The following is a 48,418-nucleotide window of genomic DNA, read 5'->3' as shown; positions in this document are numbered from 1 at the left end:
GGTGCATCCTGGAGGATTCGAACCTCCGACCGCTCGGTTCGTAGCCGAGTACTCTATCCAGCTGAGCTAAGGATGCAAATCTAAATGGCGGTGAGAGAGGGATTCGAACCCTCGATGCAGCTTTTGACCGCATACTCCCTTAGCAGGGGAGCGCCTTCAGCCTCTCGGCCATCTCACCATATTTAGAACCACTCGAAGAAGTTCTTACTGAACATCTCGTCTCTGTGTGGCGCACATATTACTTTCTCAGCCTAAGAAGTCAAACAATTTTTCTCAACTTTTTACGAATATACGTTTGTTTGAACACTTCACAAACAAACTGATGCGTTTATCATCAAGATTGGCTAAAAAAGTTCTAAACACAATGATATCGCTGATGAAAAATCATTCAAGTATTTTATTCTCTTAGTAAATAAATTCATTCACACATCAAATAATTGTGAAGCGAATGATTAGAGGTAAAAAGACTTTCAATTCTGTCAATCAGAATAAACGGATAGTGCAATAATAAATACAGTTCAAGGAGAACGAAGATAGGAACAAAGATAGGAATCAAAAGTCTTATAAAGAGAAAAGCGCCCAAACCCGGCAAAAGTGTGGACGCTTACGAATGAATTGTAACTGACTAAAAAATGGGAATTGATTTAGTAGTTATCAGTAGGCTGAGTTTTCTCGGCCTGAATTCGTTGATAGATCTCTTCACGATGGACTGATACTTCTTTGGGTGCGTTTACGCCAATCCGTACCTGATTACCTTTAACCCCTAAAACGGTTACGGTCACATCATCGCCTATCATAAGCGTTTCACCAACTCGACGAGTTAGAATAAGCATTCTTTGCTCCTTGAAAATTTACAAGAGTCGGGTCTCTAGAATTTCCCGGCCATTATCCATCATACATTGTCAATTCGTATAATCATTATTTATCACAAGTAACTCATACTTCATAACAAAATATAAATTTAGTGATTGATTATTTAACGGATTATCAATATCTCTATAAGGCGTTATCCCGATACAAACAGGGATAGCGCCTTTTTTCAGGTTGCTATCGCTTACAGATGCGATTCAACCCACTCGTCAACACTTGCCAAAGCAGCAGGTAAGGCTTCAACGTCAGTACCACCAGCTTGAGCCATATCAGGGCGACCGCCACCTTTACCGCCAATTTGCTGTGCTACAAAACTAATTAGCTCACCCGCTTTAACTTTAGCAGTTAAATCTTTAGTGACCCCAACAATTAAGCTCACTTTACCATCAGAAATAGTAGAAAGCACAATAATTGCAGAACCTAATTGATTTTTTAAATCATCAACCATTGTTCTTAACATTTTCGGCTCAACACCATTAAGCTCACGAACTAAAAGTTTGATACCTTTCACGTTTTTAGCTTGGCTACCTAAAGAGGAACTCTCTTGGGCAGCTTGCTGATCTTTTAGTTGTTGGAGTTCTTTTTCTAATAAACGATGTTTTTCTTGGACTGTTTTGATTCTTTCGACCAAGTTTGTACCATCACTTTTTAGAACTTGTGCAACAAGAGAGATGAGATCTGATTGTTCATGAATACTCTCAATTGCTGCAATACCCGTAATCGCCTCAATACGACGAATACCAGCCGCAGTACCTGACTCACTGACAATGCGGAATAAACCAATATCACCCGTTCTAGAAGCGTGAGTACCACCGCAAAGCTCAGTAGAGAAGTCACCCATAGTTAAAACACGAACTCGTTCGTCGTATTTTTCACCAAAGAGTGCCATCGCACCTTTTTCTTTCGCATCTTCAAGATCCATTAACTCAGTGACAACTGGTGAGTTAAGACGGATTTGCGCATTTACAATATCTTCAACTTCCCGTAATTGTTCTGGTTTAACAGCTTCAAAATGAGAAAAGTCAAAACGCAGATATTTATCGTTAACTAAAGAACCTTTTTGCGTAACATGCGTACCCAGAACTTGACGCAATGCTGCGTGTAATAAGTGCGTCGCAGAGTGATTTAAACGAATAGCATCACGGCGAGCAGTATCAATGGCTGCATTGATTTTATGGTTAACAATAAATGACCCTACGTTAACTTTACCAATATGACCAATAGCTTTACCGTATTTTTGCGTATCTGTGACTTCAAACAGGCTATCTTTACCTGTTAGAACACCTTTATCACCAACTTGACCACCAGACTCTGCATAAAATGCGGTTTTATTTAAGAAGATAATACCTTCTTCACCTGCTTTTAATTCAGTGACTGATTGTCCGTTATGGAAAATAGCGGTAATTGTGCCCTGCTGTTCATCATGCTCATAACCAGAGAACTCACTGCGACTATCCACTTTGATTAAACTATTATAGTCAGTACCGAAACCGCTGGATTCACGAGCGCGTTTACGTTGCTCTTCCATCGCGACTTCAAAGCCTTTTTCATCAACTTTGATATTTCTTTCACGACAAACATCGGCAGTTAAATCAAGAGGGAAACCATAAGTATCATAAAGACGGAAAGCGGTTTCACCTGGAAGAACGTCATCTGTTAATTGAGCAAGCTCTTCATCTAATAATTGCAGACCACGTTCTAACGTGCGAGCAAACTGCTCTTCTTCCGTTTTTAATACTTTTTCAACGATATCTTGTTGGCGTTTTAATTCTTCACCCGCTTCTGCCATAACATCAATTAATGGAGCTACTAACTTATAGAAGAAGGTATCTTTAGCGCCAAGCATATAACCATGACGTACTGCACGACGAATAATACGACGCAGAACATAGCCACGGCCTTCATTAGAAGGGATAACGCCATCGCAAATAAGGAATGAACAAGAACGAATATGATCGGCAATAACACGTAATGATTTATTTTCTAAATCTGTTGCATTAGTCACTTGTGCAACAGATTTAATTAAAGAACGGAATAAATCAATGTCATAGTTAGAGTTTACATGCTGTAAAACAGCGGTAATACGCTCTAATCCCATTCCTGTATCAACCGATGGTTTTGGCAATGGATCCATTGTGCCATCTGATTGACGGTTAAATTGCATGAAAACGATGTTCCAGATCTCAATATAGCGATCGCCGTCTTCTTCTGGTGAGCCTGGAGGTCCGCCCCAAATGTGGTCACCATGGTCATAAAATATTTCAGTACAAGGTCCACAAGGGCCTGTGTCACCCATTTGCCAGAAGTTATCTGATGCAAATGGTGCCCCTTTGTTATCACCAATACGGATTATTCTTTCTGCTGGAATACCAATTTCTTTATTCCAAATATCATAAGCTTCATCATCTGTGGCATATACCGTTACCCAAAGTCTTTCTTTAGGTAAGTTGAACCACTCTTTGCTTGTTAATAATTCCCAAGCAAAATTGATTGCATCATGTTTGAAATAGTCACCAAAACTGAAATTACCTAGCATTTCAAAAAAGGTATGGTGACGAGCGGTATAACCCACATTTTCTAAATCGTTATGTTTACCACCAGCGCGCACACAGCGTTGCGCGGTTGTCGCTCGGGAATAAGGTCTATTATCCAATCCAAGAAATACATCTTTGAATTGGTTCATCCCTGCGTTTGTAAACAGCAATGTTGGATCGTTATTTGGAACCAAAGAACTGCTAGGTACTATTTGATGTCCTTTAGTATGAAAAAAGTCGAGAAACGCCTGACGGATCTCAGCGGTGCTTTTGCTCATAATTATCCCGAAATCAAGCTGGAAAAACAGAAATTAGAAATCTAGTTAGAGGAGGTTTATTGTTACCTCTACTTAGCCAACGAATACATAAGTAGGGATAAGATAGAATTTCTTCTGTCAGAAGTAAAACCCCCGATAAACTTATTCGTGTTGACATTGTAAATCGTCTAGTTTTTTTCTGAAAGTGGGATTGTTATCTGAGAATGGGACTTTTCTCTATTTAAGAGCAATTATCTTGGGAAATGTTAGTAACTTAAAGTATTTTCATTTTGTAATTATTAAAAAGTATTTGTTATTACTGATTTTTTATGGGATTACTCTCTATACGTTTATGCTCTCTGAATAATCTCTTTTTCTCATAGCAATTAGTAATAAACACATAAGCATTATTACTTAAATAAGATATTAAGAGCACGATAACTTACTAAAATAAAAGCGCTTATCAGTATAAAATTCACCTTACATCTCAACAAACCTTTAAATACAATTTAAATTAGATCCAAATATATTGAATATATTTATCTTTATATCTCAATTATTTATTATCTGGTGCAACCAGACTATCGTAATGATTCTTATTTGCATTATTTATTAGCAAGGATATATCACCAAAATTTCACTATATAAAATTTCATACAACTGTAAAAAATAGGTTAGTAAAAAATATCGTTATATTAAATAAAGTAGTGTTAAAGGCTATTTTTTAGGGGAAGAAAGCAAAATAAGACTAATTTTAACTCTCTTTTGAACAAAAAATACGACATACAGCAAAAAGGAAGCCGTTTTAGAGCTTCCTTTTTTAAGTGAGTTAAATCACATTAATTGACTAGTGGTTTACAACTACGATAATCGTAATATGTTTTAATACACATTCAATTTAGACATTGGAAAAAAATTATTCTTCTGTTTCTTCAATATCTGCTGCATTATCACTATCGTTAGTAAAATCAGCTGCGCTAGTAAATTCGCCTGCATGATTTAATAACATTTCACGTAATTTAGTGTTTAACTCATCATACATTTCAGGGTGTTCTTTCAGGTAAGTTGTTGCATTGGCTTTACCTTGACCAATTTTCTCACCATTGTAGCTGTACCATGCGCCAGCTTTCTCTACCAATTTATGTTTAACACCTAAATCAATCAATTCGCCAAAGGTATTGATACCTTCACCATACATAATTTGGAATTCAGCTTGTTTAAATGGCGCTGCAATTTTGTTTTTCACCACTTTAACGCGTGTTTCACTACCAACAACTTCATCACCGTTTTTAACAGAACCGATACGACGAATATCTAAGCGAACAGATGCGTAGAATTTAAGTGCATTACCACCTGTTGTAGTTTCTGGGTTACCAAACATAACACCGATTTTCATACGAATTTGGTTGATGAAAATAAGCAATGTGTTGGAGTTTTTCAGGTTACCCGCTAATTTACGCATGGCTTGGCTCATCATACGAGCTGCTAAACCAACGTGCGAATCACCGATTTCACCTTCAATTTCTGCTTTTGGCGTTAAGGCAGCAACGGAGTCAACAACGATAACATCAACAGCACCAGAACGAGATAACGCATCACAAATTTCTAAGGCTTGTTCACCTGTATCAGGCTGAGAACATAGCAGGTTATCAATATCTACACCTAGTTTTTTAGCGTAGATAGGATCTAAAGCGTGTTCAGCATCGATGAATGCACAAATTTTGCCTTCACGTTGAGCAGCAGCGATAACTTGTAGAGTTAACGTTGTTTTACCAGAAGATTCTGGGCCATAGATTTCAACAATACGGCCGCGTGGTAAACCACCAGCACCTAAAGCAACGTCTAATGATAAAGAACCTGTAGAGATGGTTTCAACGTTCATGGAACGATCTTCGCCCAGACGTATGATAGACCCTTTACCAAATTGCTTTTCAATTTGACCAAGTGCTGCGGCCAATGCTTTTTGTTTGTTTTCATCAATAGCCATGTTATCTCCCTCTGGGCAGTGAAGCATAAATATGGGTCACTACCATTAAAACGTATATGATTTTGCTTGTTGAAATTCATTATACTGTATAATCATACAGTATCAAGTTAATTATTAATAATTTCTTTAAGGATTGATTTTAAAGAAAAAATAACAGATGCCGCTCTTACCTGCTCTCGTGAACCACTGAATATACAGCGTTTTGCCATAGTTTGAATACCTGTTGGTGTTTTCATTGCAAAGCCAAACCAAACTAAACCAACGGGTTTTTCTTCGCTACCACCACCAGGGCCAGCAATACCGCTAACAGACACTGCAAAATCTGCATTAGCGGCTATCAGTGCTCCTTTAGCCATTTGAAGAACGACTTCCTCACTCACCGCGCCGTATTTAAGCAAAGTTTGTTCATCAACGCCTATCATTTCATGCTTTGCTTCATTGCTATATGTTACAAAGCCACGGTGATAATATTCAGAACTTCCTGCAATATCAGTGATAACTTTCGCAATCCATCCGCCAGTGCAAGATTCAGCGGTTGTTATCGTGCTCTTCTTTTCAAGTAACGCTTTACCCACCTCAATACTTAGGCGGGTCATTTCATCGTAATTTATCATTAAGGTTCATCTAACCTCTATTCTAAATCTCACTGTTTAAGATTTCTTTCTGGTGCAATCCCATAACCATAGACCACCAATTGCTATGGCAAAAATAGCACCAAACCCAATTCCGATAGCAACGACAGAGACACCAATGCTCGTCACCAGTGAGAATAATCCAAGCATTAATAGCATTGCCGTATTTTCACCTAAGTTTTGTACAGCAATAGCATTACCAGCACCTACACTGTGCTTTCCTTTGTCTTGTAATAGCGCATTCAATGGCACGACAAAGAAACCGCCAAAAATACCGATAATGATAAGAATTAGGTAAGATGGAATAATTGAGGTTTGCAATGAGAAGTAAACAACACCAAGACCAATTAAAATACCGGCAGGCATACAGCGGCGTACTGTTTTCAGTGTTACAAATTTAGCGGCAAGCCCCGCGCCGACTACAATACCAATGGCAACCATCGCATTTAATATAGTCGGTGTCGTATTATCAGTCATACCTAGAGCAATAGGTACCCACTGAACAAGTAAAAAACGCAATGTAACCCCTGCGCCCCAAAACATGCTGGTTCCCACTAAAGAAAAACGGCTTTCTTTATCAGTCCATAAGGTACGCGTTGCCTCAAGAAATTGACTGAACATTCTTTTAATGTTCCAACCTCGCCCGATTTGAGCCGCTGATAATTTTGGTATACTAAAGTTAACAAATACCGCTAAAGCATACATTGCAGCGCAAACACCTAATGCAAGCACAATGCTCCAATCTGAGAGCAAACCACCAATCACTGAACCTAATAAAATAGCAGCAATCGTTGATGCTTCCATTAAACCATTAGCTTTTACTAAGCGTTCACCATCGGTAAGTTCACCTAAAATGCCATATTTAGCAGGAGAATAAACAGCAGCACCAATTCCCACTAGAGCATAACCAAGGAAAGGATCTGAGCCGACACAGATAAGAAATGCGCCTACGAATTTTAAAAGGTTCCCACTGAGCATTACCCTACCCTTAGGATTACGATCAGCAAACTGCCCAACAAAAGGTGCTAAAAGAATAAAAGCCAGCACAAATACCATTTGTAAAACAGGTTGGCTCCACTCAGGGTAAAGCGCCGATTTAAACTGAGCGAGGATCGCAAACAATAATGCATTGTCAGCAAAAGCGGAAAGAAATTGCGATATCAATACCGCTTTCATTCCTCTACTCATTAAAGGGGGCTGACTAATATTCTCTGACATTAGTTATTTTCCTGTTCAGCAAGTTTTTTCAATGAGACAAAATCCGTTTTCCCACTTCCTAAAACAGGAATTTCTTTGATAAAACGAATATCCTTTGGTACAGCAATTTCAGCAACACCTTCCGATTTTGCCAATGCTGATAGCGTACTACGATCTAATTGCTTATCGGTTGTGAACAGAACTAATGATTCGCCTCTACGTTTATCACTTATTGTCACAACAGCGTGTTCACCTTTAGAGGCTTTACGTGCAAGTTGCTCAACACCTTCAAGAGAAACCATTTCACCCGCAATTTTTGCAAAACGTTTTACACGCCCTTTAATAGTACAAAAACCTTCACTATCAATAGCAACAATATCACCAGTGTCGTACCAACCTTCTTCGTCAATACCGTCAGCATTGGTTGCGACAGGGACTTCCAATTTTTCAGGTGATTCTACACGTAAGTATCCCATCATTACGTTAGGACCACGAAGTTGTAATCTACCGCCTTCGGTAATACCACTCATTGGAATTAAACGCCCTTCCATACCCGGCAATAAGCGCCCTACTGTATGAGCTTTGGCACTCATAGGTACGTTGATTGACACAACAGGTGCGCATTCTGTTACGCCATAACCTTCTAAAATACGAATACCGAATTTCTCTTGCCATAAAACACGCGTTGATTCAGAGAGCTTTTCAGCCCCAGCAACCACATATCTAACTCTGGCAAAATCATAAGGATGGGCAAACTTTCCGTAGTTTCCTAAAAAGGTTGATGTACCAAATAACACCGTACAGTTTTGGTCATAGACTAATTCAGGTACAACTCGATAGTGTAACGGACTTGGATAAAGAAAAACGCGTGCGCCCAAGCAAATTGGAGTTAGCAAGCAAGCAGTTAAACCAAATGCATGGAATAACGGCAATGCTGACATAAATTTGTCTTTCGGGGAAAAATCAGCAATAGCACGAATTTGATCAACGTTAGCCAATAAACTTGAATGGCTGTGAACAACACCTTTAGGCGTACCTTCAGAGCCTGATGTAAATAGAATAACGGCTGCATCATGTGCATCTTGCGGTAACATCGCTTTTTTAGGCGTAATAAGATGTTTAATTACCCAACGTTTATCTTCGCTGGTGATCGTATCTTTTAGATCTTCAAGATAAATCCAATTAGCTTCTGGAGTTTGCTCAGGAATATGTAATAAATTCCCTTTTTCTAGAAACTGGCGTGATGTAAAGATGGTTTTGATTGATGCGGCTTTCATCGCATTTTGTACACCTAAACTACCTGCCGTGTAGTTTAGCATTGCAACAACACGTTGACGCATTGTTGCACCTAATAGTGCAGCCGCAGTTACTGTTGTATTTGGAAGCAATAAGCCTATACGCTCTTTAGGTTCAGTGTAGCGCTCAATCAATAGACTGATCCCTAACGTTTTTTTCAGTAATCCTTGATAAGAATCTTCTTTTAGGTTGATATCAGAAATTAGCGGGCTAAATCGACCATATTGAGACATTGCCTGTAAAAATGCTTCATACAGCGTGATATTAGGACGTGTTTGCATGATGGCTTCCATCATGATGTCACGCATGGCTTCACCCGCTAATCGGCGACGCTCAGAAGATTTTTCAGCTTTTGGCATCGGCAAATCAACAGCAGGAAGCACCTTGATGGTGATTTTAGGAAAGAATTGAGACTTTACTCGTAAGCTTTTACGTACTCGTGAAAAATAGCTGAATTCAGCCCCTTCAATTCTAACAGGAACAACTTTAGCGCCTGATTTTGCGGCAATAAAAGCAGCACCTTCATAAATTTTCATTAAACCATTTGTTACAGTGATCCTTCCTTCTGGGAAAATCACAACTGGGCGGCCTTTATCCACTTCTTTAACTAACTGACGCACGGCCATTGGGTTAGCGGGATCTAAAGGTACGATATCGGCATAACGACCTAACCATCTTGTCGTTTTTGCAGAAGCAACAGAGGTATAAACAGCAAATACAGGATTAATAGGCAGGAATAAACGTAATAATATACCGTCAATAAAAGAAGTGTGATTTGGTGTAATTATACATTTTTCATATTGTGAAAACTGATTAACAAGTCCTTCAATTCTTATTCTAAATAAGAATTTAAATAGTGTTTTAAAAAACGCTATCAACATCATATCCATATCTCATTTTGCTATAATTAGCCTTACTATAAATAGGATGTGATGAAAATAAAATAGATGTTCCCTGTTTTATCCTTTATATCAGACGACTTCTTAATTATTTCGTGAGTTTTGCGAGAATTGCCTCAATAATCTCATTTATAGGTAATCCCGCATCAACAATGATATCAGCACATTGCAAATATAAAGGTTCACGTTTAGCCAAAACGTCATTCATTTCTGAAACTAACGTTTTACCTGTCAAACTTGGTCTTTGTGCTTCATTTGGATCTTGGGACAAACGCTTAACTAAAGTTTCAAGAGATGCCCGTAAATAAATAGTAACACCTGAAGATTTCATATAAGCACGATTTTGATCTGCTAAAATCATACCACCACCCGTTGAGATAACTTGGTTAGGCTGACTAACTTGGACTAATGCTTCTGATTCAGTTTGACGAAAAAAATCCCAACCTTTCTCTTGAACCATTGAAGATATAGTTTGTTGATATTTTTGAGTTATCCAATCATCCGTATCAATAAATCTATAATCTAAAGTGAGGGAAAGTGCTTTACCTACTGTTGTTTTTCCTGCACCTCTAGGTCCGATAAGGTAAATTGTACTATCCATAAAATGCACTATCTCCATAGTGTGTTCCCTTTTAGGGGTGTAATTAAAAATTTACATGCTGTAAAGTATGAAATATCATACCTGATGTAACAAAAAAATAAAGCCACACTTTAGAAAAGTATGGCTTATTTAATCATCTTAACACTTAGCTACGAATTGTATTATCACCGTAACCAATCCATTTATAGGTCGTTAAGGCATCTAATCCCATAGGCCCTCTAGCATGTAATTTCTGTGTACTAACAGCAACCTCGGCACCTAAACCGAATTGTCCACCATCAGTAAAACGTGTACTTGCATTAACATACACAGCAGCAGAATCAACTTGGCGAACAAAGCGATCAGCATTAGAGATAGATTGCGTTAAAATAGCATCAGAGTGTGCAGTACCATAACGGCGAATATGGCTAATAGCCTCAGTTAACCCACTCACTACTTCTACATTTAAATCAAGTGATAACCATTCATCGCAATAATCAGCATCTTTCACATCAACAACAGTAGCTCCGCCTTTTTTTAACCCTGCTAATGCCTTCTCACTTGAATGCAAAGTCACCTTTTGAGCTGCCATAGCATCACTTAGCTGTGGTAAAAATAGATCTGCAATCTTTTCGTGTACTAAGAGCGTTTCTAAAGAGTTACACGCGCTTGGACGTTGTACTTTCGCATTTACGATAACTGTTAATGCTTTTCCTAAATCCGCACTTTCATCAACAAAAGTATGGCAAACGCCGATACCACCAGTAATAACTGGAATGGTTGATTGTTCACGGCAAAGTTTATGCAACCCTGCACCACCTCGTGGAATAAGCATATCAATATACTCATCCATTTTTAGCATTTTAGCGACTAACTCACGATCAGGCTTATCAATCGCCTGAATAGCACCAGCAGGAATACCACATTTTTCTAATGCTTGCTGAATAACAGCAACAACCGCTTGGTTAGTATGATGAGTTTCTTTTCCACCACGAAGAATAGCCGCATTACCTGTTTTCAAACATAAAGAGGCGACATCAATTGTGACATTAGGGCGAGCTTCATAAATAACACCTACAACCCCCAACGGCACACGGCGACGCTCTAAACGTAAACCGCTATCTAGCATACGGCCATCAATAACTTGACCCACAGGATCTTCTAAGCGACACACTTGTCGTACATCATCTGCAATGGCTTTTAAACGTGCAGAATTTAGTAATAAACGATCAAGCATAGCGGCATTAATATTGGCTTCACGAGCCGCTTGCATATCTTTTTCATTTGCTGCAAGAATTGAAGCTTCTTGTTGTTCTAATAAATCAGCCATAACTAGTAATGCCTGATTTTTTTGCTCTGTTGATAGTTGAGCTAAATGCCAAGATGCCTCTCTTGCCGATTTACCCATTTGTTCTAACATCAGAAGGCTCCTTAGCTAACAATCATATCATCACGATGTACGGCAACACTGCCATACTCATAACCTAAAATTTGACTAATTTCTTGTGAATGGTGTCCTGCAATTAGACGCAGTGCATCACTATTATAGTGTGCAACACCATGAGCGAGATCTTTACCTTGTAAACTTTGAATGCGGATAACACATCCACGAGAGAAATCGCCTTTAATTTCTTTGATACCTTTTGGTAAAAGGGAGCTACCTTTTTCTTTAATTGCGTTTTCAGCTCCTTCATCAACCACTATCACACCAGCTATTGGCGCACCAAAGATCCACCGCTTACGCGCTTCTAATGGACTTTGTAAGCCATGAAATAACGTTCCAACAGGTTCATTATTGATAACTTTAGCGATAACTTCAGGTTGTACGCCTGCCGCGATGACAACATCAATACCCGCACGCCCTGCAACGGTTGCTGCTTGTAGTTTTGTTGCCATACCACCCGTACCTAAACCTGATACGCTATCACCTGCCATTTGGCGTAACTCATCATTGATATCAAAAACTTCAGGGATCAATTTAGCATCTGGATTACTACGAGGATCAGCGGTGTAAAGCCCTTCAATATCCGTTAGTAATAACAGTTTATCTGCACCGCCTAAAATAGCCGCTAATGCCGATAAATTATCGTTATCACCCACTTTAATTTCCGCGGTAGCAACAGCATCATTTTCATTGATAACGGGGATAATATGGTTATCTAACAGTGCATGTAAGGTATCGCGTGCATTTAAGAATCGTTCTCTATCTTCAATATCAGCACGCGTTAATAGCATTTGACCAATATGAATACCATAGATGGCAAATAACTGTTTCCATACTTGAATTAAAGCACTTTGCCCCACAGCGGCAAGCAACTGTTTTGAAGCAATAGTTGCAGGCAAATCAGGATAATTCAAATATTCACGCCCTGCTGCAATTGCACCTGAAGTGACAATTATAATCCGATGCCCTTTTTCGTGTTGTTTAGCACATTGGCGAACCAGCTCAACAATATGAGACTGATCCAGACGTCGTGAACCACCAGTAAGTACACTTGTCCCTAATTTAACAACCAGCGTTTGGCTGCTACTCATAACATTTACCATTCTTGTTGATTATTTAAAAAGATAATACACAGTTTTATCAGGAGAGAAGCGTTATGCCAACTGACATAACGCAAAATCTATGAAAAGTTGCCCTAACACAAAATTAGGGCTGAATGGGAAGCGGAAATTTGTTCATTTTTTCATCTGGAATGAGTGTCATCTCTAATTCACTCACCGCGAGTTGAAGAAATTCATGAAAACGAATAAGTGTTTCATTAATTGACTCAACAACATCATTCTTACTGATGTTCTGATGGAGCCAATCACCATTTTTATCGAATAGCCCAATTTGATAATGATAAATGAGCTGTTCATTATTGCGTTCTAATTCCATCCACCAGCCCCAAAACTCTCGTTTTTCCGGCGCGACTTTTTTATTTACACAAACGGCTAAACAGTCAAAAAAGAACTGGCTCTCTTGGCATTGTTGCTCTCGGATATATGGGCCGATTTGAGCAAAACGCTTTAATAACTTACCTCGGGTAGGGTTCAAAGATGAAGTCATAAATTCAGTCTCCTTAGAAACTCTACTGTTATATAATCTAATATAATTAGCAAGTTATTGTTCAAAATTAATTATATTAATTTATCATAGATCCAATCTGCGCTTTTTTGTAACGCGAGCTCTAAACCTTCGTAAAGCGGCTTATCATTAATAGCAAGAATGTCACCATCCATAGAAGAGCGTGCAATTAATTGCGAATCCTCTTTAGGGCTCATTTCATCACCTTTCCAATAAACCCCCATCATAGGAACAGGCATACGCCGCCCAATCAGGCCTTGGTTTTTCAGGGAGTAACTGCTCAATGATAATCGAAGATTATTCTCATCAATATTCCATAACCCTAAGCGACTTGCTAACACATCAAGATACATCACAGGAATTTTTTTCTGCAATTCAGCTTGGGTAAAGAAAGCGTGGATCAAAGGGCCTAAGGCAACAACACCTTTAATCAATTTTGGGTAGATATAAGCTAAGCGCACGGCAATATTACCGCCAAAGCGAAAGCCCATCACACCAACACGAGTATGATCAATCCAAGGTACTTCAGAAAGTTGTTTTAGAACTTCACCTTGTAATTGGCATGTATCTTCCGTTAGTTTTTGTTTTACTGAATAACCAATTGCGGGCATATCCAGTGTTAGCATTGCAATACCTTTAGGGGAAAGGTAATTACGGAAGAAGCTGACATAATCGCTTTGTAAACCGTCTAATCCGCCACAAAATAACACGGTAGGATAAGGGCCTCTACAATCTTTGGGTAAATGCAGAAAACCCGTTGTCGACCCTTTTCCCTCTAATTTAAATGTCAGTTTTTTGACTTCAAAAGAGGAGAATTTTGTCGCATTCTCAAAAGCTTTCATCGACAAAATAACTGCTTGATCCGCTAAAAAATCACCATTAATAAAGGGATATGCAGCAATACTATAAAGATGTGCGGCTTGTAACCAACAATCTGCTGCGGCATCACCAGACTCTTCACATAATGCTTTTTGTTGCCAGATCATCGCTTGATGTGACCATTCAAATGACCAGCCACCTTTACGATACCCAACAACAGTATCGATAAATTTTTCATCACTACGAGGTGCATCAGGCACCGCAATTCGGCTTAATACCTCTTCTATTTCAATAGGAGAAATACCTCGCCAAATCCATTGTAAACGTTGAATTGTTCGATACCAATTTAGCTGGCTTGTTCCATTTAATACAGAGTTTGTCGCTATATTTGATTTTGGATGTGTGTACTGTATTAATGTTGACGTTTCTGCGTGTTTTGCACGAGGCTTAAACAGTGTTTCAGAAAGGTTTTTGTTCTCTGTCATATCGCTCTTCAAATCAGTGGATATCGTGTAAAGGGGCTTAAAAGTCTGGCTTTATCATAGCATGAAATCGACGGGAACAATGTGTATCACGACAAGCAATCGCACGAAGACATCATAAAGAGGAAGAGAAAAGAGAAAAGAGAAAAGAGAAAAGAGAAAAGAGCTTAAAAACAAAAATCCCCGCCTAAGCGAGGATCTCAATTAAAACAGCAAAGCGAATGCTATCAACTTATTTTTGATCGCAAACAGGTGGAATAAAGGCAACACCCATATCCCAAGGCTGTTCAATCCATGTATTTTGCGGAATATCAACCACAAAATCATCCACTAAAGGACGCCCTTCTGGTTTTGCAAAAATAGTGACAAAATGCGCTTTTGGATACATCTCACGGATAACTTTAGCAGTACCACCAGTATCGACTAAATCGTCAACAACGATAAAGCCTTCACCATCACCTTCTGCTTTTTTTAAGATTTTGAGGTCACGCTGATGATCGTGGTCATAGCTAGAAATACAGACTGTATCCACATGACGGATACCTAATTCACGAGCAAGTAATGCAGCAGGGACTAATCCCCCACGGCTGACAGCAATAATGCCTGTCCATTGTTCGACTGGTAGTAAACGTTGCGCCAATTGACGGGCATGTATTTGCAACATATCCCACGTTACAACATATTTTTCGCTCATAATATTGTGATCCTAGCTACTGAAATTTCGAGAGAAGCTTTTTTGCGGAAAAAAAGGTTGCGCGAGATTATAGTGATTTGAGCACCTAAAAACCAGAGAAAACGTGAAAACAGGTAAGATTATCCTAATTTTTTTCTGTAATGTCTTTTTTCGATTAAAAAATGAACCATATAAAAAATGAATGCAAAATAGAGATCTAATTTCTTAGATAGAGATGTGAATAGAATGACGCATTCATCAGAAGAAAGTGATATTCTCAACTATATTGGCGTATAACGCTCAGAATAATAAAGCTAACCCTTAAAAAAGCGGTAGGCTATCAATAACACAGATGCTGTTAGAGGAGATCCATCGTGTCTGAACTATCTACTCTATCCCCACAACCACTATGGGATATTTTTGCAAAAATTTGTTCGATTCCACATCCATCACATCATGAAGAAGCCTTAGCTTCCCACATTCTTTCTTGGGCAAGTGAAAAAGGACTTTTTGCAGAGCGCGATGCCGTTGGCAATATTTTAATTCGTAAACCAGCAACCAAAGGCATGGAAGATCGTAAAACTGTTGTTTTACAAGCACACTTAGATATGGTGCCACAAAAAAACAACGACACCGTTCACGACTTTACTAAAGATCCAATTCAACCTTACATTGATGGCGAATGGATCAAAGCGAAAGGCACCACATTAGGTGCAGATAATGGTGTTGGTATGGCATCTGCATTAGCTGTTTTAGCTGATGACACTGTTAAACACGGCCCATTAGAAGTGCTGTTAACCATGACTGAAGAAACAGGTATGGACGGTGCTTTTGGTTTACAACCGGGTTGGTTACAAGCTGATATTCTTATCAACACAGACTCAGAAGAAGAAGGTGAAATCTACATGGGTTGTGCGGGTGGTATTGATGTTAAAACCACAGTAAGCCTTTCTTACGATGCAATCCCAGCAGGTCACGTTGTTAAACAACTGGTTCTAAAAGGATTAAATGGCGGCCATTCTGGTGGTGATATCCATTTAGGCTTAGGTAACGCAAATAAATTATTGGCACGTTTTTTAGCGGGTCATGCAGAAGAATTATCACTGAAATTAATTGATTTCCACGGTGGTACACTGCGTAATGCGATTCCTCGTGAAGCAAACATTGTTTTTGCAATTCCAGCGGATAAAGTCAAAGAATTAGAAGCATTAAAAGTACGCTTTGAAGAATTGCTAAAAAGCGAATTAGCGATCGCAGAGAAGAATCTAAAAGTTGAATTAATTGATACAACAACAGATAAAAAAGCGTTCACCGCAGATTGCCAATCTCGTGTCATTAACTTACTTAATGCAATGCCAAACGGCGTTATTCGTATGAGTGACGATGTTGAAGGTGTTGTTGAAACTTCACTAAACGTCGGTGTTGTTAGCATTGTTGATGATAAAGTAGAAATTCTGTGCTTAATTCGTTCTCTAATCGATAGTGGTAAAACCTATGTTGTTAGCATGCTGACAGCATTAGCAAAACTGGCTAAAGCCGATATTGAAACGAAAGGCGGTTACCCTGGTTGGAAACCAGATGCAGACTCTCCTGTTATGCATTTAGTTCGTGACACTTACCAACAACTGTTTGATAAAGTGCCAAATATCATGGTTATCCACGCAGGTCTTGAGTGTGGTCTGTTCAAAAAACCTTACCCAGATATGGATATGGTTTCTATTGGGCCAACAATCCGTGGTGCTCACTCACCAGACGAACGCGTTCACATTAAGAGCGTCGGTCAATACTGGCAATTATTAACCGCGATTTTAAAAGCAATCCCTGCTAAATAATCTCGCTTTAACGTTAATAATGAAACCCGCTTATTGGCGGGTTTTTTGTTACTGAAGTCTCTGCAAAAAAATCATTTATCTCTCATTCTCAATGAATTTCCCTTAAATATCATAATTTATAGAATGCTAATCATTATCATTAGCATTAATGTTTAATGAGTGATATTTTCACTGCTCCGCAGTTAAAGTTAAAAATAAAAAATTCAAAGGGATCGATTGTGTCTAATAAAAATTATGCTGTTAGCGTCTTACTCGCCTTACCGCTAAGTCTGTTATCTGTTCAAATTCATGCAACAGTTAATCAAAATACGCCTGAAAAAATAGTTGTGACAGCAACTTCATCACAAGATCCACAAGCGCCTGTTTCAGGTTTTGTGGCAACAAAAACATTATCAACAAATAAAACACCGACTGAAATTGAAAAAACACCACAATCCATTAGCGTGATCACCCGTGATCAAATGGATGCTCAAGATGCCAGCTCAGTTTCTCAGGCGTTACGTTATACGCCTGGAGTTTTCACAGAATATCGTGGAAGTTCTAATCGTAATGATGAGGTTTTTATTCGTGGATACAGTTATGCACCACGCTTTCTTGATGGATTAAGTTATGGAATGGGAGCTTCATCGTCAACTGGCGCAATTGATCCATGGTTATTAGAGCGTGTTGAAGTTGTTAGAGGACCTGCATCTGTTCTTTATGGCCAAGTAAACCCAGGTGGCCTTGTTGCAATGACAAGTAAAAGACCAACTGCATCCCTTATTCGTCACATTCAAGTACGTGCAGGTAATGATAAATTAGCAGAAACCGCTTTTGATTTTTCGGGTACATTGAGTGATGATAATCGAGTTCTTTATCGCCTAAATGGTATTGCTAAAACACAACATACCCAAATAAAAAATTATAAAGAAGAGCGTTTTGCGCTCGCTCCTGCCATTACCTTTTTACCGAATGAACAAACACGTTTAACATTATTAAGCTTTATTCAGCAAGAGCCTGAAGCCGGTTATCGTAATTTTTTACCCGCTTACGGTACAGTAAAAAGTACGCCAGAAGGTACTATTCCCTTTGATTTTGATGTCAACAATCCCGATTACCATAAATCATGGCGCCAGCAATATGGTATAGGTTATGAATTCGAACACGAATTTAATGACACACTAAAAATTGTACAAAATGCTCGATACAGCCATATTAATCAAAAATATAAATATCTTGTTTTTGGTTCTTTAAGAAAAGATAACCCTTATATTCTTGAGCGCCGAGCTCAACAAGAGCAGCGAGAAACAGATACTTTAGGAATAGATACTCGCTTACAAGCTGACTTTGCTACTGCAAAACTTAATCATACTGTGATTGCTGGTATTGATTATCAGTGGAGTAAAGATCAAGATAATTTACTTCGTGCAATGGGCCCCGAGTACGATCTTGATTGGCGTGATCCTAATTATCACTATCCAATTGATATGAGCTTACAAAAACCCGCAACCGATCAGCGACAAAAACGTGATCAAATCGGGTTGTATCTACAAGATCAGATCCAATGGAAAAATTGGATCTTACTTGCAGGCTTACGCCAAGATTGGGCTCAAGTTCGGACTCATGATTTCTTAGCTAAAAGCTATGTTCAACAAGATGATCATAAGTTAACGGGTCGCGCAGGGCTTTTATATTCTTTTGATAATGGTATTTCTCCTTATATTAGTTATAGCACCTCGTTTGAACCTAATTTACAAACTCGCCGCGCACCAGGAAGTGCCCCTTTTGAGCCTAGCGAAGGTCGTCAATTAGAAGCTGGAATTAAATACCTCACACCAAATGAACAAACATTGGCAACACTCTCTGTTTATCAATTACAGCAACGCAATGTGACCAACTACAATGCTGAAAAAGCGTATTTTGAACCAGTGGGTGAAATTAGAAGTCGTGGTGTTGAAGCGCAAATTAATAGCCAATTAACTGAAAATATTTCATTTATCAGCAGTTATGCTTATACCGATACTGAAGTAAGAAAAACCATTATTGCGGGAACACAGGGAAAAGAACTCCCTAGAGTTCCTAAGCACATGGCATCATTTTGGGGTCAATATGATGAAACATCAGGGCTATTTAATGGCTCTAAAGCAGGCTTTGGCGTGCGATATGTTGGCGTATCTCAAGGTGATACCAAAAATACAGTCAGTGTGCCCGCAGTTACGCTTTATGATGCCATGATTGGCTATTCATTAGGTGAGCTATCACCTTCTTTAAAAGGTGCTGAAATTCAGCTTAATATGAATAATATTGCGAATAAACACTATGTTGCATCTTGTGCTGGTGATACTGCATGTTTTTATGGGATCGGCAGAACAATGACAGCAACAATGAATTATCGCTGGTAAGACTATATAGATTAACTACATAAATTAACTACATAAATTAACTACGTTAGCCATAGCCTGTCTGTTGATCGGCTATGGTTTTTTTAATTCTTACAGTGCTAAAAGAAGTTGTCGTTCTATTTGCGGATCTTGTAAGGTGACATGAAATCCGATTAATCGCACACCTCTGCCATTTCGGCGCTCATGCCATGCTTGGTAGGCAATATTTATTAAATCGGCTTTTTCTAAAATAGGATGAGTATGCTCTTGTGTCGTTAATTGAAAATCATCAAATTTTAGTTTAACGCCTTGCCTTGCTATCCTTAAATCGGGTTTCACTTTTGTTAGTCGCCGTTCTAATTCGCTATATAATCCGTCAAGTAATGCCAAGCAATCATCCCAAGAATTAATATCTGAAGCAAAAGTACGTTCAACTCCGACTGATTTTCTAAGTCTATCAGGGTTAATTTCACGCTCATCGATGCCATGACTGCGTTCCCATAAATTTTGACCAAATTTCCCAAATACTTTTACTAAAGAAATGACATCAGTACGGCGAATATCAGCACACGTTTCTAAGCCCATTTCTTGCAAGCGAGCAAATGTCACCTTACCTACACCTGGTATTTTGTTAAGCGGTAATTTTAAAATAAAATCATCGACTTGCTCTGGTGTTATAACAAATTGCCCATTTGGTTTGTTGATATCAGAGGCAATTTTGGCGAGAAATTTAATCGGTGCAATGCCTGCGGATGCAGTAAGATTTAACTCATCAAAAATTTGTTGGCGAATTTCTTGAGCGATCAACGTTGCAGAACCATGACAATGCTTACTGTCAGATACATCAAGATAAGCTTCATCGAGTGAAAGAGGTTCAATAAGGTGGGTATAACGAAAAAAAATTTGGCGGATCTTTGCTGATGTCTCTTTATAAAGAGGCATTCTGCCGGGTAAAACTTTTAAGTGAGGACATAACTTCAACGCTGTCGCCGTTGACATAGCACTACGGACGCCAAAACGACGAGCAGGATAATTCGCCGTGCAGATCACACCTCGGCTAGAAGCATTGCCTCCAACCGCAATTGGGATCTCTTTTAGTGCTGGATTATCTCGCATTTCAATCGCAGCATAAAAACAATCCATATCAACATGAATAATTTTACGCATACAATCACCTCGCCTCATTTACTGTTTAAATATACAGTAAATAAATATTAACTACAATTTTTATTCCTTCTCATCTCCCTCTATTGAGGTGTATTTCTCATAAAAATCTGAATTAGTCTGTTTATTTATAGAATTGTCACAAAGTGGTGATAGATTGTTTTAGCTCGCTGATTAATTACATTAATTTTAAATATTGTTTTGTAACTATATATAAAACAAGGAAATAATTTTTCATGATCAAATTATTTATCGCTATTTCTCTCTTTTTTTATTCTGTAATTCTTATGGCATCTCCTAAAATTATCGCACATCGTGGTGGCACAGCTGATGCCCCTGAAAATACTGAAATTGCTATAAAAACAGCCCTCTCTAATCAAGCTGATGCAATTTGGATCACTATTCAATTATCGAAAGATAATATTCCTGTCCTTTATCGTCCTAGTGATTTAAAAAGCTTAACAAATGGGCAAGGTAGTGTTTCTGACTTTACGGCACAGCAACTTAAACAATGGGATGCTGGCTATAAATTTGGTGAAGCACAACAATTTCCTTATCGAAATAAAGGTGTCACCATTCCGACATTGGATGAGATATTAACTCAATTCCCTACAACACAGTTTTATCTTGATTTAAAATCACCAGATGCTGATCCTGCAATCCAAGCTGAAGCATTAACCACCGTACTTCATAATCATAATGCACTGGATAGAACTCGCGTTTATTCTACAAATACTGCATTTCTTGACGCCTTATCAACTAATGTACAACGTTTTGAAAGTCGTGATATTACTCGTGATATTTTAGCCAATATCACAATGAGCCATATTTGCCTACTACCTGAAAATTTAGATATTACTCGTTGGTATGGGCTTGAGCTTCACCGCAAAGTAGAAGTTGTTGAGAAATACACATTAGGTGAAGCACGCTCAGCATCAGTTCTAAGTTGGGATAAAGACGCTATGTCTTGTTTTCGTGCTGGTGGCAATGCTCATATTGTTCTTTTTGGGATCAATACAGAGAAAGATTTTATTCAAGCCACAGAATTAGGTGCTGATGCAGTTATGGTCGATTCACCCGCAAAGATGAAAGCATTTAGAAAAGAGTAAGCCCCTAGCTTTTAGCTTCGCTTCTTCAGAAAGAAGAAAATAAAAAAGAGTGATGTAAATATATACACCACTCTTTTTTTATTTTTATATCTTACTTAAAGAATTCTATTTTTATTAAGCAATTCTTCTCTTGCTGCATCTTTTGCCATACGTTTTTTACGTGCATCACAAGGTTCGGGGCAATCACACTCTTTTTCTATGCCCATAGCACCTAAACCGCCACAGCTACCTTGAAGGCTTTTACGTTTTACAATATAGCCTAACGCCATACCAAAGAAAGCAATCAAGAATAAGATGAAGGCAAATAGAAATATTTTTAACATAACCTTCTCTCCTTAAATTCTACTTTTTCAAGAACGGGGCGAATGCTTTACTATAACGCTCTTCAAACCCATTTTCAGTTTTCACTATCATAAAGACAGGAATATTTAGCTCGTTTGCTACTGCTAACCCTTTTTCAGGCCCTAAAACATTCAATCCTGTCGAAAGACCATCTGCGCTCATGCAAGTTGGCACAATCACAGTAATAGAAACAAGGTTATGTTTAATAGGATGACCTGTGGTTGGGTCAATAGTATGAGAAAAACGGACACCATTCTCTTCAAAATAGTTACGATAATCACCAGAAGTGGCTATTGAGTTATCACCTGGTTCAATAATTAACTGAACACTCTGTTTTGTGCCGTCATTTGCTGGTTTTTCAATCGCTATACGCCAAAGCTTGTCATTACCATTCACGCCTTGGGTTCTTACTTCACCACCAATATCAACCATATAGTTAGTAATATTCTGTGAAATTAAATATTCAGCCACAGCATCAACGCCATAGCCTTTAGCAATCGAAGATAGATCGACATAAAGCTCAGGGATCTTCTTAATTAATGTATTACCTTCAACAGCAAGGTAATCAATTCCAATCCACTGTTTACGTTTTTCTAATTCATCTTCAGAAGGTTGATGCGTAAATCGGCCTTCTGGGCCAAATCCCCATAAATTAACTAACGGTCCAACGGTCACATCTAAAGCACCATCTGTTATTTTATTAATACGGATAGCTTCACTGACTACTTTAGCTGTCGCGGGTGAAACAGGAAATGGGGTATTAATTTCACGGCTTTGATTGAAACGACTGAGTTCAGAATGAGGACGATATGTTGACATTTGATCGTTAACTTCTTCAAGGATACGATCAATCTCTGTTTGTAAGACGTTTTGTGGAGGTGAATTACTGTCAGGAACATATTTAATCGAGTAATAAGTTCCCATGGTTTCACCTTCTAATACCTGCTGCTTTTCACCACATGCAGATAATAGAACTAATGCAGACAGCATCACTATCCAATTTATCATCTTTCTTTTTAACATAACTCTCTCTTCTGATCATGAGCGCCCACATAAGTGGGCGCTTGTCATTTCATTCATTTATGCTTTATCGGAAGTTAGGATCAACCCCCAAAGTCATCCAGCATAATGTTTTCATCTTCAACGCCTAAGTCTTTGAGCATTTTAATAACTGCTGCATTCATCACTGGCGGTCCACACATATAGAATTCACAGTCTTCTGGTGCTGGATGATTTTTGAGGTAGTTTTCAAACAACACATTGTGAATAAATCCAGTATAGCCAGTCCAATTATCTTCAGGCAATGCATCTGAAAGCGCGACATTCCATGTGAAGTTTTCGTTCTCTCTCGCGAGCATGTCGAAATCTTCTGTGTAGAACATTTCACGAACAGAACGCGCACCATACCAGAAGCTGATTTTACGTTTAGAATGTAAGCGTTTTAATTGATCAAAAATGTGTGAGCGCATTGGTGCCATACCTGCACCACCACCAATAAAGATCATTTCAGCATCAGTTTTCTTAGCAAAGAATTCGCCAAATGGCCCTGAAATCGTCACCTTATCACCTGGTTTTAATGACCAAATATATGATGACATAATTCCTGGTGGCACATCAGGATTACGTGGCGGAGGTGTTGCAATACGCACGTTTAACATGATGATGCCATGTTCTTCTGGATAGTTCGCCATTGAATAAGCACGTACAGTGGTTTCTTTAACATCAGAAACATAGCGGAACAAATTAAATTTATCCCAATCTTCACGATACTCTTCTGGTACATCAAAATCTTCATAACGTACCGTATGAGGAGGACATTCGATTTGAATAAATCCACCTGCACGGAAAGGTACAACCTCACCTTCAGGGATTTTTAACACTAATTCTTTAATAAAAGTGGCTTTATTATCATTTGAGATAACTTCACATTCCCACTTTTTAACACCAAAGATTTCTTCCGGTAATTCTAATTTCAGGTTGTTTTTTACGTTTACCTGACACGCTAAACGACAACCTTCTTTAGCTTCACGCTTATTAATATGTGAAAGTTCTGTCGGTAAAATATCACCGCCACCTTCCAGCACTTTAACGCGGCACTGACCACAAGAGCCACCGCCACCGCAAGCTGATGAAATAAAAATACCTTCGTTTGATAGTACGTTAAGTAATTTATCACCTGCTGGTGCATCAAAACTTTTGTCTGGGTCTCCATTGACCTCAACTGAAATATCCCCTGTATTGACCAGTTTTGATTTTGCGAACAAAATCAACGCTGTTAATACCAATACAATCAGGGTAAACATCACGACACCTAGAATAATTATATCCATGAGTTCTTCTCACCCTTTATAGCTGAACACCAGAGAAGGACATGAAACCTAATGCCATCAACCCTGTGGTGACAAAAGTAACGCCTAACCCTTTCATACCTGCCGGTACATCCGCGTACTTCATTTTCTCACGGATAGAAGCCAGTAATACGATGGCTAACATCCAACCAATCCCAGAACCGAAACCATAAACAATAGATTCACTGAAGTTATAGTCACGTTGTGCCATAAATGACACGCCACCGAAAATGGCACAGTTAACGGTAATAAGTGGCAAGAAGATCCCTAGTGCGTTATACAGCGCAGGGAAATAACGGTCTAAAATCATTTCTAGGATTTGTACCAGTGCCGCAATCACACCAATGAAAGTGATAAAGCTTAAGAAACTTAAATCAACACCTTCCATTAATGCATTATCACGTAACACATAGTTGTAAACCAAGTTATTCAACGGTACAGAAAGACCTAGAACAACGGTAACAGCGATACCTAATCCAAAAGCTGTTTTTACGTTTTTAGAAACGGCGAGGAATGTACACATCCCTAAGAAGAATGCGAGCGCCATATTCTCAATAAAAACAGCACGAACAAACAGGCTTATATAATGTTCCATGGCGATTAGTCCTCTTCAACCTGTGCAGGTTTTAATGTACGTAATCCCCAAATTAGCAAGCCAATAATAAAGAACGCACTTGGTGCTAACAGGAATAAACCGTTTGGCTGATACCAGCCACCATTTTGGACAGACTCCATCACTGTAATGCCGAATAATTTACCAGAACCAAAAAGTTCACGTAAAAAACCAACAAGGATCAAGATAACGCCGTATCCTAAGCCGTTACCAATACCATCCATAAAGCTTTCAACAGGAGGTGCTTTCATCGCATAAGCTTCAGCACGTCCCATTACAATACAGTTAGTAATGATAAGACCAACGAAAACAGAAAGTTGCTTAGAAATTTCATACGCATAAGCTTGTAGTATTTGGTCAACAACGATAACTAATGAAGCAATAATCGCCATTTGAACAATAATACGAACACTACTTGGTATGTAATTACGAATGAGTGAAATAAAGAAGCTTGAAAATGCAGTAACCAAAGTTACCGCAATTGTCATCACTAATGCGGTTTCAAGTTTTGTTGTTACAGCCAATGCAGAACACACACCTAATACCTGTAAGGCAATCGGGTTGTTATCTAACAATGGCCCAAGTAAAACTCGTTTAATTTCTTTTGTATCAGCCATTGATCTCTCCTTCACGAACTTTTTTCAGGAATGGGCCGAAACCTTTTTCACCTAACCAGAAATCGAACATATGCTGGATACCATTTGAGGTCAGTGTCGCGCCAGAAAGTCCATCAATACCATAAGGGCTATCAGTTGTACCACTACGTACTATCTTAATTGCAGGAGTACCTTGTTCGTTAATTAAGCGCTTACCCTTCCATTGTGCTTTCCATTGTGGATTGTCTACTTCACCACCTAAGCCCGGTGTTTCACCATGAGCATAATAGGTAATGCCTTTAGAAGTCACACCATCAATATCAACCGCAACGAAAGCATACATCACAGACCATAAGCCAGAACCATAAACAGGTAGAACAACTTCTGTGGTTTTGCCTTGTTCATCAAGCACAAAGTAGACTTCTGCTGTATTAGCACGACGGCGAATTTTGGCGATATCTTCTTGTGGCGATAATGCAATTGAAGTGTCATCACTGCGTAAAGCCGCACTTAAATCAAAACTGCCTTTACTATCAGTCAGTTCACCTGTCTGGAAATTAACAATTTTTGCTTTAATACGAGAGTCATACACCTTCAGTACATCTGTCGCACTCATTTTAGGTACGAGCAGACCCGCAACATCAAGAATATTACGTTGTTTATCAAGAAGTTTTTGTTCTTCTTGTTTAGACTTCAGTCCAACAGCGGCTCCTGCTACTACCACGGAACACACCAGACATAGAATAAATACAACGAGGAACGTTCTTGCGACGCTATCTTTGTTTTTCTCTTTAGCCACGAGCTTGTCTCCGCTTAATATTCGCCTGAACAACCACGTAATCAAACAGTGGTGCAAATAAGTTTGCGAATAAGATTGCCAGCATCATACCTTCTGGGTAAGCCGGATTGACGACACGAATAAGCACAGCCATTACGCCAATCAAAATACCGTAAGCCCATTTACCTTTATCGGTAAACGATGCGGATACTGGATCTGTTGCCATAAACATCATACCGAAAGCAAAACCACCTAATACTAAGTGCCAGTGCCAAGGCATTGAGAAGAGAGGATTAGTATCTGAACCGATAAAATTAAACAGGTATGACATTGCAATCATGCCCACCATTACCCCAGCAACAATACGCCATGAAGCAATGCGAGCAAAAAGAATGACAGCTCCGCCGATTAAAATCATCAGTGTTGAAACTTCACCGATCGACCCTGGAATATATCCAAGGAAAGCATCCATCCAAGAGATTGGTTGTTGAGTGACGGTATTTAATAATGCACTTTCACCCGATACAGACCATTGCGATAATGGTGTCGCACCAGAGAAGCCATCAGCCGCAGTCCAAACCAGATCACCTGAGATTTGAGCAGGATAGGCAAAGAACAGGAATGCGCGACCTGCTAATGCAGGGTTTAAGAAGTTACGCCCTGTACCACCAAAGATTTCTTTCGCGATAACAACACCAAACGTAATACCTAATGCAGCCTGCCAAAGTGGTAATGTTGGCGGTACGATCAAGGCAAATAAGATTGATGTAACAAAGAAGCCTTCGTTAATTTCATGACCACGAATAAAGGCAAAAAGAACTTCCCAAAATCCACCAACCGCAAAAACAACAAGATAAATAGGTAAAAAGTAAGTTGCACCAAGTAGCATCTTACTTGCCCATCCAGCATCTGTTGTTAATGATGCGCCGAGAAATTCAGCGAGGCGATAGTGCCAATCTGAAGCAATAATTTGCTGTAATTCAGCACCGCTATATAACTGATTAAGTGCTGGGATCGCTTGATGACCGACGTTATACATTCCCCAAAACATTGCTGGGAAAACAGCCAACCAAACTAAGATCATCATGCGTTTTAGGTCAATAGTGTCACGAACATGCCCACCATTACGCGTGACAGTACCTGGCGTATAAAATACCGTGGTAACGGCTTCATAAAGTACGTACCATTTTGCTAATTTGCCACCGGGCTCAAAATGGTGCTCTACTTTTTCAAATAAATTTTTCAAACCCATGAGTTACCCTTCCTGCTCAATTTTGGTCAATACTTGGCGCAGTGCTGGGCCATACTCATATTTGCTTGGGCAAACATAAGTACATAATCCCAAATCTTCTTCATCCAATTCCAAACAACCTAATGCTTGAGAACTGTCAGTATCACCTACAACTAAATCACGTAATAAATGCGTTGCCATAATGTCTAACGGCATCACACGCTCATAGTTACCAATTGGTACCATTGAACGTTCGCCACCATTCATTGTGGTTGTAAATGCAAAGCGTTTATTTTTTAAGAAGTGACCGATAGTTGTACGAGTGATAGAAAATTTATCGCTACCCGGCATACCCCAACCAAATAACTCTTTATCACGGCCTTCGCGTAATACAGAAACTTGGTTATGGAAACGACCTAAATAGTGATGAGCCTCATCAGATTTCCATCCCCATAATACAGAGCCAGAAATAATGCGGTTTTCACCATCAACTAATTGATCTTTAGTTAACTCATAGAGATCAGCCCCTAAACGAGTACGCACTAAACGAGGTGCTTTTACTTGAGGGCCAGCTAATGCAACAACACGCTCTGTATATAAAGAACCTGTTGTAAACAAATAACCAATAGCAATGATATCTTGGTAATTTAAATGCCAAACCATTTTCTTAGCACTCACAGGTTCTAAGAAATGGATATGCGTACCAACTAATCCTGCTGGATGTGGGCCTGCAAATTGGTTATAGCTAATTTGTCCATCATTTAATTTTGTAGGTGATTTTTCACCATGACAAACATAGACTTTGCCTTCGGTTAAACGAGTTAAAACAACAAGACCATCATTAAATGCCTTCTCATTTTGCTCAATAATAACCATAGGATCTGCTGCAAGCGGATTTGTATCCATTGCAGAGACAAAAATGGCGACAGGTGTTGTGCCTAAACGCGGAGTACGGCTATAAGGACGAGTCCTTAATGTAGTCCACATTCCCGAATTAACGAGGTTAGTTTCAACTTGTTCACGGGTCAGGTCTGAGAGCGTTGAGCTATCATAACGGTTAAAGGTGATTTCTTCGTCGCCATCAATTTCGATAACGATAGATTGGAACACACGACGTTCGCCGCGGTTAATTGCAACGACTTTACCACAAGCTGGGCTGGTGAAAATGACACCGGCATTCTTTTTATCTTCAAAAAGAATTTGCCCTTTTTTTACATGCTCACCTTCCGAAACCATCATAGAAGGACGCATACCGACATATTCTTCACCTAGCAATGCTACGCGTCGAATCGCGGGTCCGTCTTCTATCACTTGGGCAGGTGCTCCTGCAATTGGGAGGTCGAGTCCTTTTTTAATTTTAATCATAAGATTTGCACAAGTTTATCAGTTAAACCCTAAGCTACAAATTCACCCCGAAAATGTAGCGACTCTGTAATAAAAACATCTTAAGGTGTTTTTGAACCCTAAGTTATTTATCTCCGATAATTGTTAACTATTTCTCTTATTCTGCCGAACTGAATTTTATCATCTCAGCCTAAACCTGTCTGACTATTCGAGTGATTTAGCTCAAGCAAATGGGAATATTATTTTGACTGAAACGTTAATAACTCGTATAAACCGAATTAAAATATCATCTTTTTCGACGAGCGCTTAAATTTCATACAGAATATTTTGTAAAAGAAAAGAAACCATATCAGATTTTAATTTACAAATTTATTGCTTCATAGCAATCTACGATCTACTTTATCAACAAATTTTAAGCTATTTTTCTGATAAAACCATGACCAGTCACGCAAAACAACTAATCAGTTTTTTAACATTAATGTTAATTTCTTTATTTGTTAACGCTGAAAATAATTCAAGTTTTCTAATGAAACCTGTTAAAAAAAGTACAGGTCAGCCTATCTATATTCAGATTTTCAAAGAAGAAAGCTTACTTGAACTTTATACGGAAAAATTAGATGGGCAATTAGAAAAAGTACGTACTTACCCCATTTGTAGCTATTCTGGAGGCCTTGGACCTAAAAAGTTTCAAGGTGATTTAAAAAGCCCCGAGGGTTTTTATCAGGTTAATTTCTCACAATTAAATCCGAACAGTCGATTTTACCGAGCTATCAACCTAGGATTTCCTAATCAATATGATAAATCAAAAGGATACACTGGCGATTTTTTAATGATCCACGGGGCTTGTAAATCGGTTGGTTGCTATGCAATGACAGATTCTGTGATGGATGAAATTTATCAGTATGCTGAATTGGCGCTACAAGGTGGTCAATCTACGATTAATATTCATATTTTTCCATTTAAAATGACCACTGAAAATATGAAGAAACATCAGTATTCAAAAGATATGGATTTCTGGCAACAGCTTATGCCAGCCTACCAATATGTTGAAGAACGCAAACAAATCCCATCTGTTACCGTTCAAAATGGACGTTATTTCGTTAATAGCACTTTGACTTCACCTAATAGTGTAAACCCTGTCCTTAGCTTATCGCAAAATAGTGAAAGCAAATGGTTACAGAATACGCACACCACGATCAAATAAGACAAACTCACCAGCGGGAATACGCTGCCAAGATTCATTTCCAGTCAATGGTAATGTTGAAATAACAGAAACCACATCATCTGATTGTGTGTGTTGTTGGAAATCGATTTCTACATCTTGATCAAGTAATTTGGCTTTGCCGAAAGGTGCTTTACGCGTGATCCAATGTAAATTAGTTGAACAATATGCCATTACAAATCGACCATCTGACAACAGCATATTAAAAACCCCTTTTTGCTTTAATTGAGAGGCTAAAACAGCGATAAAACGAAATACAGCAGGCCAATTCACAGGGGTTCTTTTATAACGATTTTCGAGCTGATTTAAGATCCAGCAAAAAGCTTTTTCACTATCCGTCTGCCCTATGGCTCTAAAACGCCCCGTATCAAGAGATTGATAACCTTTTAGTTGACCATTATGTGCATAAGTCCAGTTTTTTCCCCATAATTCACGAGTAAAAGGATGGGTATTTTCTAAAGAGACATTACCTCGATTCGCTTGACGAATATGAGCGATCACAGCCTCTGATTTAATCGGGTATTCTTGAACAAAGCGAGCGACTGGTGAAATTGCACTAGCTTGAGGATCTTTAAATGTACGACATCCCAACCCTTCGTAGAAAGTAATTCCCCAACCATCTTTATGAGGCCCTGTCTTACCACCTCTTGGAATTAATCCACTTAGACTGAAATTAATATCTGTCGGTACATTTGCACTCATGCCTAACAACTCACACATCGCTCACTCCTTCTTGCCGATGTTTCTTGCTAATTTATAGCAATATCAACAAATTATTTTTCCATTTCTTTTTCAATTAATTGGATCAGAATATGGATAACTTTAATATGAATTTCTTGAATACGATCAGCGTAACCGAAATGAGGTACACGAATTTCAATATCTGCTGTACCGTCCATTTTTCCGCCATCTTTACCCGTTAGCGTAATGACTTTCATGCCTTTCTCACGCGCAGCACTAATTGCTTTGATGATATTGCCTGAATTGCCTGAGGTTGAAATACCCAGCAGAACGTCACCTTCTTTACCCACAGCTTCAACATAGCGAGAAAAGATATATTCATAGCCAAAATCATTACTTACACATGAGATATGGCTTACATCTGAAATAGCAATGGCAGGATAACCAGGGCGATTTTCACGATAGCGCCCAGTTAGCTCTTCTGCAAAATGCATTGCATCACAATGAGAGCCACCATTACCGCAAGATAATACTTTACCGCCTGCTTTGAAAGAATCTGCTAATAACACCGCAGCTTTTTGGATAGCTTCAATATTTGCGTCATCTTGAAGAAAGCGAGATAGCGTATCTGCTGCTTCTGTTAATTCACCACGGATAAGATCTTGGTACATAGGATTTTTACTCCAGAAAGGGTAATCGAAATTTTCTGTTTCTCAGTGTAACGGATTAAATGTCATGAAAGAAGATGCCTATTATAGACAAATGCTAACTTCTCTCATTTACGAATAATTTGTGAGCTATATTGTAATTAGAATGTAAATATATTGATAAAAGTTAGTGACTAGATTAGATCTAAATAACAAACAACAGGTCTGACCTCTGATCTCTTGCTAAATACAGGAGTTTATTATGACACTACTCAGTATCGTACTTTTTATCGTTCTTATTGGCTTACTTAGTTATCGCAAATTCAGTATCGCGGTAAGTAGCCTCGCGCTTATTGCTTATACATTAGTCATGGGTGTCGCCAATATTTGGAGTTACTGGTTACTCCTTCCCGTTGCATTGGTTTTATTACCCTTTACTATTCCTTCTATTCGTAGAGCCTATATCTCAGTACCTGCACTTAAAGCATTTCAAAAAGTCATGCCTTCTATGTCTAAAACAGAACAAGAAGCTATTGATGCAGGTACAACATGGTGGGAAGGTGAGTTGTTCCGTGGTGCTCCCGACTGGAAACAACTTCATAATTACCCTAAACCACAGCTAACAGCTGAAGAGCAAGCTTTCCTTGATGGCCCAGTCGAAGAAGTTTGTCGCATGACAAATGACTTTGAAATCACTCATGAATTAGCTGATTTACCTCCTGAAATCTGGCAATACCTTAAAGATAATCGCTTCTTTGCGATGATCATTAAAAAAGAGTACGGCGGGTTAGAGTTTTCAGCCTACGCTCAATCACGCGTATTGCAAAAGCTGTCAGGAGTGTCTGGTATTTTAGCCATCACCGTTGGTGTACCTAACTCTTTAGGTCCTGGTGAGCTACTGCAACACTACGGTACTGATGAACAGAAAAAACGCTATTTACCAGGCTTAGCCAAAGGGGATGAGATTCCTTGTTTCGCCTTAACAAGCCCTGAAGCGGGTTCCGATGCAGGAGCTATTCCTGATAGTGGTGTTGTCTGTATGGGTGAATGGCAAGGAGAGCAAGTGCTTGGCCTTCGTTTAACATGGAATAAACGCTATATCACTCTTGCTCCTATCGCGACCGTATTAGGATTAGCATTTAAATTACGCGATCCTGACCATCTATTAAGTAATGACGAGAACCCAGGCATTACCTGCGCGTTAATTCCAACTAATGTCAAAGGTGTTGAAATCGGTCATCGTCATTTCCCATTGAACGTACCATTTATGAATGGGCCAACTCGTGGTAAAGATGTTTTTGTTCCTATCGATTACATCATCGGTGGGCCAAAAATGGCAGGTCAAGGTTGGAGAATGCTGGTGGAATGTCTCTCTGTAGGTCGAGGGATTACTCTGCCTTCAAATTCTACTGGTGGATTAAAAAGTGTGGCAATGGCAGCTGGTGCTTATTCTCGTATCCGTCGTCAGTTCAAAATTCCAATTGGCAAAATGGAAGGTATTGAAGAGCCATTAGCACGTCTGGCTGGTAACGCCTATCTTTTAGATTCTGCAGCGACCTTAATTACTACGGGTATTATGCTAGGAGAAAAACCCGCCGTATTATCAGCTATCGTCAAATATCACTGTACTCACCGAGCGCAACGTGGCGTTATCGATGCAATGGATATCGTGGGTGGTAAAGGGATCTGCCTTGGACCATCAAACTTTGTCGCACGTTCTTATCAAGGCTCTCCAATTGCCATCACTGTTGAAGGTGCCAATATTTTAACTCGTAGCATGATCATTTATGGTCAAGGTGCTATCCGTTGTCATCCTTATGTATTAGATGAAATTGCAGCAGCACGAGACAATAACCTACATGATTTTGACCGCGCTTTATTTGGTCATATTGGTCATGTGGCAAGTAATACTTTACGTAGTTTGTGGTTGGGTATCACTAATGGTCGATTAAGTAATTCTCCTACTAATGATGAAACCCGTCGTTATTATCAACAAATTAACCGCCTAAGTGCCAATATGGCGCTATTGTCTGATGTTTCAATGGGAGTTTTAGGTGGAAGCTTAAAACGTCGTGAGCGTATTTCAGCACGTTTAGGTGACATATTAAGTCATATTTTTCTCGCTTCTGCCGCGCTTAAGCGTTATGAAGATGAAGGTCGCCATACCGCGGATTTACCTCTCGTACATTGGAGCGTAAAAGAGTGCTTATACCAAGCTGAAAATGCAATTGATGAACTGCTACGCAATTTTCCAAGCCGTGTTATCGCAGGCACCATGCGTGCAATTATTTTCCCACTAGGTAAAGCTCAAAAATTACCATCAGATAAATTAGATAGCAAAGTAGCACAACTTATCCAACAACCGTCTGAGACTCGTGATCGCATTGGTAGAGGTCAGTACTTAACACCGAGCGAGCATAATCCACATGGTTTAATGGAAGAAGCACTACTGGATATCTTAGCTGCTGAGCCTATTTTCGACCGCATTTGCCGCCTCTATGAGAAGAAATTTAGCTTTACTCAATTAGATAAATTAGCGGATAAAGCACTGGCTGATAAACGAGTAACTCAAGAAGAAGCCGATATCTTACGTAAAGCAGAACAGAGTCGCTTACGGAGTATCAATGTTGATGAGTTTGACTTTGATGCATTGGCGGTACCTGCAAAAAAGCAGAAAGCTGACAATCTCAAAACAGATAAAGCCGCTTAAAAATATATAGGGGAAGATGTTTCCCTATAAAACACAAACACCTCATCACTAAAATTGTCATGAGGTGTTTTTTATTTTTCAATGAAAGCATATTTAATAAAAAAATGAATTAGAGATCTAATTCCAACGCTAATAACTCTTCTATTGTTTGACGACGACGAATTAATTGGGGAACGCCCTCTGTTATCAACACTTCAGGAATAAGTGGTCGGCTATTATAATTTGATGACATTGAAGCACCATAAGCTCCAGTATCATGAATAACTAAATAATCACCTACCTGTGCTTGAGGTAATAAACGAGGAACAACAGTGCCTCCCTCCTGCTGAGTAAAAACATCTCCAGATTCACACAAAGGACCAGCCACAATCGTCTCTTGTAATTCTGTCATTGGTTTTATTTGACCATGGCTATCTAAAACTGAAATTTGATGATAACTGCCATACATTGCAGGGCGCATTAAATCACTAAATCCAGCATCCACCAGCACATAATGACGACTTCCCATTGATTTAACGGCTCTCACTTGTGAAATCAATACCCCTGACTCAGCCACTAAAAAACGTCCTGGCTCGATTTCTAACTCAACAGAATGTCCTAACTGTTGTGCAATACGCTGACGAGCCTTATCCCATAAAGAAAAATAATGATCCAAATCGACTGTCGCATCACCCTCTTGATAAGGCGTTGATAATCCGCCTCCTGCCGAAATAGCCTGAATATCAACTTGAGAGGTAAGCACTTGCTCTACCATTGCATCACAGACACTAGAAAGGTGTTGATAATCAACACCAGAGCCAATATGCATATGAAAACCAACTAGCGTTAAATTGTATTGTTGGATCACAGCTAACGCTTCAGGCACATCTTCATACCAAATACCATGCTTACTGTTTTCTCCGCCTGTATTGGTTTTTTGGCTATGTCCATGACCAAATCCAGGATTAATTCTTATCCAAACCGCATGCCCTTGATTGCGTTTACCTAATTGACGAAGCATATCAATGGAGCCAGCATTAACAGGAATATCCAATTCAACAACACGCTCAATGGTTTTTTCATCAAGTAAATCAGCCGTAAAGACAATCTCACTTTTTTCTCTACCTCCTTGATAACCCGCAACTAAAGCACGTTCAATCTCTCCTAATGAAACAGAGTCAACTTTAACACCCTGTGCTTTCATTAAACGTAAGATATGAATATTGGAGCAGGCTTTTTGAGCAAAACGAACCACATCAAAAGATTTAAGCTGAGCAATACGCTGAGAAATCGTATCGCCTTGATAAATCCATAATGGCGTTCCATAAGTTTGTGCTAATTGGTATTGAGCCATAGTTATTGATATTGTCATGTTATCTACTCATAAAAATCACGGGGGAATAAATTCATTATTTATTAACTTACAAGGGAATAAAAATATCAAATAAGCTACACTCTATTCATCCGTGATATAGGAATAGACAATGAAAGCTCCTTTTAATTGGCGGCATATTGAAATTTTTCATGCAGTAATGACCACTCAGAATCTAACTGAAGCCGCAGAGTTACTGAAAACATCACAACCCACTGTCAGTAGAGAGTTATCTCGTCTTGAGCATCTATTAGCATTTAAATTATTTGATAGAATAAAAGGCCGTTTACAACCCACAACTGAAGGGTTACGCTTTTTTGAGGAAGTACAGCGTTCTTATTATGGCTTAGATAGAATAATTAACGCAGCTGAAAATATTCGCCATTTTAACCAAGCAGAATTGAATATCACCTGCTTGCCCGCATTTGCTCAGTCATTATTACCTTCAATTTGCCGACAATTTCTAGATACATATCCTGATGTTAACTTAACCATTGTTCCGCAAGAATCCCCATTATTAGAGGAGTGGTTATCGGCTCAACATTATGATTTAGGATTGACTGAACACACTCAAACGCCAGCAGGAACGCGACAAGAAACGCTACTCACACTCAATGAAGTTGCAGTTTTGCCAAAATCACACCCATTGTGTAAAAAGCCATTGTTAAATCCTGCTGATTTTCAAAGCCAGCGTTTTATTAGCTTGTCTGCCAATGATAGCTACCGACAATTGATTGATACCGTTTTTATTAAAGATGGAATTACACGACAGCTAGTGATGGAAACACAAAGCGCCGCCTCTATTTGTGCAATGGTGAGTGAAAATATCGGCATTTCAATTGTTAACCCGATTACCGCACTTGATTACTTAGATAAGTCTATTTGTCTTCGTCCTTTAAGCTTTTCTATCCCCTTTACCATCAGCTTAATTACTCCAACACATCGCCCGTCATCACAACTTGTTTCCTATTTTATTGATGTGATGAAAGAGACATTATCAGATTACCCTAAGCAATTAACCCAAGCTTTTACCCGATAAAGCAAGCCAGTAAGGTGATGATGAAAACCACTCAACTAAGAAATCCAACAATACTCTGACAGCTGCGGGCATATTTTGCCGACTCGCTAAAACTGCATAAATCCCCATCGGCAAAGCTTGATAGTTAGCCAAAACTTGTTCTAATTCACCGCTTTCAAGATAAGGTTTGGCTGAATAATAAGGTTGTAGCGATATGCCGACTCCTTTTAACGTAGCTTGCAATAAAACAACTGATTCATTTGCACTTAAATTACCGCCAACAGGGACTGAATAACGTTCATCACCTAAATTAAATTCCCACAAGCTACGACCAAAAAATCGGTAAGTTAAACATTGATGCTGCGCAAGCTCATCTGGCGTTTGAGGTATACCTTTTTTTGCTAAGTAATCTTTATGAGCACACACCACTGAAAGACATGTCGCTAATGAGCGTGCGATTAAATTAGGCTCAAGGTGATTCGTAATACGCAATGCAATATCAATTCGTTCTTCTACCAAATTCACGGTTTGATTGGTAATTTGTAAATCAACCGCAATTAAAGGATAACGTTGCATAAACTCGCATATCGCCACTGACAAAATGCTATTTGCTAATGATTGTGAACTGGTAATACGAACAAGCCCACTGATTTGATGACGTTCTTTCGGAATATTGGCAGGAATACGTTCAGCCATTTCTAATAGCTGTAAACTCTGTTCATATACCATTTCACCTACTGATGTTAGGCTTTGTTTGCGTGTCGTTCTATGCAATAAACGCACCCCTGCCCACTCTTCCATTTCATTTAAATATCGCGTCACCATCGCTCTAGACATACCTAGATAATCAGCAGCTTTTATCATGCTTCCCTGCTTCACAATGGTTACAAACACTTCTGATGCTTTTATTTTATCCATTTCATTTACTCGATTTACGCAACAATCAATTGCCTAAAATAGGGTTTTTCTCTTGTTTTATGCAACATATTATAGTCAGCAACAACATTATGGAGAAAACAAAAGATGAAAAAATTACTTCCTTTAACACTTGCAACTACCGCATTCTTCGCAACATCAGCGCTAGCAACTGATTTAACATTAGATATTTATAACCCAGGAGAAGCGAGTGTTTTTCCTGTCTCTTCTGAAATTATTTATGGCGATAAAGATGCCGTATTAATTGATGCACAATTTCAAAAAAATGATGCACAAGCGCTGGTTGATAAAATAAAAGCCTCTGGAAAAAACCTGACTTATATCTATATCAGCCATTCTGATCCTGATTTTTATTTTGGGTTAGATGTCATTACTAATGCATTTCCAAATGCCAAAGTGATTGCAACCGCCCCCACAATTAAAGCCATTAATGAAACACAAGCAGGAAAACTTGCCTACTGGGGGCCTGTGCTTAAAGAAAATGCCCCTCAGAAAATTATCATTCCTGAAGAACTAAAAGGTGATAGTTTTTCTTTAGAAGGCGAAACCATTTCAGTCAAAGGCTTAGACGGACAATCTCCAGATAGAACATACCTTTATGTTCCAAAACTTAATGCAGTAATGGGTGGTGTTTTAGTTTCTGAAAATATTCATGTTTGGTTGGCTGATACCCAAACTGTGGCAGAACGCCAACATTGGGTTAGTGCATTGCAGCAAATAAAATCACTATCCCCAAAAACCGTTATTCCTGGTCACTATTTACCAAAAGCAACATATGACCTACAAGCTGTTGACTTCACAATGAATTACCTAATTGAAGCTGAGAAAAATCTTGAAAAGACAAAAAATTCAGATGAATTTATTGCAGCAATGGAAAAAAATCATCAGAATTTAGCAGATAAATCAAGCCTAGAGCTTAGTGCAAAAGTACTAAAAGGAGAGATGCAGTGGCCTCAGTAGCAAGCAATACAGGTAATACCCAAGGTACTAAAATATTGCACTATATTTATGATCCTCTTTGTGGTTGGTGCTACGGCATTGCCCCTTTGATTGAAGCAGTAAGCAATGCATTTCCACATTCCATTAAGCTACATGGTGGTGGATTGTTTACACCCGCAAGAGTAGTAACGGGTGGTCAATCATGGAAAGAGCATGTCACGCCAATTGATGACCGTATTAGTCAATTATCTGGCCAAGTTTTTAGTCATGCGTATCGTGATTGCCTTGGTAATACGGAGATGGTATTAAATTCACTGCTACCTATTTCAGCTATTCTTGTTGCCGAAAAAATGGGAAACCGTGATGTTTATTTACTAAAAGCATTACAAGAGGCCTATTATCTTGATGGTTTAAATATCAGTGACAAAGACACACTGCTATTTATTGTGAAAAAACTTGGCTTTGATGTTGAACAATTTGCATCCTTATTATCTGACATCAGCAATAACCAAGTTCAGCAACATTTAAACCAAACACAACAATTAATACACCAAGTTAATGGTCGTGGTTTTCCGACTTTATTTATTGAAGATAACCAAGGTTATCGCCTGATATCGATTGAAAAATATTTAGGTGATAGAAAACGTTGGCAGCAATTTATAAAAGAAAATCTATAATCTTCTTTTCAGTGTGCTGATTAATTTCCGCACACTGCCTTCTTTATTTCGATTTTTACTATTATATTTTTTGTTATAAATGCCTAACCAGAACAGATTGAAATCAACTAATTAAAGGAGTTATAAGACGAAAAATAAAAACCTAATATCATTAATGTTGAAAATGAAAGACAAGAGCCAAATGCTACTTTTTTTAAAAACTCTTTCGTTGTGAGCAATACTCCGCAATACACACTTAATCCCAACAAAGAGCCGAGTAATAAAATATGAGGTAATTTTTCAAATCCACACCATGCACCTATCGCACTAAATAGTTTCACATCACCAAAACCTAAAACACATTTTTGATAGATCAAATATCCCCATAAATAGATGCCATAAAAAAGCCCTGCACCACCTAAAAAACCATAAAAAGCATGATCAAAAGGTACTAGCCCAAAGGTTGTGTAATTGCACGATAGCCCTAAAAATATTAGCCAATAAGTCAATGTATTAGGCAAAAGAAAATAGTCAGCATCAAAGAAAGAGAGCATTAATAAATAAAAGCTTAATACAGAAAGTATTATCAATAAAGAAAGCGAATAAATTGAAAAAAACCAATATAAACAAATAATAATATAACTTATAGCAAGTTGTTTACGACGGGTTTTAGGTAACAAAAATAATAGTAAAAAAGGCAGACAAAACTTAATAAAAACAAGAAACTCATTCAAAAAAGAGAGTAAAGGTGTTTTTATAAAACAACAACGGCTTAATGGCATAAATATCTACTCCTTAGATACCTCGTTATCCCTGTTAAACGACTGTATAAGAGTCTCCATTTAATACCGAGAATTTTCTTTATAATAACAATGAAAACATGAAATTTTGCGACAAAACACGCAATAAGATCCGCGCTATACTAACGATAAAAGCAAAGTGATAACTTGCATGCCATAATGTCATGCGTATGATGCATATCACATATTTTATTTATCACGGTTAACCATCTTTTACGTAAGGGTTTCACGTTATGCGTATTCCTCGCATTTATCATCCAGAACCACTCACAGCAGGTACTCAAACAGCATTAGATGAAGAAGCATCTAATCATGTTGGGCGTGTATTAAGAATGTCTACTGGGCAAAAACTGGCACTATTTGATGGTTCAAATCAAGTATTTGATGCTGAAATTATCGAAAGCACAAAGAAGTCAGTCACTGTGCAAATTAATGATGGCATTGTTGATGATAAAGAATCCCCTCTCGACCTCCATTTAGGGCAAGTGCTTTCACGAGGCGAGAAAATGGAGTTTACTATTCAAAAATCAGTTGAGTTAGGTGTTAATACGATCACTCCACTGATCTCAGAACGCTGTGGTGTTAAACTTGACCCTAGCCGTTTAGAGAAAAAGCATCAGCAATGGCAAAAAATTATTATCTCGGCATGTGAGCAATGTGGCAGAAATAGCATTCCACAATTAATGCCAGTGATGTCATTAGAAGAATGGTGTGCTCAAGATGATGGTAGTTTAAAACTCAATTTACATCCTAGGGCTAACCAAAGTATTAATACCTTACCCTTACCGGTTAAAAAAGTGCGCTTATTGATTGGCCCTGAGGGTGGACTTTCTCCTGAAGAAATCGCCATGACAGCAGAGCACCATTTTACTGATATTTTATTAGGTCCTCGTGTATTAAGAACTGAAACAACAGCACTCACCGCAATCACCGCTTTGCAGGTTCGGTTCGGCGATCTGGGATAAAGGAGAAGTAATGATTAAATTAGGTATTGTGATGGACCCAATTTCATCCATCAAAATCAAAAAAGACACCAGCTTTGCCATGCTATTAGAAGCGCAACGTCGTGGCTGGGAAATTCATTATATGGAGATGAACGATCTTTACCTACACCAAGGTGAAGCACGCGCTCACACTCGTTTACTCAGCGTAGAAGAGAACCCAGAAAAATGGTTTGAATTTGGCCAAGAGCAGGATATTGCTTTAGGTGAATTAGATACTATTTTAATGCGTAAAGATCCGCCTTTTGATACCGAATTTATCTACGCAACCTATATTTTAGAACGCGCTGAAGATATGGGAACACTGATAGTCAATAAGCCACAAAGCTTACGTGACTGTAATGAAAAACTCTTTACTGCATGGTTCCCGACATTAACACCCGACACATTAGTCACTCGTGAAGCTAAGCATTTACGAGCTTTCCATGAAAAACACGGTGATGTTATTTTCAAGCCACTAGATGGTATGGGTGGTGCATCAATCTTCCGCTTGAAAAAAGATGATCCAAACGTAGGTGTTATTATTGAAACATTGACAGAACATGGTCATCGTTTCTGTATGGCACAAAATTTCCTACCTGAAATCGTTAACGGCGACAAACGTATCCTTGTTGTTGATGGCGAACCAGTGCCTTATTGCTTAGCTCGAATTCCTGCAAAAGGCGAAACGCGAGGTAACTTAGCTGCTGGTGGTCGTGGAGAAGCTCGTCCATTAACAGAAAGTGATTGGGCAATTGCGCGTCAAGTTGCACCTATTCTTAAACAAAAAGGTCTTATTTTTGTCGGACTAGATGTTATTGGCGATCGTTTGACTGAGATTAACGTTACAAGCCCAACCTGTGCCCGTGAAATTGAAGCAGCTTATCCTGATATTTCTATTACAGGCATGTTAATGGATGCTATTGAAGTGCGCTTAAACAAGAAAAACTAACTTTTAGACACAGAGATTAACGGGTTTAAAAGTATGAACCTAGCCCCCACATATTAATCAATAAGCGGTATACATTAAGAAATACAATGTATAAAAGGGCTAGGTTTTTTTAATAAAAATGATCAGGGAACAGTACTACTATTATGAATTTACTTAACCATTTTCTTATTGCTATGCCTTCATTAAGCGATCCGTTATTTGAACGCTCGGTCGTCTATGTTTGCGAACATAATGAAAACGGTGCGATGGGCTTAATTATTAATAAACCTATCGAAGATATCTCTGTGGAAGGAGTATTAGATCAATTGGAAATTTTTTCGACTGATAGAGACGAAGCAATTAGCTTACAAAAACCTGTGATGTCAGGAGGCCCAGTTGCAGAAGAACATGGTTTTATCTTGCATACTCCAGTTTCAGGTTTTAGTTCTAGCATCAAAATTAGTGACAGCACAATGATCACAACTTCCAAAGATGTATTAGAAACCCTAGGTACAGCAAGGCAACCAGAAAAAACATTAGTCTCTCTAGGTTATTCCAGTTGGGAACAAGGCCAATTAGAGAAAGAGATTTTAGAAAATAGTTGGCTAACAGTTGAAGCCTCACCTCAAATTATTTTTGATACCCCTATTGCTGAACGTTGGCATAAAGCCGCTGAATTAATTGGGATTAATATCCACACCATTTCACCAATAGCGGGTCACGCATAATGTCAAACAGAACGGTAATGGGCTTTGATTTCGGCACTAAAAGCATTGGTGCCGCTATTGGTCAAGAAATTACAGGAACCGCTAGACCTTTAGCCTCATTTAAAGCAAAAGATGGTATTCCTGATTGGACTCAAATCGAAAAAATCATAAAAGAGTGGCAACCTGATTTAGTGGTTGTCGGCTTACCTCTTAATATGGATGGCACCGAACAGTTAGTCACAACTCAAGCTAAAAAGTTTGCTAATCGCCTTCATGGTCGATTTGGTGTACAAATTGCGTTGCATGATGAACGCCTTAGCACCGTAGAAGCTCGCGCTCATCTTTTTGAACGTGGTGGTTACCGCTCCTTAGATAAAGGCAGTGTAGATGCAGCATCTGCCGTTATTATTCTTGAAAGCTGGTTTGAACAGCAATCCTAAAAAATAGGTTCCACTTCGTGATCCCCACCTATTTTTACTTATAAGTTATCATTCAGCTTGAATTAAACCTTCATGTTGGCGTTGCTGCCGACTTAACATGAAGGTTTGCATGCCGTATTCACTACCTGTTTGCATTAATGTTGTCACTTGGTGGTATTTTCCTTCTCTTATAAGATGTGAAATACCCTGCGTAACCTGCATTATTTCAAATAACGCCACACGCCCACCTTCAGTTGAAGGCACTAACTCTTGTGAAATTATCGCCCTTAAACTGCACGCTAATTGCGATGAAATCCATTGTCGCTCATTACCTGTAAAGACATTAGTGACGCGCTCAAGCGTTTGTACTGCTCCTTGAGTATGCAATGTTGCCAGCACCAAATGCCCTGTTTCTGCTGCCGTTAATGCCAACTGAATACTTTGTGCATCTCTTAACTCACCCAACATAATGACATCTGGATCTTGGCGTAGAGCACTCTTTATTGCATTTGCAGTATGTTGAACATCTCGCCCTATTTCCCTTTGCTGTACAATGCTTTGCTTATTGCCATGTATAAATTCAATAGGATCCTCTAATGTCAAAATATGCTGACGTTGATATTGGTTTAAATGGTTGATCATTGCGGCTAATGTCGATGATTTTCCACTTCCTGTTGCGCCAGTCACTAAAATAAGTCCATGAGAATAATTATCTAATAATGTTGAAACCGACTTGGGTACTCGAAGTTTATCTAAAGAAGGAATTTGTGTTTCAATTATTCTTAATACTGCTGAGACACCTTTTTGTTGGCGAAATAAATTAATACGAAGTCGTTGCCCACAAGACAGCGTAAGTGCCGTATCAACCTGCCCTTCATGCTCAAAAGTTTGCTTTTGAGCATCACTTAAAAAAGGCTTGAGCCACGTGAGTAGACTATCGGAAGTGATAGGTTTACATTGATTTTGTTGATAAAGTATTCCATTGATCCGCAATCGAGGTACATCACCACAACAAAGGTGCAGATCCGAAGCGTTATGCTTTACACTATATGCAATTAAATTTTCCATTTTCATCTTATTATCTCCTGAGTTGCCATGAATACTATTAAACAGAATCTCGTCAATGTCAGGTCTCACATTGACACAGCAGCGCAGAAATGCGGCCGTTCTTCAGAAGAAATAACACTACTTGCAGTGAGTAAAACCAAACCTGTGAGTGACATCGAAAAAGCAATAGCATGTGGACAAACTGAATTTGGTGAGAACTATGTCCAAGAAGGTGTTGATAAAATCCATTATTTTGCTAATAACCACACCTTAGTTTGGCACTTTATCGGCCCTTTACAGTCAAATAAAACACGCCTTGTTGCTGAGAATTTCGATTGGTGCCATACCATTGATAGATTAAAAATCGCTCAAAGATTAAGTGACCAACGCCCTGACTCATTGCCACCATTGAATGTACTTATTCAAATAAATATCAGTGATGAAAATAGTAAATCAGGTATTAATCTGAGTGAGCTTGATGGGTTAGCAGCACAAATTTCTATTCTTTCAGGCATTAAATTACGTGGATTAATGGCTATTCCAGCACCTGAAAGCAAGTATGACAAACAAGTTGAAGTGCTAGAAAAAATGCATCTCGCATTTAAGCAATTACAATCTCAATATCCCAATATAGATACGTTATCTATGGGAATGACGAGTGATATGGAAGCAGCTATTGCTTGCGGTTCAACACTCGTTCGTATTGGTACAGCAATTTTTGGCGCAAGAGATTACGCGGCTAAGTAGAAATAGAGGTTTATATGGAACATCGTAACATCGCTTTTATTGGCGCTGGAAATATGGCTCAGGCCATTATTGCAGGATTGGTTCAAGGTGGATATCCAGCACATAAGATAACCGTCAGCTCACCTTCTGCCGTTCGCCGTGAACCTTTAGAAAAAGAGTTCGGCATTCATAGTACTAATGACAATATTGATGCCGTTCAAAAAGCGGATGTTATTGTGCTGGCAGTAAAACCACAAATGATGGAAGAAGTTTGTAAGCCCTTACAAAATATCGATATGAGCAAAAAGTTAGTCCTTACTATCGCTGCTGGCATCCCTGCTACACGTTATAACGACTATTTTGCGACTCAATTACAGCTTGTTCGCATTATGCCAAATACTCCAGCACTGGTAGGTAAAGGCTTAAGTGGTATGTTTGCGCACAATTCACTTTCATCTCAAGATAAACAGTTTGCCGACGAATTAATGAAAAGTGTCGGAACAACTGTTTGGGTAGAGCAAGAATCTGCCATCAATGATATTATCGCCGTTGCTGGTAGTGCACCCGCTTATTTCTTCTTGTTTATGGAATCAATGCAACAAGAAGCTGAACGTTTGGGTTTTTCTCCTGAAGTAGCAAGAGCTATTGTGCAGCAAGCCGCAAGTGGTTCTACCGCCTTAGCTGAGAAACAACATATGTTGCCTTTCTCAACTTTACGAGAGCAAGTAACATCAAAAGGTGGAACGACAGCGGCTGCACTTATGCAGTTTTATGAAGGAAAATTACCTGAAAACGTCGCTTCTGCCATGCAAGCTGCGATTAAACGTGCGCAAGAAATGGAAAAACAATTTTAATTTCATCAGGGCCAACTAATGAATTTTTTAAATTTCGTCATTCTGACTCTTCTTCAACTCTACACATCCGTACTTCTATTACGTGTTTGGATGCAATGTGTTAGAGCTGATTTTTATAATCCTTTTTCACAATTTATCGTCAAGATCACACAGCCAATTGTTCGTCCATTAAGAAGTGTTATTCCTTCTATTGGCCCTATTGATACCGCGTCAGTCTTATTAGCCTATATACTCATTCTGCTTGGTATTATTATTCCATCTTACTTATCAGGAACATCAATTCCTTTCGCTTTAATGTTCCCATTTGCCTTTATTGAACTGCTCACAGCAGCAGGTAAGATGATTTTCTGGTTGATTATTATCCGAGCAATCCTTAGCTGGGTAAGCCAAGGTCGTAATCCAATTGATCACCTTTTATTTCAATTAACAGAACCTTTAATGGCACCAATTCGTCGTGTAATTCCGGCAATGGGTGGCTTAGATTTCTCTGCAATGATTGTTATTCTGGTACTTTATGCCTTGAATTATCTGCGTGTAGACGTTTTACAATGGCTACTTAGCGTAACGCTTTACTAAGGATAACTCTCATGCAAAAAGTCGTTCTCGCAACAGGAAATCCAGGGAAGGTCAAAGAGCTAGCCTCTTTGCTTTCTGATTTTGGTTTAGATATTGTTGCCCAAACAGAGCTAGGTGTTGATTCAGTGGAGGAAACGGGCTTAACCTTTGTTGAAAACGCGCTGATCAAAGCACGTCATGCGGCAAAAGTGACAGGTCTTCCAGCCATTGCTGATGACTCAGGTATTTCGGTAGATGCTTTAGGCGGTGCTCCGGGTATTTACTCAGCACGCTATGCGGGTGTTGATGCAAACGATCAGCAAAATCTGGATAAATTGCTTGATGCAATGAAAGATGTACCTGCTGAAAAACGCCAAGCGCAATTTAACTGTGTATTGGTTTATATGCGCCATGAGAACGATCCAACTCCGCTGATTTTCCACGGTATATGGCATGGTGTATTAAGCACAGAAATGCACGGTGAAGGTGGATTTGGCTATGATCCTATTTTCTTTGTTCCTGAATTAAATTGTACGGCGGCGCAATTAACTAAAGAGCAAAAAAATCAGCATTCGCATCGTGGTAAAGCACTTAAATTAATGTTGGATGCCCTTAAGAATGCTTAAGTTGCCCCCATTAAGTTTGTATATTCATATTCCTTGGTGTGTACAAAAATGCCCTTATTGTGATTTCAACTCACACACCTTAAAGGGAGAAGTACCACATAAGGAATATGTGCAACATTTACTCAATGACTTAGATGCCGATCTTATTCACGTTGGCTCCCGTGAAGTCCAGACAATATTTATTGGTGGCGGTACACCTAGCTTATTAAGTGCTGAATCAATGGCTGATTTACTCTATGGAGTGAAAGAGCGTATTGCTGTTAGCTCCAATGCAGAAATCACCATGGAAGCTAACCCAGGAACCGTAGAAGCGGAACGCTTTGCTGGATTCCAACGTGCTGGTGTAAATCGTATCTCTATTGGTGTACAAAGTTTTGGCGACGACAAGCTTATCCGCTTAGGTCGAATTCATGATGCAGATGAAGCTAAAAATGCGGCTCGTTTAGCCAAAGAATTAGGCTTACGTAGCTTTAATTTAGATTTAATGCATGGATTACCAGACCAATCATTATCTCAAGCGCTTTCGGATTTACAGCAAGCAATAGCGTTATCTCCGCCACATTTGTCTTGGTATCAATTAACCATTGAACCTAATACACAATTTGGCTCTCGCCCACCTAAATTACCTGATGACGATATGCTGTGGGATATTTTCTCAGAAGGCGATAAATTACTGACAGCAGCAGGTTATCAACAATATGAAACATCGGCATATTGCAAGCCAGGATTTCAGTGTGAGCACAACCTAAACTATTGGCGTTTTGGTGATTATTTAGGTATCGGTTGTGGTGCTCATGGGAAAATAAGCTTTGAAGATGGTCGCATAATGCGAACAGTAAAAACCAAGCACCCTAAAGGTTTTATGGAAGGTCGCTATCTCGATCAGCAAAATTTTGTTGATAATGATGACCGTCCATTTGAATTTTTTATGAACCGTTTTCGCCTATTAGAAGCATTTCCAAGACAAGATTTCAGTGATTACACTGGGCTTTCAGAAGAAGTGATTCGCCATCAAATAGATGAAGCTTTGGCGTTGGGTTATATCAGTGAAACTGACTCTCACTGGCAAATAACCCCTCACGGTAAGCTATTCTTAAATTCATTACTTGAGCTATTTCTTTAATATTGCTGATTTCAAATAGCTAATTTTAAAATACCCATACTGTTATTCACAATATGGGTATTTTTTATTTATGATAAAACGATCATAAAAGTCTTAGAATGCACTTTCTACCGCTTCAATCTGCTTAGTTAAGCTGTCTAATCCACCGCCAGAGAGATACCAAAGATCTGCTTGCAGATAAACAATATCGCCATTTTTATAAGCAGATGTCGTTTTAATTTCATCATTTTCAAAAGTAGCTTTTTCTAATTTATCAGCACCAATCGCTTCACTACGATCCACAATGAAAATCACATCAGGGTTTGCTTTTGCGATCACTTCAGAAGTGACAACTCGACGTTTATCTTTATCTTCTTCAGCTACAGGGGGTAATTCGGCTTTCTTCACTTTAACCACATCATAAATAACACTTTGGTTATTTGGCATTAAATTGCCTGCATTATGCAGTAACACTAAAACTTTTTTATCAGACTCTGC

Annotated in this window: 45 protein-coding genes and 2 tRNA genes (1 of these 47 cut by a window edge); 17 read left to right on the top strand and 30 right to left on the bottom strand. The window is 38.8% G+C overall.

The genetic code is table 11. The features are described 5' to 3' along the window. Positions 1-2: 2 nt before the first annotated feature. The 14 genes from ABN212_RS02485 to gpt form a co-directional block, all read right to left on the bottom strand. Positions 3-76: transfer RNA gene (locus ABN212_RS02485), tRNA-Arg, on the bottom strand. A 9-nt stretch (positions 77-85) separates the two neighbouring features. Further along, positions 86-178, bottom strand: a tRNA-Ser gene (locus tag ABN212_RS02480). A gap of 466 nt (positions 179-644) precedes the next feature. Then, the gene (gene csrA / locus ABN212_RS02475) at positions 645-833 is read right to left on the bottom strand and encodes a carbon storage regulator CsrA (protein WP_004244778.1); all 189 of its coding nucleotides are present in this window, start codon (positions 831-833) and stop codon (positions 645-647) included. Positions 834-1,054: 221 nt separating this feature from the next. Next, positions 1,055-3,682, bottom strand: coding sequence for an alanine--tRNA ligase (alaS, locus tag ABN212_RS02470; protein ID WP_198620974.1), 2,628 nt, complete (start codon positions 3,680-3,682; stop codon positions 1,055-1,057). An 895-nt stretch (positions 3,683-4,577) separates the two neighbouring features. Then, positions 4,578-5,648, bottom strand: coding sequence for a recombinase RecA (gene recA / locus ABN212_RS02465; RefSeq protein ID WP_349442822.1), 1,071 nt, complete (start codon positions 5,646-5,648; stop codon positions 4,578-4,580). Positions 5,649-5,755: 107 nt separating this feature from the next. Beyond that, positions 5,756-6,262, bottom strand: coding sequence for a nicotinamide-nucleotide amidase (pncC, locus tag ABN212_RS02460; protein WP_349442820.1), 507 nt, complete (start codon positions 6,260-6,262; stop codon positions 5,756-5,758). Positions 6,263-6,298: 36 nt separating this feature from the next. Continuing rightward, a complete protein-coding gene (gene lplT / locus ABN212_RS02455; protein ID WP_349442818.1) occupies positions 6,299-7,498 on the bottom strand; it encodes a lysophospholipid transporter LplT in 1,200 nt (399 codons plus the stop codon). Then, complete coding sequence (gene aas, locus ABN212_RS02450; protein WP_349442816.1) at positions 7,498-9,657, bottom strand: bifunctional acyl-ACP--phospholipid O-acyltransferase/long-chain-fatty-acid--ACP ligase; 2,160 nt, start codon at positions 9,655-9,657, stop codon at positions 7,498-7,500. Before aas ends, lplT begins: the two co-directional genes overlap by 1 nt. A gap of 103 nt (positions 9,658-9,760) precedes the next feature. Beyond that, positions 9,761-10,273, bottom strand: a complete 513-nt coding sequence (gene aroL / locus ABN212_RS02445) for a shikimate kinase AroL (protein WP_198620978.1) — start codon at positions 10,271-10,273, stop codon at positions 9,761-9,763. 145 nt (positions 10,274-10,418) lie between these two features. Further along, a complete protein-coding gene (locus ABN212_RS02440; RefSeq protein WP_196534260.1) occupies positions 10,419-11,672 on the bottom strand; it encodes a glutamate-5-semialdehyde dehydrogenase in 1,254 nt (417 codons plus the stop codon). Between the two features lie 11 nt (positions 11,673-11,683). Continuing rightward, entirely contained in the window at positions 11,684-12,787 is a 1,104-nt protein-coding gene (gene proB / locus ABN212_RS02435; RefSeq protein ID WP_109373927.1) for a glutamate 5-kinase, read from the bottom strand. A gap of 115 nt (positions 12,788-12,902) precedes the next feature. Further along, on the bottom strand, positions 12,903-13,304 hold the full coding sequence (crl, locus tag ABN212_RS02430; protein ID WP_075672399.1) for a sigma factor-binding protein Crl: 402 nt from the start codon (positions 13,302-13,304) through the stop codon (positions 12,903-12,905). A gap of 71 nt (positions 13,305-13,375) precedes the next feature. After that, positions 13,376-14,626, bottom strand: a complete 1,251-nt coding sequence (frsA, locus tag ABN212_RS02425) for an esterase FrsA (protein WP_198632136.1) — start codon at positions 14,624-14,626, stop codon at positions 13,376-13,378. Between the two features lie 229 nt (positions 14,627-14,855). Then, positions 14,856-15,317 carry a xanthine phosphoribosyltransferase gene (gene gpt / locus ABN212_RS02420; RefSeq protein ID WP_006534780.1) on the bottom strand — a complete coding sequence of 154 codons (462 nt, stop codon included), beginning with the start codon at positions 15,315-15,317 and terminating at the stop codon, positions 14,856-14,858. 353 nt (positions 15,318-15,670) lie between these two features. On the opposite strand from gpt, the gene pepD reads away from it, so the two are divergent. Continuing rightward, entirely contained in the window at positions 15,671-17,128 is a 1,458-nt protein-coding gene (gene pepD, locus ABN212_RS02415) for a beta-Ala-His dipeptidase (protein ID WP_196534262.1), read from the top strand. Between the two features lie 218 nt (positions 17,129-17,346). Next, entirely contained in the window at positions 17,347-19,509 is a 2,163-nt protein-coding gene (locus tag ABN212_RS02410) for a TonB-dependent siderophore receptor (RefSeq protein WP_349442814.1), read from the top strand. Between the two features lie 90 nt (positions 19,510-19,599). Here ABN212_RS02410 and dinB read toward each other — a convergent pair whose 3' ends face one another. Continuing rightward, on the bottom strand, positions 19,600-20,655 hold the full coding sequence (dinB, locus tag ABN212_RS02405; protein WP_349442812.1) for a DNA polymerase IV: 1,056 nt from the start codon (positions 20,653-20,655) through the stop codon (positions 19,600-19,602). Between the two features lie 233 nt (positions 20,656-20,888). Here dinB and ABN212_RS02400 point away from each other — a divergent pair, with 233 nt between their 5' ends. Beyond that, on the top strand, positions 20,889-21,761 hold the full coding sequence (locus tag ABN212_RS02400) for a glycerophosphodiester phosphodiesterase family protein (protein WP_198626082.1): 873 nt from the start codon (positions 20,889-20,891) through the stop codon (positions 21,759-21,761). Between the two features lie 95 nt (positions 21,762-21,856). Here the strand turns inward: ABN212_RS02400 and nqrM are convergent, their stop codons facing one another. The 8 genes from nqrM to ABN212_RS02360 all read right to left on the bottom strand — a co-directional run bounded on the left by nqrM (position 21,857) and on the right by ABN212_RS02360 (position 29,034). Further along, positions 21,857-22,084, bottom strand: coding sequence for a (Na+)-NQR maturation NqrM (gene nqrM, locus ABN212_RS02395; RefSeq protein ID WP_023580998.1), 228 nt, complete (start codon positions 22,082-22,084; stop codon positions 21,857-21,859). A gap of 19 nt (positions 22,085-22,103) precedes the next feature. After that, positions 22,104-23,126, bottom strand: a complete 1,023-nt coding sequence (locus ABN212_RS02390; RefSeq protein ID WP_109373920.1) for an FAD:protein FMN transferase — start codon at positions 23,124-23,126, stop codon at positions 22,104-22,106. A gap of 80 nt (positions 23,127-23,206) precedes the next feature. Then, the gene (nqrF, locus tag ABN212_RS02385) at positions 23,207-24,433 is read right to left on the bottom strand and encodes an NADH:ubiquinone reductase (Na(+)-transporting) subunit F (protein WP_109373919.1); all 1,227 of its coding nucleotides are present in this window, start codon (positions 24,431-24,433) and stop codon (positions 23,207-23,209) included. A gap of 16 nt (positions 24,434-24,449) precedes the next feature. After that, the gene (gene nqrE, locus ABN212_RS02380; protein WP_349442811.1) at positions 24,450-25,046 is read right to left on the bottom strand and encodes an NADH:ubiquinone reductase (Na(+)-transporting) subunit E; all 597 of its coding nucleotides are present in this window, start codon (positions 25,044-25,046) and stop codon (positions 24,450-24,452) included. Between the two features lie 5 nt (positions 25,047-25,051). Then, positions 25,052-25,681, bottom strand: a complete 630-nt coding sequence (locus ABN212_RS02375; RefSeq protein WP_088493503.1) for an NADH:ubiquinone reductase (Na(+)-transporting) subunit D — start codon at positions 25,679-25,681, stop codon at positions 25,052-25,054. Continuing rightward, a complete protein-coding gene (locus ABN212_RS02370) occupies positions 25,674-26,459 on the bottom strand; it encodes a Na(+)-translocating NADH-quinone reductase subunit C (protein WP_349442809.1) in 786 nt (261 codons plus the stop codon). The genes ABN212_RS02375 and ABN212_RS02370 overlap by 8 nt, the downstream gene beginning before the upstream one ends. Next, a complete protein-coding gene (locus ABN212_RS02365) occupies positions 26,452-27,690 on the bottom strand; it encodes an NADH:ubiquinone reductase (Na(+)-transporting) subunit B (protein WP_023581003.1) in 1,239 nt (412 codons plus the stop codon). The genes ABN212_RS02370 and ABN212_RS02365 overlap by 8 nt, the downstream gene beginning before the upstream one ends. A gap of 3 nt (positions 27,691-27,693) precedes the next feature. Next, positions 27,694-29,034, bottom strand: a complete 1,341-nt coding sequence (locus tag ABN212_RS02360) for a Na(+)-translocating NADH-quinone reductase subunit A (protein WP_349442808.1) — start codon at positions 29,032-29,034, stop codon at positions 27,694-27,696. Between the two features lie 415 nt (positions 29,035-29,449). On the opposite strand from ABN212_RS02360, the gene ABN212_RS02355 reads away from it, so the two are divergent. Beyond that, the gene (locus tag ABN212_RS02355; protein WP_198620983.1) at positions 29,450-30,217 is read left to right on the top strand and encodes a L,D-transpeptidase family protein; all 768 of its coding nucleotides are present in this window, start codon (positions 29,450-29,452) and stop codon (positions 30,215-30,217) included. Here the strand turns inward: ABN212_RS02355 and ABN212_RS02350 are convergent. Together ABN212_RS02350 and lpcA are read right to left on the bottom strand one after the other, a co-directional pair. Continuing rightward, positions 30,188-30,955, bottom strand: coding sequence for a class II glutamine amidotransferase (locus tag ABN212_RS02350; RefSeq protein WP_100158656.1), 768 nt, complete (start codon positions 30,953-30,955; stop codon positions 30,188-30,190). The two genes, ABN212_RS02355 and ABN212_RS02350, sit on opposite strands and share 30 nt — an antisense overlap. Positions 30,956-31,008: 53 nt before the next feature. Continuing rightward, entirely contained in the window at positions 31,009-31,587 is a 579-nt protein-coding gene (gene lpcA, locus ABN212_RS02345; RefSeq protein ID WP_006534804.1) for a D-sedoheptulose 7-phosphate isomerase, read from the bottom strand. Between the two features lie 238 nt (positions 31,588-31,825). On the opposite strand from lpcA, the gene fadE reads away from it, so the two are divergent. After that, complete coding sequence (gene fadE, locus ABN212_RS02340; RefSeq protein ID WP_198620984.1) at positions 31,826-34,273, top strand: acyl-CoA dehydrogenase FadE; 2,448 nt, start codon at positions 31,826-31,828, stop codon at positions 34,271-34,273. Positions 34,274-34,382: 109 nt separating this feature from the next. On the opposite strand, the gene lysA is transcribed toward fadE, so the two are convergent. Then, complete coding sequence (lysA, locus tag ABN212_RS02335; protein ID WP_198620985.1) at positions 34,383-35,624, bottom strand: diaminopimelate decarboxylase; 1,242 nt, start codon at positions 35,622-35,624, stop codon at positions 34,383-34,385. Between the two features lie 112 nt (positions 35,625-35,736). Here lysA and ABN212_RS02330 point away from each other — a divergent pair, with 112 nt between their 5' ends. Next, positions 35,737-36,663, top strand: coding sequence for a LysR family transcriptional regulator (locus tag ABN212_RS02330; RefSeq protein WP_198620986.1), 927 nt, complete (start codon positions 35,737-35,739; stop codon positions 36,661-36,663). On the opposite strand, the gene ABN212_RS02325 is transcribed toward ABN212_RS02330, so the two are convergent. After that, positions 36,640-37,560: a LysR family transcriptional regulator gene (locus ABN212_RS02325; protein WP_198620987.1), complete on the bottom strand. Its 921-nt coding sequence runs from the start codon at positions 37,558-37,560 to the stop codon at positions 36,640-36,642. The two genes, ABN212_RS02330 and ABN212_RS02325, sit on opposite strands and share 24 nt — an antisense overlap. 105 nt (positions 37,561-37,665) lie before the next feature. On the opposite strand from ABN212_RS02325, the gene ABN212_RS02320 reads away from it, so the two are divergent. Continuing rightward, complete coding sequence (locus tag ABN212_RS02320) at positions 37,666-38,538, top strand: MBL fold metallo-hydrolase (protein ID WP_349442807.1); 873 nt, start codon at positions 37,666-37,668, stop codon at positions 38,536-38,538. Next, positions 38,526-39,194 carry a DsbA family protein gene (locus ABN212_RS02315; protein ID WP_349442806.1) on the top strand — a complete coding sequence of 223 codons (669 nt, stop codon included), beginning with the start codon at positions 38,526-38,528 and terminating at the stop codon, positions 39,192-39,194. The genes ABN212_RS02320 and ABN212_RS02315 overlap by 13 nt, the downstream gene beginning before the upstream one ends. Before the next feature lie 107 nt (positions 39,195-39,301). Here the strand turns inward: ABN212_RS02315 and ABN212_RS02310 are convergent, their stop codons facing one another. After that, positions 39,302-39,955, bottom strand: a complete 654-nt coding sequence (locus tag ABN212_RS02310; protein WP_349442805.1) for an A24 family peptidase — start codon at positions 39,953-39,955, stop codon at positions 39,302-39,304. 251 nt (positions 39,956-40,206) lie between these two features. Between ABN212_RS02310 and rsmE the strand changes: the two genes are divergently transcribed. The 4 genes from rsmE to ruvX all read left to right on the top strand — a co-directional run bounded on the left by rsmE (position 40,207) and on the right by ruvX (position 43,031). Next, on the top strand, positions 40,207-40,938 hold the full coding sequence (gene rsmE / locus ABN212_RS02305) for a 16S rRNA (uracil(1498)-N(3))-methyltransferase (RefSeq protein ID WP_196534276.1): 732 nt from the start codon (positions 40,207-40,209) through the stop codon (positions 40,936-40,938). 10 nt (positions 40,939-40,948) lie between these two features. Then, entirely contained in the window at positions 40,949-41,905 is a 957-nt protein-coding gene (gene gshB / locus ABN212_RS02300) for a glutathione synthase (protein WP_109373905.1), read from the top strand. Between the two features lie 143 nt (positions 41,906-42,048). Further along, on the top strand, positions 42,049-42,612 hold the full coding sequence (locus ABN212_RS02295) for a YqgE/AlgH family protein (protein ID WP_023581015.1): 564 nt from the start codon (positions 42,049-42,051) through the stop codon (positions 42,610-42,612). Continuing rightward, positions 42,612-43,031 carry a Holliday junction resolvase RuvX gene (gene ruvX, locus ABN212_RS02290; protein ID WP_198620992.1) on the top strand — a complete coding sequence of 140 codons (420 nt, stop codon included), beginning with the start codon at positions 42,612-42,614 and terminating at the stop codon, positions 43,029-43,031. Before ABN212_RS02295 ends, ruvX begins: the two co-directional genes overlap by 1 nt. A gap of 48 nt (positions 43,032-43,079) precedes the next feature. On the opposite strand, the gene ABN212_RS02285 is transcribed toward ruvX, so the two are convergent. Next, on the bottom strand, positions 43,080-44,084 hold the full coding sequence (locus ABN212_RS02285) for a type IV pilus twitching motility protein PilT (protein ID WP_198626076.1): 1,005 nt from the start codon (positions 44,082-44,084) through the stop codon (positions 43,080-43,082). 21 nt (positions 44,085-44,105) lie between these two features. Between ABN212_RS02285 and ABN212_RS02280 the strand changes: the two genes are divergently transcribed. From ABN212_RS02280 to hemW, 5 genes are read left to right on the top strand one after another with little or no spacing between them, the layout of a single operon-like run. After that, on the top strand, positions 44,106-44,804 hold the full coding sequence (locus tag ABN212_RS02280; protein WP_196534280.1) for a YggS family pyridoxal phosphate-dependent enzyme: 699 nt from the start codon (positions 44,106-44,108) through the stop codon (positions 44,802-44,804). Positions 44,805-44,818: 14 nt separating this feature from the next. Next, entirely contained in the window at positions 44,819-45,637 is an 819-nt protein-coding gene (gene proC / locus ABN212_RS02275; protein WP_109373901.1) for a pyrroline-5-carboxylate reductase, read from the top strand. A gap of 18 nt (positions 45,638-45,655) precedes the next feature. Then, a complete protein-coding gene (locus ABN212_RS02270) occupies positions 45,656-46,213 on the top strand; it encodes a YggT family protein (RefSeq protein ID WP_196534281.1) in 558 nt (185 codons plus the stop codon). A gap of 11 nt (positions 46,214-46,224) precedes the next feature. Beyond that, the gene (locus ABN212_RS02265) at positions 46,225-46,818 is read left to right on the top strand and encodes an XTP/dITP diphosphatase (RefSeq protein WP_160230042.1); all 594 of its coding nucleotides are present in this window, start codon (positions 46,225-46,227) and stop codon (positions 46,816-46,818) included. Then, positions 46,811-47,941, top strand: coding sequence for a radical SAM family heme chaperone HemW (gene hemW, locus ABN212_RS02260; protein ID WP_198630193.1), 1,131 nt, complete (start codon positions 46,811-46,813; stop codon positions 47,939-47,941). The genes ABN212_RS02265 and hemW overlap by 8 nt, the downstream gene beginning before the upstream one ends. Positions 47,942-48,034: 93 nt before the next feature. Here hemW and ABN212_RS02255 read toward each other — a convergent pair whose 3' ends face one another. After that, positions 48,035-48,418, bottom strand: the final stretch of a protein-coding gene (locus ABN212_RS02255; RefSeq protein WP_198620995.1) for a siderophore ABC transporter substrate-binding protein. The gene runs 567 nt beyond the window's last position; the window shows 384 of its 951 coding nt (coding positions 568-951); its start codon lies off the right edge, out of view; it ends in the stop codon at positions 48,035-48,037.

It is taken from the genome of Proteus genomosp. 6 (assembly GCF_040139785.1).
Taxonomy (GTDB): Bacteria; Pseudomonadota; Gammaproteobacteria; order Enterobacterales; family Enterobacteriaceae; genus Proteus.
This window is presented reverse-complemented; position numbering and strand designations above follow the sequence as displayed.

What these genes read in the sequence shown, in the direction of transcription:
- ABN212_RS02355 (WP_198620983.1), top strand. Translation starts at nt 29,450, where the DNA reads ATGACCAGTCACGCAAAACAACTAATCAGTTTTTTAACATTAATGTTA.
- ABN212_RS02375 (WP_088493503.1), bottom strand. Translation starts at nt 25,681, where the DNA reads ATGGCTGATACAAAAGAAATTAAACGAGTTTTACTTGGGCCATTGTTA.
- nqrE (WP_349442811.1), bottom strand. Translation starts at nt 25,046, where the DNA reads ATGGAACATTATATAAGCCTGTTTGTTCGTGCTGTTTTTATTGAGAAT.
- frsA (WP_198632136.1), bottom strand. Translation starts at nt 14,626, where the DNA reads ATGACAGAGAACAAAAACCTTTCTGAAACACTGTTTAAGCCTCGTGCA.
- lysA (WP_198620985.1), bottom strand. Translation starts at nt 35,624, where the DNA reads ATGACAATATCAATAACTATGGCTCAATACCAATTAGCACAAACTTAT.
- rsmE (WP_196534276.1), top strand. Translation starts at nt 40,207, where the DNA reads ATGCGTATTCCTCGCATTTATCATCCAGAACCACTCACAGCAGGTACT.
- pncC (WP_349442820.1), bottom strand. Translation starts at nt 6,262, where the DNA reads ATGATAAATTACGATGAAATGACCCGCCTAAGTATTGAGGTGGGTAAA.
- proB (WP_109373927.1), bottom strand. Translation starts at nt 12,787, where the DNA reads ATGAGTAGCAGCCAAACGCTGGTTGTTAAATTAGGGACAAGTGTACTT.
- fadE (WP_198620984.1), top strand. Translation starts at nt 31,826, where the DNA reads ATGACACTACTCAGTATCGTACTTTTTATCGTTCTTATTGGCTTACTT.
- ABN212_RS02400 (WP_198626082.1), top strand. Translation starts at nt 20,889, where the DNA reads ATGATCAAATTATTTATCGCTATTTCTCTCTTTTTTTATTCTGTAATT.
- csrA (WP_004244778.1), bottom strand. Translation starts at nt 833, where the DNA reads ATGCTTATTCTAACTCGTCGAGTTGGTGAAACGCTTATGATAGGCGAT.
- ABN212_RS02265 (WP_160230042.1), top strand. Translation starts at nt 46,225, where the DNA reads ATGCAAAAAGTCGTTCTCGCAACAGGAAATCCAGGGAAGGTCAAAGAG.
- hemW (WP_198630193.1), top strand. Translation starts at nt 46,811, where the DNA reads ATGCTTAAGTTGCCCCCATTAAGTTTGTATATTCATATTCCTTGGTGT.
- ruvX (WP_198620992.1), top strand. Translation starts at nt 42,612, where the DNA reads ATGTCAAACAGAACGGTAATGGGCTTTGATTTCGGCACTAAAAGCATT.
- ABN212_RS02350 (WP_100158656.1), bottom strand. Translation starts at nt 30,955, where the DNA reads ATGTGTGAGTTGTTAGGCATGAGTGCAAATGTACCGACAGATATTAAT.
- ABN212_RS02295 (WP_023581015.1), top strand. Translation starts at nt 42,049, where the DNA reads ATGAATTTACTTAACCATTTTCTTATTGCTATGCCTTCATTAAGCGAT.
- alaS (WP_198620974.1), bottom strand. Translation starts at nt 3,682, where the DNA reads ATGAGCAAAAGCACCGCTGAGATCCGTCAGGCGTTTCTCGACTTTTTT.
- dinB (WP_349442812.1), bottom strand. Translation starts at nt 20,655, where the DNA reads ATGCGTAAAATTATTCATGTTGATATGGATTGTTTTTATGCTGCGATT.
- lplT (WP_349442818.1), bottom strand. Translation starts at nt 7,498, where the DNA reads ATGTCAGAGAATATTAGTCAGCCCCCTTTAATGAGTAGAGGAATGAAA.
- proC (WP_109373901.1), top strand. Translation starts at nt 44,819, where the DNA reads ATGGAACATCGTAACATCGCTTTTATTGGCGCTGGAAATATGGCTCAG.
- aas (WP_349442816.1), bottom strand. Translation starts at nt 9,657, where the DNA reads ATGATGTTGATAGCGTTTTTTAAAACACTATTTAAATTCTTATTTAGA.
- ABN212_RS02310 (WP_349442805.1), bottom strand. Translation starts at nt 39,955, where the DNA reads ATGCCATTAAGCCGTTGTTGTTTTATAAAAACACCTTTACTCTCTTTT.
- ABN212_RS02270 (WP_196534281.1), top strand. Translation starts at nt 45,656, where the DNA reads ATGAATTTTTTAAATTTCGTCATTCTGACTCTTCTTCAACTCTACACA.
- ABN212_RS02365 (WP_023581003.1), bottom strand. Translation starts at nt 27,690, where the DNA reads ATGGGTTTGAAAAATTTATTTGAAAAAGTAGAGCACCATTTTGAGCCC.
- ABN212_RS02360 (WP_349442808.1), bottom strand. Translation starts at nt 29,034, where the DNA reads ATGATTAAAATTAAAAAAGGACTCGACCTCCCAATTGCAGGAGCACCT.
- gpt (WP_006534780.1), bottom strand. Translation starts at nt 15,317, where the DNA reads ATGAGCGAAAAATATGTTGTAACGTGGGATATGTTGCAAATACATGCC.
- nqrM (WP_023580998.1), bottom strand. Translation starts at nt 22,084, where the DNA reads ATGTTAAAAATATTTCTATTTGCCTTCATCTTATTCTTGATTGCTTTC.
- gshB (WP_109373905.1), top strand. Translation starts at nt 40,949, where the DNA reads ATGATTAAATTAGGTATTGTGATGGACCCAATTTCATCCATCAAAATC.
- nqrF (WP_109373919.1), bottom strand. Translation starts at nt 24,433, where the DNA reads ATGGATATAATTATTCTAGGTGTCGTGATGTTTACCCTGATTGTATTG.
- ABN212_RS02440 (WP_196534260.1), bottom strand. Translation starts at nt 11,672, where the DNA reads ATGTTAGAACAAATGGGTAAATCGGCAAGAGAGGCATCTTGGCATTTA.
- ABN212_RS02285 (WP_198626076.1), bottom strand. Translation starts at nt 44,084, where the DNA reads ATGAAAATGGAAAATTTAATTGCATATAGTGTAAAGCATAACGCTTCG.
- ABN212_RS02320 (WP_349442807.1), top strand. Translation starts at nt 37,666, where the DNA reads ATGAAAAAATTACTTCCTTTAACACTTGCAACTACCGCATTCTTCGCA.
- ABN212_RS02390 (WP_109373920.1), bottom strand. Translation starts at nt 23,126, where the DNA reads ATGTTAAAAAGAAAGATGATAAATTGGATAGTGATGCTGTCTGCATTA.
- lpcA (WP_006534804.1), bottom strand. Translation starts at nt 31,587, where the DNA reads ATGTACCAAGATCTTATCCGTGGTGAATTAACAGAAGCAGCAGATACG.
- ABN212_RS02280 (WP_196534280.1), top strand. Translation starts at nt 44,106, where the DNA reads ATGAATACTATTAAACAGAATCTCGTCAATGTCAGGTCTCACATTGAC.
- ABN212_RS02325 (WP_198620987.1), bottom strand. Translation starts at nt 37,560, where the DNA reads ATGGATAAAATAAAAGCATCAGAAGTGTTTGTAACCATTGTGAAGCAG.
- crl (WP_075672399.1), bottom strand. Translation starts at nt 13,304, where the DNA reads ATGACTTCATCTTTGAACCCTACCCGAGGTAAGTTATTAAAGCGTTTT.
- aroL (WP_198620978.1), bottom strand. Translation starts at nt 10,273, where the DNA reads ATGGATAGTACAATTTACCTTATCGGACCTAGAGGTGCAGGAAAAACA.
- ABN212_RS02330 (WP_198620986.1), top strand. Translation starts at nt 35,737, where the DNA reads ATGAAAGCTCCTTTTAATTGGCGGCATATTGAAATTTTTCATGCAGTA.
- recA (WP_349442822.1), bottom strand. Translation starts at nt 5,648, where the DNA reads ATGGCTATTGATGAAAACAAACAAAAAGCATTGGCCGCAGCACTTGGT.